Source organism: Streptomyces sp. NPDC102437 (genome assembly GCF_044765565.1).
Taxonomy (GTDB): Bacteria; Actinomycetota; Actinomycetes; order Streptomycetales; family Streptomycetaceae; genus Streptomyces.
Genome location: NZ_JBIWKI010000010.1, coordinates 113739 through 171409 on the forward strand (window position 1 = coordinate 113739; position 57671 = coordinate 171409).

Genomic DNA, 57671 nt, shown 5'->3' on the forward strand with positions numbered 1-57671 from the left:
AGGTCGTAGCGGGAGTTGAGGTTCTCGTACGAGCCGGCGGCGCGCGGCAGTATCGAGACGCCCGAACCGCCGGGGCCACCGAAGTTGAACAGCATCGAACCCAGACGCCGGTTGGTGTTCTGGGCCCTCTTGCGGATCAGCGCGATCCCGATCGTCTCGCCGTCGGGCTTCGCGTAGTCCAGCGGCACCCGGACCGTCGAGCAGCGCCAGTCGGATCCGGGGGTGCTCTCGCCCGCGCGGGCGTCGCAGCCCTTCCAGTCCAGCCGCTGGGAGGTGAGGGCGGCGGGCAGCCGGGGGGTGCCCTGCTGCCCGTCCGAAGCGGTGGACGGCCGGTCGGCCGAGGACGCGGGATCGCGGCCCGTCCGGTCGGCCGACTTGTCGTCCGTACCCCCGCCGCAGCCCGCGAGCAGACCCGTCAGCAGAAGCGCGGCGCCGGCCAGAGCCCCGGCGCGTGCGTGTGCGGCCACGTGTGCGTCCTCCCCGATGTTGCCTGTACTCAATACCTGTACTCACGACGTACAGAAAGTCCGCCCATGCTAAGGGCTGTCCCGTAATCCCTGGCGGGCGTGCGACGACAGCCACGGCACCTCGCCGCGTTGTCGGAACGCCCGAACACATCCAGTATTCGGGCGTCCCTCCGCCTTGCGGTGCACCGCGCCTGACGCCGCACGCTGATCCACCAGGGATCACGGGACAGCCCTCAGGGGGTGCCTGACCGGCGTGCCGCGCTACTTGCAGACGGTCCCGGCGGCGGGAACCTTTCCGTCCAGCAGGTAGCCGCCCACTTCCTTCTGCACGCAGGCGTTGCCGCTGTTGTACGCGCCGTGCCCCTGGCCCTTGTACGTCATCTCCACGCCGACGCCATCGCCCAGCGCGTCGGCCATCGCCCTCGCGCCCTCGTACGGTGTCGCCGGGTCGCCGGTGTTTCCGATGACGAGGATGGGGGCCGCGCCCGGGGCGCTGACGTCCGGGGTGTTCCAGACGCCCGGTACCGGCCATCCGGTGCAGGACATCAGGGACCAGCCCAGATAGTTGCCGAAGACCTTCGAGGCGGACCGGAACTCGGGGAGCTTGGCCTCGGTCTGGTCCGCGTTGAACCGCTGCTTGGAGTCGGCGCAGTTGATGGCGGTGTTGGCGGCCGTCGAGTTGTCGTACTGGCCGTTCTGGGAACGGCCGTTCAGCGAGTCGGCGAGGGCGAGCAGCAGCGCGCCGTTGCCGCCGTCGGCCTCGTCGATCCCCTGCTCCAGCAGCGGCCAGGTCTGCTTGGAGTAGAGGGCGGCCGCGATTCCGGTCGTCGCCAGGGTCTCCGTCAGCTGACGAGAGCCGAGCCCCGGGACCGGCTTCTTCTCCAGGCCCGTGAGAAGGCCGGAGATCCCCTGCTCGACCTCCTTCGAGGTGGCACCGGGAAGCTTGCACGCCTCGCCGCGGTCGACGCAGTCCTGGGTGAAGTTGTCCAGCGCGAGCTGGAAGCCCCGGGCCTGGCCGAGCGAGGACTGCTCGGAGTCCTGGGTCGGGTCGACCACCGCGTCCAGCACCGACCTGCCTACGTTCTTCGGGAACAAGTGGGCGTAGACGCCGCCCAGTTCGGTGCCGTACGAGATGCCGAAGTAGTACAGCTTCTTGTCGCCGAGCACCTTGCGCATCAGATCCATGTCGCGGGCGGCGTCGGTGGTGCCGACGTACGGGAGTTGCTTGCCGGAGTTCTTCTCGCAGGCCGTCGCGAAGGTCTTGGTGCTCTTGACGAGGGTGTTCACCTCCGCGGGGGTGTCCGGGGTGCCGTCGATCTCGAAACGGGCGTCGAGCTGTTTGTCGGTCTCGCACTCCACGCCGTCGCTGCGGCCAACGCCGCGCGGGTCGAAGCTGACCAGGTCGTAGCGGGCGCGGAGCTTGTCGTAATCGGTACCGAAGGCGGGCAGGGTGGCGACACCGGAGGCACCGGGGCCGCCGAAGTTGAAGATGAGGGAACCGATCCGCTTGTCCGGGTTCTTGGCCCTGGCCCGGATCAGGGCCAGCTCGATCGTCGAGCCCTCGGGCTTCGAGTGGTCGAGCGGGGCCCTCATGAACGAGCACTCCCAGGGGGTGCCACCGGGCAGCGGGGTCGGCGGCTGCCCGCCGCCCTGCGCGGCGGACGGGGCGGGGCAGGGCTTCCACGTCAGCTTCTGGGAGGCGAGGTCGCCGGAGCTGCTCGCGTCGGCGGCGTTCGCCGCGAGCGGCGAGCTCTGCGGCCCGTCCGGGCCTTCCTTGTCGCCGCTCTTCGAGCAGGCGGTGATGGGCAGGAGCACGGTCACGGCGGCGGCCAGTGCGGCGGCACGCAGGGCAGGGGAGGTCCTCATGGCCCCATGGTGCGGCGGGAACGGGGGCGCTGCACGGAGCACCGGTCCAAGCGGGTGGCGGGCGGCCCGGCCGTCCCCCGACCGGCCGTCCGGGTGGCTCGAGCCGTACACCGACCGGCCCCTTGCGGGCCGCCCCGGCCCGGTCCCCGACCGGTCGTGCGGCTCGTCCCGCACGGCGGCTGAGGGGGTGTCAGAGCTCGCCCTTGCGGGTCAGATGGTTGAAGCAGAGCCAGCCGGGAAGCACCGGCAGCCACAGCGTCAGCAGCCGGAACAGCAGCACGGCGGGTGCCGCGACCTCCTTCGGCAGGCCGACCGCGATCAGACCCAGCGTCAGCGCACCCTCGACCGCGCCCATGCCGCCCGGCGTGGGCGCCGCCGACCCCAGCGCGTTGCCCGCGAGGAAGACCACCGCGATGCTGGCGTAGCTGAGGTGCGGCACGTCGGGACCGCTGAACGCCCGGACCGAGGCGTCCAGGCACATCACGAACATGCCGGTCAGCAGCAGCATCCCGCCGATGCCGGTCAGCAGCTTCTGCGGCCGCTGCACCACGTCGAGCATGCGCGGCACGACCCCGGCGAACAGCGAGCGCACCCGCGTCACCACGAACTTCCGCAGGAACGGGACCGCCGTCACCACCAGCACCAGCACGGCGACGGTCAGCAGCCCTGCGATCACCGTCCTGGACGGAGTGAGCGAGGACGGCGTCCGCTCGGTGCCGGTCAGATAGCCGAACGCCGCCAGCAGCAGGATGTGGCAGCCGAGGCCGAACAGCTGCGAGGCGCCGACGCTCGCCACGGCGAGCCCGGGACGTACCCCGGCCCGCTGGAGGAAGCGGGTGTTCAGCGCCACACCGCCGACCGCGGCCGGGGCGACGATCTTCACGAAGGAGCCGGCGACCTGGGCCAGCACCGTCTTGCCGACCGGCACCCGCTCGGGCACGAAACCCAGCAGGCTCATTGCCGCAGCCACGTAACTGAGGGCCGAGAAGCCGACCGCGGCCGCCACCCAGCCCCACTCCGCCTGCTCGACGACCGCGCCGAAATCGGCCTGGGTGACCTGCGAGATGAGGAAGTACGCGGCGATCGCACCGGCGATGCAGCTGAGCAGGGTGCGGGCCTTGATGCGTTCCAGCCGCACCGGCTCGACCGGGGCCTGCGGCCGGATCAGCAGCACCTGCTGCCGCATCTGGGAGAGCAGGTCCTCCTCGCGGGCCTCGTCCAGGGCGTCGTCCAGGGCGCGCTTCTCGGCCTGCTTCTGGTTGCGCAGCGCCTTGCGGTCGGCCTTGCGGTCGGCGTCGTCGGCCGCCCCGTGTTCGTGCGCCCTGGCCCGCTTGGCCGCGTCCGACGCCTCCAGCACCGCCTCGCGCTCCCGCTGCGAGCGCTCCCGGGCGAGCCGGCGCAGCGCCGCCCGGGTGGAGCGGCTCAGCGCGATCGGCTGGAGCAGCGGCAGACAGTCGGCGACGGCGTCCGGACCGAGCACCTCCAGCGCCCCGGCGACGGCCCGCTCGGCACCCACCCGCAGACCCGTCGTGGTCAGCAGCTGGGCGACGTCCATCCGCAGCACCAGATCACCGGCCGCGATCTCGCCGCCGCGCAGGTCGGTGACGAACACCTTGCCGGAACGATCCACCAGGATGGCGTCACCGGTGAGCCTGCGGTGCGCGATCCGCCGCGACTGGAGCGCCTTCACCTGACGCCAGGATCCGTGCAGCAGCTCGTCGGTGATCTCCGAGTCCTCCAGCGCGTCCAGCGAACGGCCGCCGATGTGCTCGTACACCAGCATCACGGCGTCGGGTCCGAGCTCCGACGTGGCGATCAGCTTGGGCGCGTTGGCCCCGGCGGCGATCGCCGCGTAGGCGAGCAGCGCCTCCTGCTCCAGGGCCTGGCGCAGCGACTGGATGGAGCGGCGCTGGGTGATGCCGCGCAAGGTGAGCCGGCGCCACACCCGGTAGAAGAAGCCCTGGGCCTGCTGCTCGCGGTCGACGACCGTGACGTCGAGCGGTGGCCCGTCCTCCAGGGAGACCAGATAGCGGCGCCCTCGGTCGCTCTGGTCGCCCGAGTCCGGGGTGTCGTCGGCGCGCATCGCGCTGACCGGGCGGAAGCCGACATGGCGCAGACCGGCCATCAGGTGCTGACCGGTCGGCCGTACGTTCGGCGAGCCGACCGCGTACAGCGTGCCGTACGCGACGGTCCAGCCGATCAGTACGGTGAGGATGATCGAGAACGGGGTCGTGTAGCCGCCGACCAGCATCGCGAACGCGTCGAGCAGCAGCACCACCCACAGCACGACCCGCCAGCGCGGCCGTCTCGCCATGCCGACCGCCGTCATGTACGCGATCACCGGGGCGAGATAGCCGTGTACGGGATCGGTGAGTGCGTCACCTGGCTGTGGCTGGGTCAGCGCGTCCTGGATGGTGCCGGGGGCCGAGTTGGCGACCCAGAGGTCGGTGGCGAGCGTCACGCCGTGCGCCAGTACGGCGGCGAGCACCCCGTCGGCGATCCGGAGCCCGTCGCGTTTGATCAGCCGCTCGATGGCGAAGGCGACCGGGACGAGCAGCACGGCGATGCTGGAGACGAGACCGGCCGTCTTGATCAGGACGTCGGGCGCCTGACCGGTGCCCTTGTTGATGTCCTGTTCGAGACCTGTGGTCGTGCCGTGGGCGAACGCGGCGATCGAGAGCAGGACGACGATCGCCAGGACCCCGATGAGGAGCCGCATCAGATCGGAGGGGCGGTGCACACGGGCGGGGAGCAGCGGTTCGTCGCCGGAGACGCGTTCGGCCTGCTCCTCCGCGGCGGACGAGAGCGTCGAGCCGGTCAGAGGTCCGGGGAGCTCCGCCTGCTCCGCACCGGGCTTTGCGGGCGCGGAGACGGGCTTTGCGGGCCCGCTGCCGGGCTTCGCGGCGGGTGCGCGGGAAGCGTCCGGTCGCGGCTCGGCGTCAGGGGCGTCCGCCGCCTTCGGTGGCTGCACGCCCTGCTCCTTCGTCGCCTCTGATTGGTCTTCGTGTTCTCGTATCACCGGTCACCGCCCGCACGATGGTGGCACGGCCCGACGACGCAGGGGGGCATCAGGGGGCACTGCACGGACATGGGAAGGGACACGCGAGCGGACATGGGAAGCGCAAGATACGCCCCTTCGCTTCCGCCCGCAGGTCCTGTGACCGGACGCACACGGACCGGGCCGGGATGTCGGTGGCGTACGGCAGGATGGGTCGGATGAGCCAACACCGCACGAGCGGCGAGCGGGCGGGCGACGACCGCACGGGCCACGCACTGCCGGATTACGTGGAGCGCGTGCTCGACGTCGCCGAGCTGATCCCGCCCGGCCGCGTCATGACGTACGGCGATGTCGCCGAGTGGCTGGACGAGGGCGGGCCGCGCCAGGTCGGCCGGGCCATGTCGCTGTACGGGTCCGCGGTGCCCTGGTGGCGCGTGGTCCGCGCCGACGGGGCACTCCTCCCCGGCCACGAGCTGCGGGCCCTGGACCACTACCGCGCGGAGGGCACCCCACTGCGCGAGGCGTCGCGAGGCGCGGAGGGCCACCTGCCGCGCCTCGACATGAAGCGGGCGCGGTGGGACGGCGTCACCGCGGACGGGGGCGCGGACCGGGACAAGGGCGGAGGTGCTCACACCTGACAGCTTCCGCCATCCGGCGGCACAGCGGGCGGCGCCGGGGCCGTACGACGTACCCGACTTCCGGGAAGTGACCCAGGGTGCGCAGATGGTGATCGAGAGTGCGCGAAATGCGGCCGGCGGCAAGACCTGCGGCATGTGACGCGACGGGACCGTGGTCGCGCGGAGTGACGAGCGGAGTGCCAAGCGGAGTGACGTGTGGAGTGACGAAAAGCACGGCCGGACGCCGGACCGGGCACGTGACGACGCCCGCGCCCCGGCATGCGACGGCGTCCGCGCCCCGGAACGTGATGAGGCACGCAGCGCACTCGTCCCGCACAGAGCCCCCGCTGGCGTAGCTTCGTAAGTTCGCGGGGCGCACAGCACCCTAGGCACGCCCCGCACGCCCCGCACGCCCCGCACCCTCGGCATCAGCACACCCACCAGGACCGGCGAACCACGTGAGCTCCTCCTCCTTCACCCGGCACAGTCCGCACCGCCAGTCACGGCAGCGGGCCGGGGGCGCGTACCGGCTGGTCCGCACGCCGCCGGGCTCCGTGGACCCTCCTCTCCTGGACGCGGCACAGCGCGCGGTGGTTGATCACCCCGGCGGCCCGCTCCTGGTGCTCGCCGGACCCGGCACCGGCAAGACGACCACGCTCGTCGAGGCGGTCGCCGCACGCATCGCGCGGGGCGGCGACCCGGCCCGCGTCCTGGTGCTCACCTTCAGCCGCAAGGCCGCCATGGAGCTGCGCGACCGGATGGCCGCCCGGCTGGGCGCCGCGCGCGGCCCGCAGGCCACCACGTTCCACTCCTTCTGTTACGCACTGGTCCGCGCCCACCAGGACGCCGACCTCTTCGCCGAACCGATGCGGCTGCTCTCCGGGCCGGAGCAGGACGTCACCGTCCGCGACCTGCTCGCCGGGCAGCTCGAACTGGAGCGGGACGGCTTCGCGCACATCCGCTGGCCCGACGAGCTGCGGGCCTGCCTGACCACCCGTGGCTTCGCCGACGAGGTACGAGCGGTGCTGGCCCGCAGCCGCGAGCTGGGCCTGGGGCCGGACGCGCTGGCGGCCTTCGCCCGCCGCACCGGCCGCCCCGACTGGGGAGCCGCCGCCGAGTTCCTCGCCGAGTACCTGGACGTGCTGGACGCGCAGGGGGTGCTGGACTACGCGGAGCTGGTGCACCGGGCCGTGCTGCTCGCGGAGCGCCCCGAGGTGTCGGCGCTGCTCGCTGGGGAGTACGACGCGGTGTTCGTCGACGAGTACCAGGACACGGACCCGGCGCAGGTACGGCTGCTGCACGCGCTGGCCGGCAACCGGGGGAGCGCCCCGGGCGCGGGGGGCGGCCGGGACCTGATCGCCTTCGGTGACCCGGACCAGTCGATCTACGCGTTCAGGGGCGCCGATGTGAACGGCATCCTCGACTTCCCGGAGACGTTCCGGCGGGCGGACGGCGCCCCGGCCCTGGTCGGCGTGCTCACCACCTCGCGGCGCTCCGGCGGACAGCTGCTGGCCGCCACCCGGCTGCTCACCCGCCGGATGCCGCTGACCCGGCTGCCCGCGGCGAAGGTCCGCGCCCACCGCGAACTCACCGCGGTCCGCGAGGGCGGCAGCGTGGAGGCGTACACCTACCCGACCGCCTCCACCGAGCTGGAGAACATCGCCGATCTGCTGCGCCGGGCACATCTGGAGGACGGCGTCCCGTGGAAGGAGATGGCGGTGCTCGTACGGGCAGGCGGCCGCACCCTCCCCTCGCTGCGCCGGGCCCTCACGTCGGCGGGCGTGCCCCTGGAGGTCGACGGGGACGACCTTCCCCTGCGCCACGAACCGGCGGTGGCCCCGCTCCTGACAGCCCTGCGCGCGGTCGCCACGGCGGCGCTGAGCGGGAGTGCGCCGGGCACGGAGGAGGCTTCGCCTGCCGAGGGCGCGGAGGCGGAGGCTCCGGAGCCCGACGCTCCGGAACCCGACGCTCCGGAACCCGACTCTCCGGAGCCCGACGCTCCGGAACCCGACGCTCCGGAACCCGACGCTCCGGCGGCCGAGGGCGCGGCGGCGGAAGACCCAGCGGCGGAGACGTCCTCCTGGCTCGACACCGAGACCGCCCTGACCCTCCTCGCTTCCCCACTCGGCTCCATGGACGCGGCCGACCTGCGCCGACTCGGCCGGGCCCTGCGAGACGAGGAACGGGCCGCCGGGAACCGCGTACCGGCGCCCTCCGGCGACCTGCTGGCCCGAGCGCTCGCCGAGCCCGAGCGGCTCGTCGCGCACGATCCGGCGTACGCCCGCGGCGCCCAGCGCCTCGGCGCACTGCTGCGCAAGGCGCGCGAGCTCCTCGAAGGCGGCGGCACCGCCGAGGAGGCCCTGTGGACACTGTGGTCCGGCACCCCGTGGCCGGGCCGGCTGGAGCGCGCCGCGCTGCGCGGCGGCGCGGGCGGCCGCAACGCCGACCGCGACCTCGACGCCGTCTGCGCGCTCTTCGACACCGCGGCCCGCGCCGAAGAACGCACCGGCGGGCGCGGGGCGCTCAACTTCCTGGAGGAGGTCGACGCCCAGGACATCGCCGCCGACACCCTCTCCAGGCGCGCGGTGCGCCCCGACGCCGTACGGCTGATGACCGCGCACCGCTCCAAGGGCCTGGAGTGGCGCCTCGTCGTCGTCGCGGGCGTCCAGGAGGGGCTCTGGCCGGACCTGCGCCGCCGGGGTTCGCTGCTGGAGGCGGACCGGATCGGCCGCGACGGTCTGGCCGAACCGCTCACCCCCGGCGCCCTCCTCGCCGAGGAACGCCGGCTCTTCTACGTCGCGGCGACCCGCGCCCGCGAACGGCTCGTCGTCACCGCGGTGAAGGCACCCGCGGACGACGGCGACCAGCCGTCCCGCTTCCTCACCGAGCTCGGCGCCGAGCCGCGCGACGTCACCGGCCGCCCGCGCCGCCCGCTCGCCGTCGCCGCGCTGGTCGCCGAACTCCGCGCCACCACCGTCGATCCCGAAGCCTCCGACGCCCTGCGCGAGGAGGCCGCCCGCCGCCTCGCCCGCCTCGCCGCCCTCACCGACGACGAGGGACAGCCGCTCGTACCCGCCGCCCATCCCTACCGCTGGTGGGGGCTGCACGAACCGACCCGCTCCGCCGTCCCGCTCCGCGACCGGGACCAGCCGGTGGCCCTCTCCGGGAGCGCGCTCGACCAGCTCGCCAACACCTGCGCGCTCCAGTGGTTCCTCGGCCGCGAGGTGAAGGCGGACGCCCCGGCGACGGCCGCGCAGGGCTTCGGCAACGTGGTCCACGTACTCGCCGACGAGGTGGCCTCCGGACGTACCCCCGCCGATCTCGCCGTCCTCATGGAGCGGCTGGACTCGGTCTGGGACGGGCTCGTCTTCGACGCCCCCTGGAAGTCCGGGCAGGAGAAGGAACAGGCACGGGCCGCCCTCGAACGCTTCCTGCGCTGGCACGTCATGGACCGCACCGGCCGCACCTCCGCCGCGAGCGAGCGCGATTTCGACGTGACGCTGGGGGCGGGGGAGTACGAGGTGCGCATCCGGGGCTCCATGGACCGCGTCGAACAGGACGCCGAGGGCCGGGCCTACGTCGTCGACTTCAAGACCGGCAAGCAGTCCCCGACCAAGGACGAGGTGGCACGTCACCCCCAGCTCGCCGTGTACCAGCTGGCCGTCCGGGAAGGCGCGGTCGACGAGGTCTTCGACGGCAGACGCCCCGAGCCCGGCGGCGCCGAACTCGTACAGCTGCGCCAGCCCGCCCCCAAGAAGGAGGGTGGTGACGCGCTGCCCAAGGTGCAGGCGCAGGAACCGCTCGCCGGTGAATGGGTCTCCGACCTGCTGGCCACCGCAGCCGGCCGGGTGCTGGACGAACGCTTCACCCCCACAACCGGCCAGCACTGCACGCACTGCGCCTTCCGGGCCTCGTGCAGCGCCCAGCCGGAGGGCCGCCACATCCTGGAGTGAGCGGGTGAACGGGGGCTGAGTTTCTTCGGCGCCGCCGGTTGTCAGTGCGTCCGGTTAGCCTTTCTGGGGTGTCCCCACGTATCACCGATCCCGAGCAGCTCAAGGAGCTCCTCGGGATCCCGTTCACCCCGGAGCAGACGGCCTGCATCACCGCGCCGCCGGCCCCGCAGGTGATCGTGGCCGGAGCCGGGTCGGGGAAGACCACGGTGATGGCGGCCCGCGTGGTGTGGCTGGTGGGCACCGGCCAGGTAGCCCCCGAGCAGGTCCTCGGGCTCACGTTCACCAACAAGGCGGCCGGTGAGCTCGCCGAGCGCGTCCGCAAGGCCCTGATCGCGGCCGGGGTCACCGATCCCGACGCCATCGACCCGGACGACCTCCCGGGCGAGCCCAGCATCTCCACGTACCACGCGTTCGCCGGCCGGCTCCTCACCGAGCACGGGCTGCGCATCGGGCTCGAACCCACCACCCGCCTCCTCGCCGACGCCACCCGCTACCAGCTGGCCGCCCGCGTGCTGCGCGAGGCCCCTGGCCCCTACCCGGCCCTGACCAGGTCGTTCCCCACCCTCGTCAGCGACCTGCTGGCACTCGACGCCGAGCTCGCCGAACACCTCGTACGCCCCGAACAGCTCGCCGAGTACGACACCGGCCTCCTGCAGACGCTCGAATCGGCCCGGCTCAGCAACGCCGAGTTGCGCAAGATCCCCGAGACCGCCGAGGCCCGCCGCGAGCTGCTCCAGCTGACCCGGCGCTACCGCGAGGCCAAGAAGAGCCGAGACCTCCTCGACTTCGGCGACCAGATCGCGCTCTCCGCCGAGCTGGCCCTCACCCGCCCCGAGGTCGGCGCGATCCTGCGCGACGAGTTCCGCGTCGTGCTGCTCGACGAGTACCAGGACACCTCCGTCGCCCAGCGCCTGCTGCTCTCCGCCCTTTTCGGCAGCGGCCCCGAGGGGAGGACCGGACACGCCGTCACCGCCGTCGGCGACCCCTGCCAGGCGATCTACGGCTGGCGCGGCGCCTCCGTCGCCAACCTCGACGACTTCCCGCTCCACTTCCCGCACGCCGACGGCGCCCCCGCGACCCGCTACTCCCTCAGCGAGAACCGCCGCAGCGGCGGCCGGCTCCTGCATCTCGCCAACGGCCTCGCCGCACCCCTGCGCGCCATGCACGAGGGCGTCGAGGCGCTGCGCCCGGCCCCCGGCGCCGAGCGCGACGGCATCGTCCGCTGCGCGCTGCTGCGCACCCACGCCGAGGAGATCGACTGGCTCGCCGACTCGATCGCCCACCTGGTGCGGACCGGCAAGGCACCCGGCGAGATCGCCGTCCTGTGCCGCACCGCGGGTGACTTCCCGGAGATCCAGGCCGCGCTGGTTGCCCGCGACATCCCGGTCGAGGTCGTCGGCCTGTCCGGGCTGCTGCACCTGCCCGAGGTCGCCGACCTCGTCGCGGTCTGCGAGGTGCTCCAGGACCCCGGTGCCAACGCCTCCCTGGTCCGGCTGCTCACCGGCCCCCGCTGGCGGATCGGCCCCCGCGACCTGGCCCTGCTCGGCCGCCGGGCCCGGCTCCTGGTCCACCGCGCGGCCCACGGCGACGACGAGGACTTCGACCCCGACCGGCGGCTCGCCGAGGCCGTCGAGGGCATCGACCCGGCCGAGGTGATCTCGCTCGCCGACGCACTGGACACCTTCCTCGAATCGGGCGGCGAGGAGGACGACGGGCTCCCGTTCTCCACCGAGGCCCGCATCCGCTTCGCCCGCCTCGCCGCCGAACTGCGCGACCTGCGCCGCTCGCTGGCCGACCCCCTGATGGACGTGCTGCACCGGGTCCTCGCCACCACCGGCCTGGAGGTCGAGCTCTCCGCGTCGCCGCAGGCCCTGGCCGCCCGCCGCCGCGAGACCCTCGCCAATTTCCTCGACGTCGCGGCCCGCTTCGCAGCCGTCGACGGCGACGCCACCCTCCTCGCCTTCCTCGGCTTCCTGCGCACCGCCGTCCAGTACGAGAAGGGCCTGGACAACGCCCTGCCCGGCGGCGAGAACACCGTCAAGGTCCTCACCGCCCACAAGTCCAAGGGCCTGGAGTGGGACGTCGTCGCCGTGCCCGGCCTGGTCGCCGGCCAGTTCCCCAGCGGCCAGTCCCGCGACGCCTGGACCGCCCAGTCGAAGGTCCTCCCGCACGCCCTGCGCGGGGACCGGGCGACCCTCCCCGACGTCCCCTCCTGGGATGCCAAGGGGCTCAAGGCGTTCAAGGAGGAGATGAAGGAGCACCAGCACACCGAGGAGCTCCGCCTGGGATACGTCACCTTCACCAGACCCCGCACCCTGCTGCTCGGCTCCGGCCACTGGTGGGGCCCGTCCCAGAAGAAGCCGCGCGGCCCGTCCGGCTTCCTGCACGCGCTGTACGAGCACTGCGCGGCCGGACACGGCGAGATCGAGGCCTGGGCCGGCGAACCGGCCGAGGACGAGGAGAACCCGGCGCTCGACGGGCACTTTGCCGACCAGGCGTGGCCGCTCCCTCTCGACGACACCGCGCTGACCCGCCGCAGGGCCGCCGCGGACACGGTGATGGCGCACCTGGAGGCCCTGGCCACGGCAGGGGGCGTGCCGGACGCGTACGAGGCGCCGTCCGTTGCACCTGAGCCGTACGACGAGCCATTCGACGGCGGGTGCGACGACGGGTACGACGACGGGTACGACGACGAGGCGTTCCCCGACGAAGCCGGCGACTGGGACGCACTGTCCACGGAGCGCCCCCCGGCCCCGGTGCCGCCCACCCCCGCACCGCACATCCCCGCGGCCCGTGTCCCCGAGCCCGCCGGGGAGCACTCCCCCGGGGAGCATCACCCCGAGCCCCCCGGGGAGCACCACCCCGAGGAACACGACCCCGGGGCGTCCCGTCTCACCCCCGAGGAAGCCCGCACCCTCGCCTCCTGGGACCGCGACCTCGACGCCCTCGCCGGTGAGCTGCGCCGCGCCCGCGCCACCGTGCGCGACGTCCTCGTACCCGCGTCGCTCTCCGCCACCCAGCTGCTCCGGCTGGCCGACGACCCCGAAGGCTTCGCCCAGGAGCTGGCCCGCCCGATGCCGCGGCCACCGCAGCCGGCGGCCCGCCGGGGCACCCGTTTCCACGCCTGGGTGGAGTCCCGCTTCGAGGAGCTGCCGCTGCCCATGCTCGGCCCCGACGAGCTGCCCGGCGGCGACGAGAGCGACGCCGAGATCGCCGACGAGCGCGACCTCGCCGCACTCAAGGAGGCCTTCGAGCGCACTCCGTACGCCCGCCGCACCCCGTACCGCGTCGAGACGCCGTTCCAGATCACCCTGGCCGGCCGGATCGTCCGGGGCCGTATCGACGCGGTGTACCGCACAGGGGACACCTACGAGATCGTCGACTGGAAGACCACCCGAACCAACACCGCCGATCCCCTCCAGCTCGCGATCTACCGCCTGGCCTGGGCGGAACTGCACGACTTGCCGCTCACCGACGTCACCGCCACGTTCCTGTACGTGCGCAGCGGCGAGACCGTCCACCCCACCCGCCTCCCGGGACGGGCGGAGCTGGAACGGATCCTGCTGGACGAGAGCCCCTAGCCCCCGACCTCAGGGCCTCTCGTTTGGATCATGCCGGGCTCGCGTGCCCCGGTGCCGCGCCTCGCCGTGTTGTCGTCGGTCGCCGACCGCGTTCCCTCCCAGGCTCTCGGCCCCGCTCGAGCAGGGGAGACTCCATCCGGCTCCCTCCTCCGCCTTGCGATGCACGGCACCGGACCCCGCTCCCTGATCCGGCCTGCTCCAAACGGAAGACCCTAGCCCCGGTCGATCAGCAGCTGGGCGCGGGCGGTCGTGAGCAGCCGCTGCTGCGTGGCGAGCTTCTCGGGGCGGGCGTCGGGGTCGAGGAGCAGCTGGTAGACCTGGCCCGCCCAGTGGTAGTCGATCTCCAGCCAGAGGGCGTCGTGGCCGTTCTGCCGGATGGTGTGCGAGACGGCCTTGAGATCGGCCATCGACGACTTGGCTGTGTCCCGGTACCGGGCGAGCTGCCCAGTGGAGGCCGCTTGGGCGGTCGCTCCGTGCGACGTGTCCCGTTCGACGCTCATGTCATGGGCGCCGTCCGGGGAGAGGGTGCGACGGCACCGTGCAGCGCGGGGCGAGGCCGCCGTACCGCGGGCGGGAAGACGCCCCTGGGCGAGGCACTAGGCTCAAGGCCATGAGCGACACCCCGGACAGCGCCGTCCGTACGTACACCGAACAGCACCGCACAGCCTTCCTGGACGACCTCGCCGCCTGGCTGCGCATCCCGTCCGTATCCGCCCAGCCGGAGCACGACGGAGACGTACGGCGCAGCGCCGAGTGGCTGTCCGCCAAGCTCAAGGAGACCGGCTTCCCGGTCACCGAGATCTGGGAGACGCCCGGCGCCCCCGCGGTCTACGCCCACTGGCCGTCCGAGGACCCGGACGCCCCGACCGTCCTTGTCTACGGCCACCACGACGTGCAGCCCGCCGCCCGCGAGGACGGCTGGGACACCGACCCGTTCGAGCCGGTGATCCGCGACGGCCGCATGTACGGGCGGGGCGCCGCCGACGACAAGGGACAGGTGTTCTTCCACACCCTCGGCGTCCGGGCCCACCTCGCCGCCACCGGCCGCACCGCCCCCGCCGTCAACCTCAAGCTCCTGATCGAGGGGGAGGAGGAGTCCGGCTCGCCGAACTTCCGTGCCCTGGTCGAGGAGCGGGCCGAGCAGCTCGCCGCCGACGCGGTGATCGTCTCCGACACCGGCATGTGGGACGAGTCGACCCCCACGGTCTGCACCGGCATGCGCGGCCTCGCCGAGTGCGAGATCGAGCTGTACGGCCCCGAGCAGGACATCCACTCCGGTTCGTTCGGCGGCGCGGTCCCCAACCCGGCGACTGCCGTCGCCCGGCTCGTCGCAGCGCTGCACGACGCGGACGGCCGGGTCGCGATCCCCGGCTTCTACGACGGTGTGGCAGAACTCACCGAGACCGAGCGTGCGCTCTTCGCGGAGCTGCCCTTCGACGAGGCCACCTGGCTGCGCACCGCAAAATCCCGCGCGGCGTCCGGCGAGGCCGGCTACTCCACTCTCGAACGCATCTGGGCCCGTCCCACCGCCGAGGTCAACGGCATCGGCGGCGGCTACCAGGGCGCCGGAAGCAAGACCATCATCCCGTCCTCCGCCCTCGTGAAGATCAGCTTCCGGCTGGTCGCGGGCCAGGACCCCGACCGCATCCAGCAGGTGGTCCGGGCCTGGGCCGAAGCCCGGGTCCCGGCCGGTGTCCGGCACCGGATCACCTTCGCCCCGGCCACCCGCCCCTGCCTGACGCCGCTGGACCACCCCGCCCTGCAGGCCGTGGCCCGCGCCATGGGACGGGCCTTCGGCCAGAAGATCCTCTTCACCCGTGAAGGGGGCTCGGGACCCGCGGCCGACCTCCAGGACGTGCTCGGCGCGCCCGTCCTCTTCCTGGGCATCTCCGTACCGTCCGACGGCTGGCACGCCCCCAACGAGAAGGTCGAGCTCGGCCTTCTGTTCAAGGGCGTGGAGACGACCGCGCACCTCTGGGGCGAGCTGGCCGCCGCACTCCGCTGAATCCTCTGAACACCCGATCCATCCCGGGGGAGTAGGAAGCACCTGTGAGCACCTTCGACAACGCCACCGCAGACCGGCCCATCGGTCTCACCGCGCCCAGCGGCATCGACCGCGCCGCGCACCACCGCCTCGACGAGGCATGGCTGTCCGCCGCGTGGAGCCACCCGACCACCCGCGTGTTCGTCGTCTCCGGCGGCCAGGTGCTGATCGACGACACCGCCGACGGCGGTACGGAGATCGTCATGACCCCGGCTTTCGAGGCCCCGGTCACCGAGACCCACCGGTACTTCCTCGGCACCGACGAGGACGGCGTCAGCTACTTCGCGCTCCAGAAGGACTCCCTGCCCGGCCGCATGGACCAGCCGGCCCGCCCGGCCGGGCTGCGCGAGGCCGGTCTGCTGCTCGGCCCGCGCGACGCGGGCCTGATGGTGCACGCGGTGGCCCTGGAGAACTGGCAGCGCCTGCACCGCTTCTGCTCCCGCTGCGGCGAACGCACGGTCATCGCGGCGGCCGGCCACATCCGCCGCTGCCCGGCCTGCGGCGCCGAGCACTACCCGCGTACGGACCCCGCGGTGATCATGCTGGTGACCGACGACCAGGACCGCGCCCTGCTGGGCCGCCAGGTGCACTGGCCCGAGGGCCGCTTCTCGACGCTCGCGGGATTCGTCGAGCCGGGCGAGTCGATCGAGCAGTCGGTGGCGCGCGAGGTGTTCGAGGAAGCGGGGGTCACGGTCGGCGAGGTCGAGTACATCGCCAGCCAGCCCTGGCCGTTCCCGTCGAGCCTGATGCTCGGTTTCATGGCACGGGCCACCTCGTCCGAGATCAATGTGGACGGCGAGGAGATCGAGGAGGCCCGCTGGTTCTCCCGCGAGGACCTGAAGGCCGCCTTCGAATCGGGCGAGATCCTGCCCCCGTTCGGTATCTCGATCGCGGCGCGCCTGATCGAGCTCTGGTACGGCAAGCCGCTCCCGAAGCCGGGCAGCGTCGGCTGACCCCGGATCCGTACGAGAACGCCCCCTCCGGTGCCGGACCGGAGGGGCGTCCTCGCACGGCGGGAGAAGCAGGATCAGACGGCGAGCGCCTGCTTCACCTGAGCCAGGGACGGGTTCGTCATGACGGCCTCGGCACCCGTGGAACCGACCACGAGGACGGTGGGAACGGTCTGGTTGCCCCCGTTGGCCTTCTCGACAAAGGCCGCGGAATGCGGGTCCTGCTCGATGTTGATCTCGGTGTACGCGATGCCCTCACGGTCCATCTGACTCTTGAGCCGGCGGCAGTAGCCGCACCACGTAGTGCTGTACATCGTCACAGTGCCCGACATGTCTTGGCGCTCCTCTGTCTCGTCTGTCTCATCCGTCTCATCCGGCATGTCCCTCATGCGGAGAAGCTGGACCGTGCGTCACCGCACGGAAAGGGAACGTACGCGAGGCAACCACCATTCCCGCAGCCGGGCCGGGGCGGCCACGCGACCGGCCGGGCCGTATAGGCCAGGGCGCAATGGGCCGGTCCCCATCAGCAGGACCGCACCAGAGCAGCAGGACCGCACCGGACCAGCCAGGGCGCATTAGTACGACGGATGCAGCTCCCCTGTGGACAACCTCCGCGTCCGCCTCTCCCGACCTGGCAGCATGGCGGGGTGACATCAGTAACGCATTCCTCCCTCTTCCCACAGGTCCCCGAGTCGGCCGACGCCGTGCTCGACGGCCTGGACCCCGAGCAGCGCGAGGTCGCCACGGCCCTGCACGGCCCGGTGTGTGTGCTGGCCGGAGCCGGTACGGGCAAGACGCGTGCGATCACCCATCGCATCGCCTACGGGGTGCGCGCCGGGATACTTCAGCCGACGAGTGTGCTTGCCGTCACGTTCACCAACAGAGCCGCCGGCGAGATGCGCGGACGGCTTCGCCAGCTCGGCGCGGGAGGAGTCCAGGCCCGGACGTTCCACTCCGCCGCCCTGCGTCAGCTCCAGTACTTCTGGCCGAAAGCGGTCGGTGGCCACCTGCCCCGGCTGCTGGAGCGGAAGGTCCAGCTGGTCGCCGAGGCCGCGGCCCGCTGCCGCATCCGGCTCGACCGCAACGAACTGCGGGACGTCACCAGCGAGATCGAGTGGTCCAAGGTCACCCAGACCGTGCCGGGCGACTACCCGGCCGTGGTCGCGAAGACCCAGCGCGACGCCCCGCGCGATCCGGCCGAGATCTCCCAGATCTACGCGACGTACGAGGAGCTGAAGCGCGACCGCTCGGTGATCGACTTCGAGGACGTGCTGCTCCTCACCGTCGCCATCCTCCAGGACCGCCACGACATCGCCGACCACGTCCGCCGCCAGTACCAGCACTTCGTCGTCGACGAGTACCAGGACGTCAGCCCGCTGCAGCAGCGGCTGCTGGACCTCTGGCTCGGCGACCGGGACACCCTGTGCGTCGTCGGCGACGCCAGCCAGACGATCTACTCCTTCACCGGAGCCACCCCCGACCACCTGCTGAACTTCCGCACCCGCCACCCCAACGCGACGGTGGTCAAGCTGGTCCGGGACTACCGCTCCACCCCCCAGATCGTCCATCTGGCCAACGGACTGCTCAGCCAGGCCCGCGGCCGCGCCGCCGAGCACCGGCTCGAACTGGTCTCGCAGCGCGAGCCCGGCGCCGAGCCCGCCTACACGGAGTACGCGGACGAGCCCTCGGAGGCCGAGGGCACCGCCCGCCGGATCCGCGATCTGATCGCCGCGGGAGTCCCGGCCGGCGAGATCGCCGTGCTCTACCGGGTCAACTCCCAGTCCGAGGTCTACGAGCAGGCCCTGGCGGACGCGGGCGTGCCGTATCAGCTGCGCGGCGCGGAGCGGTTCTTCGAACGGGCGGAGGTGCGAGAGGCCGGAGTCGCCCTGCGCGGCGCCGCCCGCGCCGGGGGCAACGACTCCCTGCTGGACGATGCGGAGGGGCTGCCCGCCGAGGTGCGCGCGGTGCTCTCCACCAAGGGATGGACCCAGGAGCCCCCCGCGGGTTCGGGAGCGGTGCGCGACCGCTGGGAATCGCTGGCAGCCCTGGTCCGGCTCGCCGAGGACTTCGAACGGGCCAGTCCGGGCGCCACCCTCTCCGACCTGGTGGCGGAGCTTGACGAGCGGGCCGCCGCCCAGCACGCCCCCACGGTCCAGGGGGTCACCCTCGCCTCGCTCCACTCCGCGAAGGGCCTTGAGTGGGACGCCGTGTTCCTGGTCGGCCTGACCGAGGGGATGATGCCGATCACCTACGCCAGGACCGACGAGCAGATCGAGGAGGAGCGCAGGCTGCTGTACGTCGGCGCCACCCGGGCCCGCCTCCACCTCTCGCTGTCATGGTCGCTCTCCCGCTCGCCCGGCGGACGTGCCGGACGGCGCCCGAGCCGGTTCCTCAACGGCCTGCGTCCGGGCTCGGTGCCGCTCGGCACGCGCGGCACGGCCGGCGGCGGCGGGATCGAGCGGGGCCCGGCAGGGCCGGCCGCCAAGCGCCGCCGTCGCGGCCCTGCCCGCTGCCGGGTCTGCGGCAAGACCCTCACCGACGCCGGCGAGATGAAACTGATGCGCTGCGAGGACTGCCCCTCCGACATGGACGAGGCGCTGTACGAGCGGCTGCGCGACTGGCGGGCGGTCAGGGCGAAGGAGATCGGTCAGCCCGCGTTCTGCGTGTTCACGGACAAGACACTGATGGCGATCGCCGAGGCCGTACCGGGCAGCGAGGGCGAACTGGCCGTGATCTCCGGCGTCGGCGCGCGGAAGCTGGGCCGGTTCGGGACCGCCGTCCTGGCCATTTGTGCAGGTGAGACGGTAGAGGAAGTGCTCGCGGAGGTGGCTGACGACAGGTGAGAAAAACTCGTCGAAAAAATAGTTTGCGCCCGCCCCAGTCATCACCATAGGTTCTTAACCACGGGAACAGCGACTTCTCTGAAGCCCTGGCCCTGTGCTGTACTTATCCGAATACGTAGGACCGGCCCGCCGGTCCGCCCGAGACGCCGAGAGGAGGCGATTGAAGTGATCAGCATCATCGAGACCAACAAAATGACCGATCTTTCGGGCGTCTCCGCCTGCTCGCTCGGCCTCGCCTGCTCTTCCGAGTCCTCGCTCCGTGGCACCGGTCTGTCCGGCATTTCTGTCGCCCGTCCGCTGTCCCCTGCGAGCCTCCCCGTGCGGGAGCGCAATGAGCGACCGGCTCAGGCACCGGCAGCAGCAGTAGCGAAGGGACAGGCCCAGGCCTATGCCTTTGCGGCCGTCGGTGCGGGAGCGGAATCCGGCGCCAAGAAGCAGACGATGCACCACCACACGATGTGGGCCTTCCGTGGGCCTGAACCCTGGAGTGATCCAGCCTGATTCACCATCAGGCCGGCGCCTTCAGGGCCGCGGAACCCCACTCGGGATCCGCGGCCCTTTTGTTTTGTCCGAACGGACGAGACAGCGCGAAGGAGCCTCGGGACAAGCAGCACCCGGTACCAGCCGCCACCCGGCCAACCAGGCCGGAACGACCAGACGAGGACACCACCCACCGTGCAACTCGAAGCGCACGCCCCGTCCGTACCGCCTTCCGAAACGATCCCGCCGCCCGGCCTCACGGAGGACTCCACCTTGTTCCCCCTCACCACGCTCACCGCGCTCGACGACGCCATCGAGAACCTCGGCGTGCCCGTCCCGTGCCGCTCCTACGACCCGGAGGTCTTCTTCGCGGAGTCGCCCGCCGACGTCGAGTACGCCAAGTCCCTCTGCCGCACCTGCCCGCTCGTCGAGGCCTGCCTCGTCGGCGCCAAGGAGCGTCGCGAGCCGTGGGGCGTCTGGGGCGGTGAGCTCTTCATCCAGGGCGTCGTCGTCGCTCGCAAGCGGCCGCGTGGCCGTCCGCGCAAGAACCCGGTCGCGGCGTGATCGCCGGACTGGGGGTCACGGCCCCCAAGCCCATGAAGCGCATCGGAACCATCGACCGTCCCCACACCCACGATCCCCGAAATCAGGCAGCAATGTCCGTCCCCACCAACGAGCCCGTCGGCTCCGCAACACCGAACGTCACGATCATCGGCGCGAACGACTCGCGTCAGAACAGGACCCGCGAAATGCAACTCATCCCAGAAGCCCTGGCTCGTGCTCATATGCACGACCGCATGAGGGAGGCCGATACGGAGCGCCAGGCGGTACGCCTGGTCAACGCGCGCCGTATGCAGCGCCGGGCCGAGCGCGCTTCGATGCGCGCCCGCCGCGCGCTGGCCATGGCCGTCATGCACTAGTCGGGCCGCACACCAGCAACACCCGCTGGCGGGCAGCCGCTCTGCCCGCCAGCGACCAGACCCACAGTCAGTACCCCTTCCGCGGGGCCGGTCCACAACGGACCGGCCCCGCGGTCGTGCTGCGATGGCCGCGCCGTGCGGTGGTGCTGCGCAGCAGTGCTGTGTGGTGCCGCGCGACACGGCGTCGACGGAGTTATCGTCACGAGGTGGACGAGGAGACCCATCACCGGATTCAGCGACCCGCGCAGAACGAGAGCGACGCCGCGGTCGTCACCTGCGCCCTGTGCGGTACCTCCGCCGACGGTGACACCGCACCGCCGACCTGGATCTGCTCCGTGGAGAACGGCAGGCGCCAGCACTTCTGCGAAGAGTGCGCCCGCACCAACATCAGGGCGATCGAGAGCCGGCTGGACTCGGCCTGGTGGTGACCCGCCCGGCGGCCACGCATTCACCAGCGACAAGGCCTCCCACCAGCGGCAACGCATCCGGCCGCGACGCCCCGGCCTACGGCCCCAAGGGCGCGTCGCCCGCCAGCTCCCGGACCTCGGTCTCCTGCACCGTGGTCCCCTGTGCCTCGGTATCCTGTGCCTCGGTCTTCTGCGCCTCGGTTTCTTGCAATACGGTCTCCTCCTCGTACTCCGCGACGAAACCTGGCAGCCAGGATTCGAGCTCGTCGCGCAGCCGCACCGTCGCACCCAGCTGGCACAGCACCCCGATCGTGCTCAACGTCACCCGGTGTATCAGCAGATAGGCGGGCGGCAGATTCAGCTGCTTGCCGAGCTGATGAGCGGGGGAGCGGGGATCCGCGATCCGCGCCGCCTGATTGCGCATCCAGCTCCGGGTGAACGTGAACTCCTCCACCTGAGCCGGCTCGATGATCGGGAGTAGATAGTCGAGCACCGCGTCAGGGTCGAGGTCGATCGTGTCCTTGACGAACCCCTCCTCGCGCAACAGCTCGTACACCGCCTCCGCCTCGCCCGCCAGCGTCAGCCGCAGGGAGTCCCCGATGGTCTGCGGTAGACCGCCCGGCAGCCGGTCCACCGTCCCGAAGTCCAGCACTCCGAGCCGCCACTGCCCGTCCTCGCCGGTCCCCTCGTGCGGGGGCAGCAGCCGGAAGTTTCCTGGATGCGGGTCCGCGTGCAGCAGACCGGTGCGCGCGGGCCCCGAGAAGAGGAAGCGGGCCAGCAACTGGCCCGCCCGGTCCCGCTGCTCCGGAGTACCCTCAGAGATCACGTCGGCCAGCGGAACACCGTCCATCCACTCCGTCACCAGAACCTGGTCAGACTGGTGCACCACGCCGGGGATCACGACATCCGGGTCGTCCGCGAACTCCTCGGCGTGGTCCTGCTGCGACCGCGCCTCCTGCTCGTAGTCCAGCTCCTCCGAGACCCGGTCACGCAGCTCCGTGATGAGCGGTTTGATGTCCATCCCGGGAACCAACGGGCCGAGCAGGCGGGCGAATCGGGTGAGCTGGGTCAGATCCGAGAGCAGTGCTTGACCGGCGCCCGGATACTGCACCTTCACCGCGACGTTCCGTCCGTCGTGCCACACCGCCCGGTGCACCTGGCCGATCGAGGCGGCGGCCGACGGCTTGTCCTCGAATTCGAGGAACAACGCCCGCCAGTCCTCTCCGAGCCGCTCCTCCAGCACCGCGTGGACGGTATCGCTGGGCATGGGTGGCGCGGCTTCCTGCAGCTTGGTGAGCGCCGCCCGGTACGGTCCGGCGACCTCCTCGGGCAGCGCCGACTCGAAGACGGACAGGGCCTGGCCGAGTTTCATCGCCCCGCCCTTCAACTCGCCCAGAACTTTGAACAACTGGTCCGCGGTGCGTTGCTGTACCTCCCGGGCGACCAGCTCCGCCGATCTCCCGCCGATCCGCTTGCCCAGACCCCATGTCGCACGGCCGGCGAAGCCCAGAGGCAGGGCGGCCAACTTGGCGGTACGGGTGACCGCTTTCCGGGGTAGATCAGACATGAGCCCCTCCAAATCCCAGACTGCCGTACCGCGTGCGGCGGTTACCCGGCCATTGTGTCCTGCATCGCCTCGGTCCCGGAGGAGCCCTCCCGGTCAGTGTGCCCAGCCGCTCCACAGGAACAGCCGAGGTGCGCGCCCAACCGCTCGGCCCGCCAGTCCAACAGCGGCAGCGCGGCCTCCCAGCGGGTCCCCGTGCTCGCGGGCAGTTCCCCGTCCAGGAAGGACAGCGCGTGGGCGGCAGCGAGCCCCGCGACCGCCGTCGCCAGCCCCAGGTCACAGGCCTGAACGGCGGTGCGCCGCCCGGACTGCCACTGCGACAGCATCCTGGTCCAGTCCGCATCCCGGTCCGCGCGGTCCAGCGCCAGGCACCCGGCGCAGGCCGTACCCCCGGGCAGGACCAGGGGCCCGACGACCCCCGTCGCCTCCAGCACTCCGGCGTAGAGATGAGGAGTGCCCGAAGCGATCCACGGCTCGGCCGTACGGGGGTCGGGGACGTATGCCGAGAAGCCGTCGCGAGGGGCCACCACGATCAGCGACAGTCCCGGCTCGCCACCGGCCGGGGATCCCGCCGTCTCCGCCGTGCGAGGAGCCGGACCCGCGGCGGATCTGCGCACCAACTGCCGGGCTGCGGTGTCCCTGCGCTCCCCGACGGACGTCGGCGGAAGCCCGCCGGGCGACACGTCGCACGGCTCGGTGTGCCCGCCGTCCAGGACCTCCACCCGGCCGACCCCCGACCCGGACAGCACCGCGGCGATCGCGGCGCCGACCCGCCCGGCGCCCCGCACCTGGACCCGCATCGCCCGACGGGCCGCCAGCCGCCGCATCCCACCGCCCGGTTCGGGATGGACGACGGAGAGCGACGCCAGATCGGGGCGGTGCCGGTCCAGGGCGCCGGGCCGGTTCCGTAACGCATCGGCCTCCGGGCCGGCGGCGCGCACATCGTCGATCAGACCCGCGTTCGCCAGTCGATGCACCAAGGTGTCGACTTGATGGTCCGACAGATCCAGCGTGCGGGCCTCCTCGCGCAGCAGCGGCAGGCCACGTGTTCCGTCGAGCAGTTCCAGAAAACTGCCCGTGGCGATATCCAGCGGGCCGAACTTCACGGCATGGGCGTGAGTCACGCCGAATTGCACGGTGCCCCGGCCGCGCCATGCGCGGCGCAGTGCGGGCTTCAACATCGGATGCACGGCTACCCCCGGTCTGTGTTCCTTGATCCCTGTGCGCGGACCGCTGCACGGGATCTCCGCGAGATCCGTTCACAGAATGCAGGCAGGCGTCGAAGCGTGCGGAAAGTTATCCACAGGCATGGGGTATTAGTCGTTCAAATGGTGCATGCCGTGGAGTGGATCAAGTGTGAGTGGAGTGGATCAAGTGTGAACCGTCCCGGAGGCGGGACTTCCCGCACCGTCACCGGGTAACGTCGTGGCGTGCCCGTCGACCCGTCACCCGGAATCGCCGGGGAGACCCCCACGCGCAGCGCCGGAACCCAGCAGCGCAGCGCGGCGGACCGTCCGCCCCGCGCCTCGGCAACGAGCGCGGTCGAGGTCCGCAGGAGCAATCGCCGCAGCCGAACGGTTTCCGCCTACCGGGAGGGCGACCGCACGATCGTGCTCATCCCGGCCCGGATGTCGGAGGCCGAGGAGCGGCGCTGGGTGGGCGTGATGCTCGACAAGCTCGCGGCGCAGGAGAGCAGACGCGTCTTCGGTGACAGCGAACTCGCCGAGCGGGCCGAGCGGTTGTCCGCCCAGTACTTCGAGGGCCGGGCCAGGCCCGTTTCGGTGCGGTGGGTGACCAATCAGAACACCCGCTGGGGGTCCTGCACCCCGGCGGAGGGCAGCATCCGACTGTCGCACCGCTTGCAGGGCATGCCCGAGTACGTCGTCGACTACGTACTGGCCCACGAGCTGGCCCATCTGCTGGTGCCCGGTCACGGTCCGCGCTTCTGGCGGCTGCTGGAGGCGTATCCCCGTACCGAGCGGGCACGCGGTTACCTGGAGGGCGTGGTGGCGGCCGACCGGCTGCCCCATCTGCCCGCCGCGCGTGGTGAGTGACGTCCGCTGATTCTGTACCGGGTGTGTACCGACTTAGCCCGATGCCGGACTTTGCGGCTAGCCTGGCGCGACGCATTCACATTCGGGATGGGGGACGGTCGTTACGCATGGCCAGGGAATTCCAACGCGGCCACAAGGCCAAGATCAGCGATCTCACGCCGGGGACGGATCTGTACGTAGGTGTGCAGATCGGCGGTCAGGGACTGACCTTTGACATCAGCTGTTTCGGCCTCGATGCCAATGAGCAGCTCTCCGACGACCGGTATTTCATCTTCTTCAATCAGCCTAAATCACCCGAGGAGTCCATTCAGCTCCTCGGTGCCCAGGCCGGCGACACCGAGTCGTTCCGCGTCACCCTGGACCGCATTCCGGCGAACATCCACAAGTTGTCGTTCACCGCGACGGTCGACGGGGCCGGACAGATGTCCCAGATCGGCCCCGGATACATCCGGATCGTCGCGGGTGGCGAGGAAGTCGTCAGGTACGCCTTCAACGGTTCGGAGTTCACCACCGAGCGTGCGGTGATGCTGGGCGACTTCTATCTGAAGGACGTCTGGCGGTTCGCCGCGGTCGGCCAGGGCTTCGACGGCGGCCTCGAAGCGCTGCTGAAGAACTTCGGCGGCGAGGTCGCCGAGGAGGAGCCCGCCGCGCCTCAGCCGCAGGCGGCGGCACCGTCGTTCGCCCCGCCCGCCGCACCGGCCCCCGCCCCGTCCTTCGGAGCCCCGTCCGCGCCCCAGGCAGCGCAGCCGGCCTCGTCCTTCGGAGCCCCGCCGGCCCCGGCCCCGGCTCCGGCCCCCACGCCGCAGCAGCAGATGCACGCCGCGCCGACCATGGCGGCGCCGCTGGCACCGCAGGGCGGCACGGTGCCGCCGCCCGCCCCCGCCCCCGCTCCGTACGGGCAGCAGCCGCAGCAGCAGTTCGGGCAGATCCCCGGCCAGGTGCCCCCCGCCGCCCCGTACGGCCAGCAGCCCGCCGCCCCCTACGGCCAGCAGGCCCCGGCCCCGTACGGGCAGCAGCCGCCCGGAATGCAGCCGCCAGGTATGCCCCAGGGCGTGCCGCAAGGCGTTCCGCAGGCCGGTGCCGGTCTCCAGGCGGCGCTCCAGCCGTACAAGGAGGCGCCCACCGGTCAGCGCTGGACCCCACAGAACCAGCAGCTCATGCGGGTCGACCTCACCATGGGCGGCACGCCCGTGCTCGCCCGGCAGGGCAGCATGGTGATGTACCAGGGCAAGGTCGACTTCAGCTACAAGGGCGCCGGTTTCGCCGGCCGCATGGTGGGCAACGCCACCGGCCAGGAAATGCAGCTGATGCGCTGTACCGGCCGCGGCCAGGTCTTCCTCGCCGAGGACGGCTCCCATCTGCACGCCATCGAGCTCCAGGGCGACGGCATCTGCGTCTCGGCGGAGAACGTCCTCGCCTTCGACGAGTCGCTGCAGCACGAGGTCCGCAGGATCGAGGGCCACGGCATCCCCGGCGGCGCCCTGTTCACCATGCAGTTCCAGGGCACGGGCACGGTCATCGTCAAGACCCACGGCGTCCCCGTCGTCCTGCCCGTGACACCGACCACCTTCGCCGACTGCAACGCCGTCGTGGCCTGGTCGGCAGCGTCCCAGGTGATCATCTCCAGCCAGGTCCGGCTGCGCCGCAACGCGTACCCGGGACACAGCGGGGAGACCGTGAACCTCCAGTTCCGGGGCGCTCCCGGCAACTTCATCGTCGTCCAGCCCTACGAGGTCTGAGGGAGCCCGTCATGAACCAGCAGCTCGCGGGCTTCGCCCCGACCCCCGTCACGGCCCGTATGGAGAACCACGGCCGCACGATGCTCAAGGTCGCCATGGCCACCGGCCAGGACCTCTACGCACGTACCGGCTCGATGGTCGCGTACGAGGGCTTCATCCAGTACGAGCCCAACCCGCCCGCCGTCCGCCAGATCGCCTCCCAGTGGATCACCGGCGAGGACGCGCCGATCATGAAGTGCTCCGGCGACGGGCTGCTCTACCTCGCCGACTACGGCGCCGACGTGGTCGTCATCAACCTCAACAACGACTCCCTCTCGGTCAACGGCACCAATGTCCTCGCGTTCGACGGTCATCTGACCTGGGGGGTGGAGCGGGTCAAGGGCCTCGCCAAGTTCGCCGGCCAGGGCCTGTGGAACGTCTGCATCTCAGGCACCGGCTGGGTCGCCATCACCTCGCGCGGCACACCGATCGTCGTCGACTGCGGACGTGGCGAGGACGAGACCTACGTCGACCCGGACGCCCTTGTGGCGTGGTCCCCGAACCTCAAGGTGAAGGGCAAGCGCAGCTTCAAGGCCTCCTCGCTCATCGGGCGGGGCAGCGGCGAGGCATATCAGATGGCGTTCTCCGGCCAGGGCATCGTCGTCGTGCAGCCGAGCGAGGACAGTACCGACCGCCTGCGGGTCCGGAACTGACGGGGGAGGAGAACACACCATGCAGAGTCCGCTTTTCAGCTACACGGAACAGCAGTCCCAGGACCGGTACACCATCCAGAACCCGCAGCTCCTGCGGGTCTCGCTGACCGGCCACGACGACGTCCTCGCCCGCAAGGGCGCCATGGTCGCGTACCAGGGTCTGATGGAGTTCGACGGCGAGTACCAGTCGCACGGACAGCGCCGCGCCCGCGCGAACACCGGTGAGGGCCTCGACCTGATGCGCTGCACGGGGCAGGGCACCGTCTACCTCGCCAACCTCGCGCAGTACATCCACGTCGTGGACGTCGACCACGACGGCATCACGGTGGACAGCGCCTATGTCCTGGCACTGGACTCCTCGCTGCACACCGAGGTCATCGCGGTGGACAGCCAGTACGGCATCTCGGGGACCGGGAAGTACCAGCTCAACATCTCCGGTACCGGCAAGGTCGCGCTGATGACCTCGGGCCAGCCGCTGATGATGCAGGTCACGCCGGACAAGTACGTGAACGCCGACGCCGACGCGATCGTCGCCTGGTCCAGCTCGCTGCGGGTGCAGATGCAGGCCCAGACGCACTCCTCGGGCGTCTGGCGGCGGCGCGGCAACACCGGCGAGGGCTGGGAGCTCAGCTTCCTCGGCCAGGGCTTCGCCCTGGTGCAGCCGAGCGAGGTGCTGCCCCCGCAGAACCACGAGATCGGCCAGGGCATCCGGGCCCAGTACGGCATGGGCCAGCAGGGCGCCCACGGTCAGAACCAGAACAACTCCTGGAACTGAGCCACCGCGCACCGGCACGCACGGCACGGGTGAGGGGCGGTCTCCGCGGAGACCGCCCCTCACCCGTGCCTCAGGCGGTGGCTACCGGCGCCGCTCCAGCTCGGCGCGGGTCCGCCCCACCAGCCTTACGACCGATGCGTCAGCCACCGACGCGACCTCGTCGTAGGGGAACCAGCGCAGGTCCAGCGACTCCTCGCTGATCTGCTCCATCGCGCCCGAGGGCGCCAGCGCCGCGTACTGCACGTCCAGGTGCCAGTGGCAGGGCGCGGGGATCGGGTGGCGGTCCAGCGTCACCGGGCCGCCGGCGAGCAGGGTCAGGCCGGTGATGCCGGACTCCTCGGTCGCCTCCCGCAGCGCCGCCGCGGCGAGCGACACATCCTGCGGCTCGCAGTGACCGCCCATCTGGAGCCACATCCGCAGCTTGCGGTGGAGGGTGAGCAGCACCCGGCCGCGCTCCGGGTCGACGACCAGCGCGCTGGCCGTCAGATGGCCCGCCTCGCAGGCCTTCCACATGCCGTCGGGATGCTGTGCCAGATGGTCGAGATAGCCCTGGCGCAGCTCACACTGGAGCGGGTCCGGGTTCTCGTACCCCTTCAGTACGACAACGGCGTCTTCGTGCAGGCTCACCGGTCGGTTTCGCCCTTGTCATCGCCCTTGCCGTCGTTCTCACGGCTCTCGGTCCCATCGGTGCCGGGCGCGTCCTTGCCGTCCGCGGTGGGGCTCTGCGGGCCCTTCGCGGCCTCGCCGAGCATCTTGTCCAGCTCGGAGAAGTCCAGCTGCTCGTGGTGCACGAAGCCGTCCGGATCGTCCAGGTCCTGGGCCGTGGGCAGCATGTCGGGGTGCGCCCACAGGGCGTCGCGCCCGTCCAGACCGCGTGCGTCGGTGAGCGAGGCCCACAGTCGCGAGGCGTCACGCAGCCGCCGCGGGCGCAGCTGCAGACCGATGAGCGTGGCGAACGTCTGCTCGGCGGGGCCGCCGGAGGCGCGGCGCCTGCGCATCGTCTCGCGCAGTGCGTCCGCCGAGGTCAGGCGGGATTTCGCGGCCTCGTGGACCACCGCGTCCACCCAGCCCTCCACCAGCGCGAGAGCTGTCTCCAGCCGGGCCAGGGCGGCCTTCTGCTCCGGAGTGTCCTCCGGCTGGAACATGCCCTGCTGAAGGGCGTCCTGCAGCTGCTCGGGCTGCGACGGGTCGAACTGGCCGACCACGTCCTCCAGCTTGCTGGTGTCGACCTTGATGCCGCGCGCGTACCCCTCGACGGCGCCGAACAGATGCGAGCGCAGCCACGGGACGTGCGCGAAGAGGCGCTGGTGCGCGGCCTCGCGCAAGGCGAGATAAAGCCGCACCTCGTCCTGCGGCACGCTGAGGTCCTTGCCGAACCGCTCCACGTTCAGGGGCAGCAGGGCGGCCTTGCCCGCCGGGCCCAGCGGCAGGCCGATGTCGGTCGAACCGACCACCTCACCCGCCAGCACGCCCACGGCCTGCCCGATCTGCTGGCCGAACATGGCGCCGCCCATCGACCGCATCATGCCGATCAGCGGGCCGGCCATCGCCTGCATCTCCTCGGGCAGCACGTCGCCCATCGCGAGACCGACGCGCTCCGCCACCGGGTCGACCAGCTTCTGCCAGGCCGGAAGGGATGCCTCCACCCATTCCGCACGGCTCCAGGCCACAGTCGAGACCGAACCGGAGGGCAGCGACGTCACACCGTCCAGCCAGAGGTCGGCCAGGCGCAGCGCCTCGTCGACCGCGGACCGCTCGGTCGGGCCGACGCTGGCGTCCTTCGTGCCGTCCGGAGTGCCCTGCGAGACCGTCTGGCGGGCGATCTGCTTGGCCATGTCCCAGTTCACGGGACCGCCCTCGTAGCTCAGCATCTGGCCGAGCTGCTGGAAGGCGGCGCCCAGGTCATTGGGGTTCATCGAGCCGAACATCGCCGCGAACGGGTTGTCCCCGCCCGCGCCGGGGCCGAAGCCGAACGGGTTCGCCGGCCCGCCCGAGCCCTGCCCACCTCCGGTGGGGTCCTTCTTCTTGCCCTCGTCGCCGTTCTCCGGCTCCTCCGGCGGAAGGCCGAATCCGAATGGGGTGTCACTCACGGGTTTCCTCGGCTCGTAGGGCCGCCGGCTCGAACCGACGGCGACTGCCCGACATCACCATCCAGCGTAGACACCAAAACCCCGCGCAGGGCCTCAGTGCTCCGCCGGCTCCCGGCCTGCGGCAGGATGGACGCCACCTGGTACGCACGCGTCATTCGGGTACGTACTGAAGACAACCGCTGGAGACGCCCGGTGAGTTCCCCAGATCCTCAGGTTCGCGCAGCGCGAAACCTGCCCGCCCCCTCGACCGAGAACAAACCAGAAATGAGCCGCTCAAGGAACCGTGGCCCCGTTGTCGCGGTGACCGGAGCGGCGAGCGGCGTGGGCGAGCTGCTCACCGCACGCCTCGCGGCCTCCGAGGAGATCAAGCAGGTCATCGCCATCGATGAACGCCGCGGAGAGGTCTCCGAGGCGACCTGGCACATCCTCGATGTACGCGACCCCGCCATCGCGGAGAAGCTGCGTGGCGCAGATGTCGTGGTGCATCTCGCACTCGATCTCGACCTGGAGACCGACCCCGCCGCCCGCACCGCCTACAACGTGCGCGGCACCCAGACCGTGCTGACGGCCGCCGCCGCTGTCGGCGTGCACCGGGTTGTGCTGTGCACGTCGGCCATGGTCTACGGGGCGCTGCCCGACAACGACGTCCCGCTCGCCGAGGACGCCGAGCTGCGCGCCACGGCCGAGGCCACCGGCGTCGGCGACCTCTTGGAGATCGAACGGCTCGGCCGCCGCGCGCCGCGTGCCCACCCCGGACTCAACGTGACCGTGGTCCGGCCCACCGTCCTGGTCGGCGGTACGGACACCGCGCTGACCCGCTACTTCGAGTCGCCGCGCCTCCTGGTCGTCGCGGGATCGCGTCCGACCTGGCAGTTCTGCCATGTCGACGACCTGGTCACAGCCCTGGAATACGCCGCGCTGGAGAAGATCGACGGCGAGTTCGCGGTCGGCTGCGACGGCTGGCTGGAGCAGGAGGAGGTCGAGGAGCTCAGCGGCGTCCGCCGGATGGAGCTGCCCTCCGCCGTGGCCCTGGGTGCCGCCGCCCGGCTGCACCGGATCGGCCTCACCCCGTCGCCGGCGGGCGATCTGGCGTACACGATGCACCCCTGGGTGGTCAGCGTGAGCCGGCTGCACGACGTGGGATGGCGCCCCGGCTGGACCAACGAGGAGGTGCTCGCCGCCCTTCTCGAAGAGGTCGAGGGCAGGCACACCGTCGCCGGACGCCGGCTCGGCCGCAAGGACGCCACCGCAGCGGGTGCCGCCGGTGCGACCGTGGCACTGCTCGGCACCGCCGCCCTGGTGCGCCGCGCCCGCAAGGCCCGCCGCCGCATCTGAGGGCCGCCCGGCGGGAGCCCGTCCGAGCAGTGCCTTCTGTAGAAGGCTCCAAGGCCGGGGGCGGCCCGCCGGTGGAAAGCGCTATTCCGGCTTGTCGGCGCGGTACGGCACCATGGGCCCCATGGCTCCCACCTACGACCACCCCGGCGAGCGGACGGCGGACGACCCCGTCCGGCTGCTGGAGATCCGCGACACCCCGCTCTCGGTCGACGAGGTCTTCCGGGCCGTCGGGGACGACGCCGCGGGCGGCACGGCGCTCTTCGTCGGCACGGTGCGCAACCATGACGCCGGTCAGGACGTCGGCGCGCTCGGGTACTCCTGCCACCCCTCGGCGCAGGACGAGATGCGCCGGGTGGCCGAGAAGGTCGTCGCGAACTTCCCGGTCCGGGCGCTGGCCGCGGTCCACCGGGTGGGTGACCTCCAAGTGGGGGACCTCGCGGTGGTCGTCGCCGTCTCCTGCCCGCATCGCGCCGAGGCGTTCGCGGCCTGCCGACAGCTCATCGACGACCTCAAGCACGAGGTCCCGATCTGGAAGCACCAGCGCTTCTCGGACGGCACCGAGGAATGGGTCGGAGCCTGCTGAGCGCAAGTCGGCCAGGAGGCCGTCCGGACCGATTTGCGTAACCCCACCCCTGCCGTGAGCGTGGATTGTCCAGACGGTTAATCTGCTGATCGGTCAGTTGCGGTCGCTCATGGGGTAGGGAGGTCGTAATGGCAGCACTTGCCTGGTTGCTGATTCCGCTTTTCGCTGCGCTCGGCGCTGCGATATGGGGAAGCTGGGCCACCCGTAATCGAACGACCGGCGATGTCTCCGAACTCGCCGGCTATGCCAGGTTCCGTGAGGCGATGGAAAAGCCGCACTCCGGTTCCGATGTCGCCTGACATCTTCTCGCGCGTACGCAGTTGCCAATCCGTATCGCGGCTCCGACTGCCGACGCCCTCCGGCGCAGCCCGCGCCCGGCTCTCCGCCCCGTACGGACCGGCCCCGACGGTGCACTGACAGACCCTTCCCGTACTGTCGTTCCATGCCACGCCGCACCGCGACGATGCTCGCCTCCACCCTGATCCTCATCGCGCTGCTCTGCGCAGGCGTGCTGATCAAAGTGCCGTATTCGGAGATGTCTCCCGGGCCGACGGTGAACACGCTCGGCGAGGTCGGCGGCGAACCCGTCCTGCAGATTTCCGGGCACAAGACGTACCCGACGTCCGGCAACCTCAATATGACGACGGTCAGAGTCACCGGTGCCGACTACAACATGAATCTCGTCGAGTCCGTCTACGGCTGGCTGGCCCACGACAGCGTGGTCGTACCGCACGACACGCTCTACCCCGACGGCAAGACCGAGCAGGAGTCGACGCAGGAGAACGCCGAGGAGTTCAGCCAGTCCCAGGAGAGCGCCAAGGTCGCCGCGCTGAAGGAGCTGAAGATCCCGGTGGCATCGCGCGTCGTGGTCTCCACGGTCGTCAAGGGCAGCCCCGCCCAGGGCAAGCTGCACGCGGGCGACGTGATCAAGCAGGTCGACGGCGCGCCCGTCGAGCAACCCGAGGACGTCGCGAAGCTCGTCACCCGCCACGACCCCGGCGAGAAGGTCACCTTCACGATCATCCCGGCCCGGACGGCCCAGGCGGCCGAGAAGGCGGGCAAGGAGCCCGAGGGCAGCCGGAAGATCGTCATCACCACCGCGAAGGCGCCCAAGGAGGACCGCGCGATCGTCGGCATCCAGGCCGGGACGGACCACACGTTCCCGTTCCGGATCGACATCAAGCTCGCCGATGTCGGCGGTCCGAGCGCCGGTCTGATGTTCTCGCTGGGCATCATCGACAAGCTGACGCCCGGCAAGCTCACGGGCGGCAACTTCATCGCGGGTACCGGCACGATCGACGACAAGGGCAAGGTCGGCCCGATCGGCGGCATCAACATGAAGCTGGTCGGCGCGCGCAACGCCGGCGCCAGGTACTTCCTGACGCCGGACGAGAACTGCAAGGCCGCCGCCTCCGACACCCCGAGCGGACTCACGCTGGTGAGGGTGAAGACGATCGACGACGCGAAGAAGTCGCTGGAGAAGATCAAGGCGGGGGACACGGCCGGGCTGCCGAGCTGCTCGGCAGGCTGACCGCGCCCCCCGGCGGGGGAGACGCGATCAGGGCCGCTCGGTCAGGCCTCGAAGGTCGCGGCCAGTGCGTCGGCCAGGCCGGGCACCAGACCGGCGCCGGTCCGCACCTCGCTCGGGGTGTCCTTCGCACGCAGCCGTACGGCCGACTCACGCGTGCCGTCCCGCAGGACCGCCACGGTCATCCGGACCTCCTGGCGCTCCGGATGCTTGGCGACCCACTTGGTCAGCTGCGCGTCGCTCAGCCCCTCGGGCACGGAGGACTCGGCGGACGGTGGGAGCATCAGCCGCTCCACCGTCATCGCGCATCCGATCACCGCGTCGGGCCATGCGATCGTGGCGAGGAACTCGTCCAGGGCGGTGCCCGGCGGCAGCTCGTCCTGCTCGATGGGGGTCAGGGAGGAAGTCGGGGATTCGGAGCTGTCCAGCCCGAGCTGGGCGGCGAGACCAGGCTCCTGGACCCGCAGCTTGGCGGTGTCGACCAGGGCGAAGAGCCGGGCCGGCTGGTCCCAGCCGAGGCCGGAGATGTACTCGTCGATTTCGAGCACGGCGACGGTGAGCGGGCTGGCGGCCATCGGAGGGCCTGAGGGGGAAACGTTGGGCATGGTCAATATCCTGCCTCCTTCCGCCCCGGGAACGGGAACTAGGTAAAGCCTCAGTAAGTTGCATAGGTGGGCTCTACGATCGCTGGGCCCGCTTCACACGACCCGCGAACTTCGAGGTGCGCACGTTGGCTTTCCAGATGCCGGACCGCGGCGGAGGCCCGACCGGGCCACGGATCAGAGTCGGCCGCCCGTCCCGGCGTGCCCGTACCCTGCTCATGACATTGGGCGTCCTGGCGGTTCTCGCCATGGCGTTCGTCATGTTCGCCGGGTTCTGGACTGACTGGCTGTGGTATCGGTCGGTCGATTATTCGTCCGTCTTCACCACCACGCTGTGGACCAAGATCGGGCTGTTCCTCGTCTTCGGACTGCTGATGGCTGTCGCCGTCGGCCTGAATATCTGGCTCGCGCACCGGCTCCGGCCGCCGCTGAGCGCGATGTCCCTGGAACAGCAGAGCCTGGACCGCTACCGGATGAGCCTCGCCCCGCACAAGAAGTGGGTGCTGCTCGCGATCACCGCGCTCGTCGGTCTGATCGCCGGAGCATCCGCCTCCGGCCAGTGGCGTACCTGGCTGATGTATGTGAACGGCGTGGCGTTCGGACAGAAGGACCCCCAGTTCCATCTGGACGTGTCCTTCTACGCCTTCGATCTGCCCTGGTACCGCTTCCTGCTGGGCTTCGGCTTCGCGGCCACGGTGCTCTCGCTGATCGCCGCCGCGATGACCCACTACCTGTACGGCGGGCTGCGCATCACCAGCCCCGGAGCGCGGGCGACCGGTGCGGCCACAGGCCATCTGTCGGTGCTGCTCGGCGTCTTCGTCTCGCTGAAAGCAGTGGCGTACTGGCTCGATCGGTACGGCCTGGCCGTGAAGTCCAGCGACTTCAAGGCCACGGACAACTGGACGGGGCTGCGGTACGTCGACGCCAACGCCTATCTGCCGGCGAAGACCATCCTGTTCTGCATCGCCGCGATCTGCGCCGTGCTGTTCTTCGCGACGCTCTGGCGCCGCACCTGGCAGCTCCCGGTGATCGGCTTCGGCCTGATGGTGCTCTCGGCGATCCTGATCGGCGGGCTGTACCCGGCGATCGTGCAGAAGTTCCAGGTCCAGCCGAACGAGCAGGCCAAGGAAGCCCCGTTCATCCGGAAGAACATCGAAGCGACGCGTGACGCCTACGACATCGACGACGCGCAGGTCGACGACTACTCCGGCAAGAGCACGACGGACGACGACGCCAAGCTGCGCGCCAGCGCGAACGAGGCGGCCAGCTACCGGGTGATGGACCCCAACGTCGTCTCTCCGGCCTTCCAGCAGCTCCAGCAGAAGAGGAACTACTACCAGTTCCCCAAGACGCTGGACGTCGACCGCTACAAGGACGCCGCCGGCAAGGACCAGGACACGGTCATCGGTCTGCGCGAGCTCAACCTCGACGGCATCCCCAAGCGCAACTGGATCAACGACCACTTCACCTACACCCACGGCTACGGCGCCATCGCGGCCCGGGGTACGACGACGGGCAAGAACCCGAAGGGTTCCCCGGACTTCACCGAGTCCGGCCTGCCGACGTCGGGTGATCTCGGCAAGTACGAGCAGCAGATCTACTACGGCGAGAAGACCGAGCAGTACTCCATCGTCGGCGGGCCCCAGAAGGAGCTCGACTACGAGGAGGACGGCGAGAAGACCACCAGTTACAAGGGCGACAGCGGGGTCAGTCTCTCCAACGCGTTCAACCGCGCCGCGTACGCCGTCTCGTTCAGTGAGCCGCAGATCCTCTACTCGGGGGCCATCGGCGAGGGCTCGCGGATTCTCTACAACCGCACGCCCAAGGAGCGCGTCGAGGCGGTCGCCCCGTGGCTGACCATCGACGGCGACGCCTACCCGGCCGTGGTGAACGGCCGCATCCAGTGGGTCGTCGACGCGTACACCACCACCAACGGCTACCCGTACGCCTCCCGTACGACGCTCGGTGACACCACGGCCGACTCGCTGACCACCAACCAGCGTGCGGTCGTGGCCCAGCAGAACCAGGTCAACTACATCCGCAACTCGGTGAAGGCCACCGTCGACGCCTACGACGGCAAGGTCAAGCTCTACGAGTGGGACACCGAGGACCCGGTCCTCAAGACCTGGCGCAAGGCGTTCCCCGGGACGGTGGAGCCCAGGGCGGACATCCCGCAGGAGCTCATGGCCCACCTGCGCTACCCGCAGGACCTGTTCAAGGTGCAGCGCGAACTGCTCACCCGCTACCACGTCACGAACCCCGCGCAGTTCTACAGCGGCAGTGACGCGTGGCAGGTCCCGGACGACCCGACCAACAAGGAGTCCGGTGCCGTCCCGCCGTACTACCTGAGCATAAAGATGCCGGACCAGACGGCTCAGAAGTTCTCGCTGACGACGACCTTCACGCCGAAGGGGCGGCCCGACCTCGGGGCGTTCATGGCGGTGGACGCCGATGCGGCCAGCAAGGACTACGGCACGATACGTCTGCTGAGAGTCACTACCACGGTGAAGGGCCCAGGCCAGGTACAGAGCGAGCTCAACGGCAACGACGACGTCGCCGAGTTCGTGAGGAACCTGAAGGGAACCGACTCCGACATCGAGTACGGCAACCTGCTGACCGTGCCGTTGGAGGGGGGCTTCCTCTACATCGAGCCGGTGTACACGCGCGGTGGCACGCAGAACTATCCGCTGCTGCGCAAGGTCGCCGCCTCGTACGGGTCGAAGACCGTCTTCGAGAACAGTCTCGGGGAGGCGCTCAACGCGGTCTTCGGGGTGACGGACTCCGGCACCACCCCGCCGGACACCACCAGGCCCCCGGGCACCACGGAGCCGCCGGCCACCGGAGACGCGGCGCTGAAGAAGGCGATCGCGGATGCGCAGAAGGCCTACTCGGAGGGCGAGGCGGCCCTCAAGGAGCAGGACTGGGCCGCCTACGGCAAGGCCCAGGCGGATCTGCAGGACGCGCTCCAGCGTGCGGCGGCCGCCCAGCCCAAGTCGGGCAGTGCGAACAACGCGAGCGGCGGGAACGGCGCGAGCAGTTCGGACAAGACGAATAAACCAGACAAGGCGGATAGCACTGACAAGGGCGACAAACCATCCGGTGCTGACAGTGGTGGCTGAGTAACCCGGTAAAGGCTCACCCCCGCGTCGTGGTACGGTTTCACCACAACGACGCGGGGTGGAGCAGCTCGGTAGCTCGCTGGGCTCATAACCCAGAGGTCGCAGGTTCAAATCCTGTCCCCGCTACTGAAAGACGAAGGCCCGGATCCTTTCGAGGATCCGGGCCTTCGTCGTGTCACGGCGACTTTCTTGTTCAAGGTGCGTGAAGTGCGGTTCGCGGGGCACGAGTTGGCTCCGGACGTGTTTGACTTATCTCTCTGTGGGCATGTCGACAAAACGCTGAAGTGACCTAACTGGCCGCGCTATACCAGGTGTACGCGGGTGGCAGGCGGTGCGACGATGGTATTTATGGGGGACAGGGCAACTCTGTTGGAGACAGGGCGGTTTGTGCAACGTCGCGTTCATCGGCCAGAGAATGCGACGAATGCGGCTTTTGGTGTTTCCGTCACGGAGAACAACGAGACCACTGACACACCGGAGACACCCGAGACACCTGAGATCATCAAGGCGACCGAAACTGCCGAGACTGCGGGGTGTGCCGCGACCGTCGAGAGCACGGAGTTCACAGAGAACACGGGAAGCGCCGGGGCCGAAAGGAACACCGGGGCCACGGAGGCCCCCGGGAGCGCCGAGAGCCCGGAGAGCGCCGAGAGTGAGGCACGTCACCGTCGCGCCGCCGATGCCGGGGACACCGCGTCGATGAGCGTCCTCGGCGCCCTGCTGCTGCGCCGCGGCGACCTGGACGGAGCGGAGCCCTATCTGCGCGGGGCCACCGCGGACGGCGACCGGGCCGCGGCCAACAACCTGGGCGTCCTGCTTCACCAGCGCGGATACATCGACGACGCGGCCGGCTGGTGGCGCATCGCCGCCGTCGCGGGGTCCGCCGCCGCCGCGCACGCGCTGGGCCGCCACTACCGCGAGCGCGGCGACGAGCCCGGCGCCGAGTACTGGCTGAGGCAGTCCGCCGAGCAGGGCCACGCGCTGGGCGCGTACGCCTTGGCCGACCTGCTGGAACACCGCAGCGATGTCGGCGCGGAGCGCTGGCTGCGCGCCGCCGCCGAGCAGGGGCACCGGGAGGCCGCGTACCGCCTCGCACGCATGCTGTACCGCAACGCCGCCGACGACCCGCACGACGCCTTCGGCCGCCCCGGTCTCGGCCCCGGCGCCGGTGAGCGCCCCGGCGCCACCGGCCGGCCCGTGGCACGCAGGGACGACGGCCCGGTTGCGGGTCCGGCGACCGGGCGGGTGGGCGAGGCAGAGCAGTGGTACCGGCAGGCCGCCGCGCGCGGCCACCGGCGTGCCGCTCTGCACCTCGGCGCCATCCTCGAACAGCGCGGCGAGCCCAAGGAGGCCGGCCGCTGGTACCTCATCTCCGCGAAGGCGGGCGAGGCGCGCGCCGCCTGTGCGCTCGGCTTCCTGCTGCGTGACGCGGGCGACGAGGAGAGCGCCGCCGTGTGGTGGCTTCGCGCGGCCCAGGACGGCGACGGAAACGCCGCCAACGCCCTGGGCGCCCTGCACGCGGCCCGTGGCGAACAGCAGACCGCCGAGCGCTGGTACCGCGCCGCGATGGACGCGGGCGACGTCAACGGTGCCTACAACCTCGGCCTGCTCTGCGCGGCCCAGGACCGTACGCCGCAGGCCGAGCAGTGGTACCGCCGCGCCGCGTACGCGGGCCACCGCGAGGCCGCCAACGCACTGGCCGTGCTCCTGCTCCAGGCGGGCGACGCGACCGGCGCCGAGCCGTGGTTCTCCAAGGCGGCCGAGGCGGGCAGCGTCGACGCGGCGTTCAACCTCGGCATCCTGTACGCCGGGCGCGACGAGGACCGTGCGGCACTGGTCTGGTACGAGCGTGCCGCGGCGGCCGGCCACACCGAGGCCGCCCTCCAGGTCGGCATGGCCCTGCTGCACCAGGGCGAGGAGCAGGAGGCGGAGCGCCATCTGCGCTGTGCGGCGGGCGGTGGCAGCGCGGAGGCCGCCTTCCGGCTGGCCGGGGTGCTGGACTCGCGGCAGCCGCCACCCGGCCCCCCCGCGCTCGGGGAGCCGATGCCGGAGAAGACCGAGTGCGAGGAGTGGTACGAGCGGGCCGCCGAGCAGGGGCACCGCCGCGCCCAGGTACGGGTCGGAATGCTCGCGGCGGCCCGGGGCGACGTGGACAGCGCCGCCCGCTGGTACCGCGAGGCCGCCGAGTCGGGCAGCCGTAACGGCGCCTTCAACCTCGGGCTGCTGCTCGCCCGCGAGGGCAGTGAGCGCGAGGCCGCGCTGTGGTGGAGCCGGGCCGCGAACGACGGACACGGGCGGGCGGCCCTGCGCCTCGCCCTGCTGGCCGCCCGCCGGGGTGAGCTCGCCGAGGGGCAGCGCTGGTGTGCGCGGGCGGTCGAGCTGGGCCCGGCGGAAGTCGCCGAGCGGGCGGCCCGGCTGCGGGAGGCGCTGCACCAGGAGCTGACCGCTTAGGGCAGAAGCCGGCCGGGGCACCGGGGGGAGCGGCGCCCCTTCCTCTCGCGCCCCGGAATCGATTTGCGCTGGTCGGCAGCGGTGACGTACAGTTCTAAACACAACGACGCGGGGTGGAGCAGCTCGGTAGCTCGCTGGGCTCATAACCCAGAGGTCGCAGGTTCAAATCCTGTCCCCGCTACTGAAGACAGAAGGCCGGATCCTTTCAGAGGATCCGGCCTTCTGTGCATTGCGTCAGAGCTTGTGGCCCACCGCCTCCGAGTACATCGCCCGGTCGACGGCCTTCGACTCCGGCACCGGGGCGCCCTTCGAGACGCCCGAATCGGCGTATGCCTCCTGCAGCCGGTCCGTCGTGCCCTTCCGTATCTCCCAGTCCATCCGCATCGACGGGGTCGACCGCAGCGTGGCCTCGTCGGTCTTCATCAGCTTCGCCAGCTCGGCGACGAACGCGGGATCGGACTTGTAGTCCCCGGCGAAATAGGTGTTCACCGTCCGGATGTAGGCGCGGAGAAAGGCGACACCCGCGTCCGGGTCCTTGTTCAGCAGTGTCGGGCCGAAGAGCAGGCCGCCGAGCGGTTCACCGACGGGCTGGCCGCCCAGGAACGCGTACTTCGTGTCGCCGTCCACCTTGCGCCAGATCGGGTCGAGCAGCCAGGCGGAGTCCACGCCGCCGTTCTGCAGTGCGGTCAGCACATCCGCGGAACCGAGCTGCTGGAAGCTGATCTTGTCGAGGCCGCCGCCGTGCTTCTTCAGGGAGGTGTCCATCGGGTACGCGATGACGGAGCCCTTGCCGATCATGGTGCCGAGCTTCCGGCCTGCCATCTCGACGTGATCTGCGCTCTCGCCGTCCTTGAGACGCACCCACAGGCCGCTCTTGGAGGTGGGGTCGGGGGAGAAGTTCCCCGCGACCCACTTGATGTCGAAGCCGCCGTTGATGCCGTTCATCACGGCTGCCTCGGGAGCCGCCCACTGGGCGTCCACGTCGCCCTTGGCGAGCAGCGGCAGGGCGTCCGGGGTGGGCAGTACCTTCAGCTCGACGTCCAGCCCCTCCTTCGCGAACTCGCCCTTCGCCACCGCGACCTGGAGCGGAGCGACGTACTCCGCGCTCAGGGTGCCGGTGGCCACAGTGACCTTCCGCCGCTTCGCCAGGTGCTGGGCCGCCGGGGCGCCCTTGTCGCAGCGGGCCGCCTTCCGGTCGGGGGCGAGTTCGGCCGGGTCGGTCCAGCTGTCGGCGCCGCAGCCCGCGACGGGCCGGACGGTGCGCGGTGCGGCGGCGCCGTCGCCGCCGGACTCCGGCCCGGCGCAGCCTGCCGCGCCGAGCAGGGATGCCGTGACGAGCACGGCGGTGCGGATGAAAAGGGTGTGGGTACGCACAGTGCCTCCGTACGAGGAGCGTGGAGAGAGCCGTTCGGGACCGGCCGTCGAGGAGTGTGGGGAGCCCTTCAGGACCGACCGCGGCCACGGTCGCGCGGGGCCCATGGCGTGAGCAGCCGTCCCGCGATCCGCACCACTTCGGAGAAGACGACACCGAGGACCGCCACACACGCGATGCCGACGAACATCACGTCGTTCTGGAACAGCGCCCGGGAGTCGAAGATCAGATGGCCCAGACCGTCGGCCGCGGCGATCTGTTCGGAGGCGACGATGACGAGCACCGCCACTCCCGCCGCGATCCGTGCCCCGACCAGGACCGCGGGCAGCGAGGCGGGAAGCAGCACATGGCGGAACATCTGCCAGGGCGAGGCGCCGAAGACCTGACCGGCGTCACGGTGGCCGACCGGGACGGCGAGCACGGCCGCCATGGTGGAGATCCAGACGAAGAAGAAGACGGTCGCGGCCACCAGGGCGATCTGCGGTCCCTCACCGAGGCCGAACATATTGAGGAAGACCGGCAGCAGGGCCAGTTTCGGCACGACGTACAGGGCGTCGAGCAACGGCTCCAGTGCCGCCCGTACGAGGGAGAGCGAGCCCATCAGCAGGCCGAGGGCGTACCCCGCGACGGTGCCGATCGCATAGCCGCCCAGGACCCGCTTGAGCGTGGCCCACACGTCCGGCCACAGTTCACCGGCGCCCGCCCGGTCCAGGCCGTCCGCCAGGATGGTGGAGGGGGCGGGGTAGACCCGGGCGTCGATCCAGGACTGTGCGGCGGCCAGTTGCCAGAGCAGCACGAGGAGTAGCGGTACGGCGACGGCGAGCGCGATCTCCAGGGTGCGGCGCCTGCGGTGGGTGCGTACCGGGTGCAGTTCCTGCAGGCCCGGTCTGCGGATCAGGACGCCGTCGTCGGACTTCGTGGCGTTCACGGTGACGCTCATGCCAGGACCGCCTCCCTGCGTACCTCGCCGCGCAGGAGCTCCCACAACTCGCTCTTGAGCGCGGTGAACTCGGGTGCCGACCGGACCTCGCCGGTGCGCGGCCGGCCGAACGGCGGGCGGCGCTCGGCGATGATCCGCCCCGGTCTGGCGGACATCACCAGCACCCTGTCCCCGAGCACGATCGCCTCTTCGAGGCTGTGGGTGATGAAGAGGGTGGTGGTGCGGGTGGTCTGGGTGAGGTCGAGCAGCTCGTCCTGGAGGATGGTGCGCAGCTGGGCGTCGAGCGCCGCGAACGGCTCGTCCATCAGCAGGATCTCGGGTTCCACGGCCAGGGCGCGGGCGATCGCGACCCGTTGCCGCATCCCACCGGAAAGGGTGGCCGGATAAGCCCCGGCGAAGTCGGAGAGACCCATCCGGGCCAGCCAGTCGCGCGCCCTGGCATCAGCCTCCTTGCGCGGTACGCGTTGGATGTCGAGGCCGAACCGGACATTGGCGAGCACGGTCTTCCAGTCGTAGATGCCGTAGTCCTGGAAGATCATCGCCGCCGGGCGGGGCGAGGCCGTACGGATGGCCAGCTCGCCGGAGCTGGGGCGGAGCAGTCCGGCGGCGATCCTGAGCAGCGTGGACTTGCCGCAGCCGGACGGGCCGACGATGCAGGTGAACTCGCCCGGTGCGACGGAGAGACCGAGCGGGCCGAGAGCGGGCAGGGCCTTGGCGCCGCGCCCGAACGAGCGGGTGAGCGCGTCGGCGCGGAGTTTGGGACTGGCGGTTGCGGTTGCGGGTGGGGTCGGGTGCGGAACTCCCACGGGTCTCTCCTCGCGCGTATCGAGGTGCGGATCCGCCGCGGGGCGGAGGTGATCGCCGCAGACGATATGACTACCCGTCAGATTCGGGAAGGGGGTGCGCACGTGCCGGTGGCGGGGGGCGTCGTTCCCGAGGGGATTTACGCGGAAGGCCCCGGTGCGAATGACGCTCCTTGGGTTCTAGGGATCCTCGCAACCCCCACAGATCGCGGGTGTTGCGAGGACCGTTAGAACCCAAGCTCGCACCGGGGCCTTCTGTCGCTCGTCCGGCTCAGCCGGTCGCCGCGCAGTTGGGGCAGACGCCTCGGTAGGTGACCTCGACGCCGGATACCGTGAAACCGAAGCGCTCGTCGCTCGGCAGGTCCGCCATCGGGTCGCCGGCCGGGTGTACGTCGCGGATCGTGCCGCAGCTCGCGCAGACGAGGTGGTGATGGGGGCGGTGGGCGTTCGGGTCGTACCGCTTGGCGCGGCGGTCCGTGGAGACCTCGATGACCTCGCCGAGCGACACCATTTCGCCCAGCGTGTTGTACACGGTGGCGCGGGAGATCTCGGGCAGCTTGGCCACGGCCCGCGCGTGGACCTCGTCGGCCGTCAGGTGCACATGGTCCCCGTCGAGGACCTCGGCCACGACGCGCCGCTGCGCGGTCATGCGCCAGCCGCGTCCGCGGAGTCGTTCCAACAGGTCACTCATAGAAACAAGCCTAACAGTGAAGGGACCAGGTCCCGAACGAGTGTGACTTTGGATGTTCACTTGACTTGGACTAAGTCCATTGTAGGATCGGCAATGGCATACGCCAAGGGACAGGCTGTGCAGTTCGAGACGAATGTGCAGGAATGACGCAGGAGGCGCACGTGACGCAGGGACCGCTCACCACGGAGGCCGGCGCGCCGGTCGCCGACAACCAGAACAGCCAGACCGCGGGCGTCGGCGGTCCCGTCCTGGTGCAGGACCAGTCGTTGCTGGAGAAACTGGCTCACTTCAACCGTGAGCGCATTCCGGAGCGCATCGTGCACGCCCGCGGCGCCGGCGCGTACGGCACGTTCACGCTGACCCGCGACGTCTCGCAGTGGACGCGCGCCAAGTTCCTCTCCGAAGTCGGCAAGCAGACCGAGACCTTCCTGCGCTTCTCGACCGTCGCGGGCAACCTCGGCTCGGCCGACGCGGTGCGCGACCCCCGCGGTTTCGCGCTGAAGTTCTACACCGAAGAGGGCAACTACGACCTCGTCGGCAACAACACCCCGGTGTTCTTCATCAAGGACGCCATCAAGTTCCCGGACTTCATCCACACCCAGAAGCGCGACCCGTACACCGGCTCGCAGGAGGCGGACAACGTCTGGGACTTCTGGGGTCTGTCGCCCGAGTCCACCCACCAGGTGACCTGGCTCTTCGGCGACCGTGGCATCCCGGCCACGCTGCGCCACATGAACGGGTACGGCTCGCACACGTTCCAGTGGAACAACGAGGCCGGCGAGGTCTTCTGGGTCAAGTACCACTTCAAGACCGACCAGGGCATCAAGAACCTCACCCAGGCCGAGGCCAACAAGCTCGCCGGTGAGGACCCGGACAGCCACCAGCGCGACCTGCGCGAGGCGATCGAGCGCGGCGACTTCCCGTCCTGGACGGTGCAGGTCCAGATCATGCCGGCGGCCGAGGCGGCCACGTACCGCTTCAACCCGTTCGACCTCACCAAGGTGTGGCCGCACGCGGACTACCCGCCGATCGAGATCGGGAAGCTGGAGCTCAACCGGAACCCGGAGAACATCTTCGCGGAGACCGAGCAGTCGATCTTCAGCCCCGCGCACTTCGTGCCGGGCATCGGTCCGTCCCCCGACAAGATGCTCCAGGGCCGTCTCTTCGCGTACGGCGACGCCCACCGCTACCGCGTCGGCATCAACGCCGACCACCTGCCGGTGAACCGTCCGCACGCCACGGAGGCGCGTACCAACAGCCGGGACGGCTACCTGTACGACGGCCGCCACAAGGGCGCGAAGAACTACGAGCCGAACAGCTTCGGCGGTCCGGCCCAGACCGACCGTCCGCTGTGGGAGCCCACCACGGTCACCGGTGAGGTCGCCACGCACGCGGCCCCGACCCACGCCGAGGACAACGACTTCGTGCAGGCCGGAAACCTCTACCGGCTCTACTCCGAGGACGAGAAGGCCCGGCTGATCGAGAACCTCGCCGGGTTCATCGCCAAGGTCTCGCGCGACGACATCGCCGAGCGCGCGATCAACAACTTCCGCCAGGCGGACGGCGACTTCGGCAAGCGTCTGGAGGCCGCGGTCCAGGCCCTTCGCGGCTGATCCGGGCGGTTGCCGTCGACGGTGGGCCGGTCTCCTCTTCGGGGGAGACCGGCCCACCGGTCGTTCACGCCGGGGTCAGCCGATGAGTTCCGCGTGGTGGTGGCGCCTGATGGGCGCCCAGCAGCGCAGGATGTCGCGGACGGAGACGATGCCCACGGGCCCGTGGCCGTCCAGCACGATCAGGTGGCGGAACCCTCCGTGTGTCATGGCCTCCGCGGCCTCTTCCAGGGTCCAGGTGGGCGAGGCGAAGACCACATCGGTGGTGGTGTGGGTGGCGGCGGTCTCGACGTCCGGATCCTGTCCGGAGCCGACCGCGTTGAGGATGTCGCGTTCGGTGAGGATGCCGAGCCCGCTGTTGTCCTGGTCGAGGACGACCGCGGCCCCGACACGGCGGACCGACATCAGCCGGGCGGCCTGGCGGAGCGTATGGGCGGGCCCGATGGTGAGGACCAGTGTGCTCATGGCGTCACGGACGAGCATGAAGGGAGCCACCTCCTTGGTGAACGGCCACGTGAGCCGATTCACAAATTCACAAGCGGGGGGACTCTCAGAGTTGCACCGATGTGCGGGCGGAACAAGAGGCGTGAAGCGCACCGAGGGGCGTGCGACAGCGCGCGACGCCCCTCGGGAACACGGTCCGGTGATGCGATCCGGTGCGATCCGGGCCGGTGGTGTCGGTTCGGAAGCGCCGGCTCAGTAGCGCTGGTTCAGATAGCCGAGCAGCTCGTGGTGGAGCAGTCCGTTCGATGCCGCCGCGTTGCCGCCGCCCGGACCGGAGACCCCGTCCAGACTGGTGAACCTCCCGCCCGCCTCCTGGACGATGATCGCGTTGGCGGCCATGTCCCAGAGCGAGAGCTCGGGCTCCGCGCAGATGTCCACCGAACCCTCGGCGACCATCATGTACGGCCAGAAGTCCCCGTACCCGCGCGTGCGCCAGCAGGCCCGGGTCAGGTCCAGGAATCCGTCGAGGCGGCCCTGCTCCTCCCAGCCGCTCAGCGAGGCGTATGCGAACGAGGAGTCCGCGATCCGCTCCACCTTCGACACCTGGATCCGGGTCGCGGAGGTCAGGCTGCGGCCGGTGTAAGCCCCGGCGCCCTTGGCCGCCCACCAGCGCCGGTTCAGCGCGGGGGCCGACACCACGCCGACCACCGGCTGGAAGCCGTCCTCGCCCGCCTCCATCAGTGAGATCAGCGTCGCCCAGACGGGCACGCCGCGCACGTAGTTCTTGGTGCCGTCGATCGGGTCGACGACCCAGCGCCGCGGGCCGGTGCCCTCGATCCCGAATTCCTCGCCCAGGATCGCGTCGCGCGGGCGGGCCCGATGCAGGTGGCCGCGGATCAGTTCCTCGGCGGCCTTGTCGGCCTCGCTCACCGGCGTCATGTCCGGCTTGGTCTCGACCTTGAGGTCGAGGGCCTTGAACCGGTCCATCGTCGCCGCGTCGGCGGCGTCCGCCAGTACATGGGCAAGGCGCAGATCATCGTGGTAATCGGGCATGCGGTCACAGTATCGACCGAAGGTGAACGGGGCCATACGTCGCCGGAGCCGCGCCGACCGTCGACAGCCACGCGGACCATTGACAGTCCCGGGGAGCGAGCCGACGCTGGTCGCGGAGCCCTCGGCGCGGGAGGCGACGATGCCCACAGCGCGGGAAGTACTGCTGGACGCCGCCCTCTCGGCGCTGGCGACCCTGCCCTGGACGTCGGTGCGCATGGTCGACGTGGCAGCCGCCGCGGGCGTCTCCCGGCAGACCCTCCACAACGAGTTCGGCGGCAAGGACGGCCTGGCCCGCGCCCTGGTGCGGGACGCCGCCGACGGCTATCTGGCCGGGGTCGAGCAGGCGCTGCGATCGGCCGGCGGCACGGCGGACGGACTGGCCGCCACCGCTGCCTGGACCGTCCGGGCCGTACGCGCGAACGTGCTGGTCAAGGCCATGCTCACCGGCTGCTGGAGCGAGCGGTTACCCCGCCCCGGACCCCCGCCGGCCGGGTACGCGTCCCCGCTGGCCGGCCCGCGCGGTACCGATCCCGGACCACCGGCCCCCGCCGAACTGCTCCGCCGGGCCGGTGAACGCGCGGTAGCCGCCCTCGAGCGGGAACGGCCACCGCGAGACCGGGAAGAACTGGCCGCGACCTGCGAGATCGTGCTGCGGCTCGCCCTGAGCTACGCACTGGTGCCCGCCCCGCCAGGGGCCGGGGGAGAACCGGCACCGCTGGTGCGCCACGTGGTGGCGCGGGCGCCGGACGCGGTCAGTGGGACGAGCCCGAGAGCTGGAGACCGATCACCCCGATGATCACCAGGGAGATCGAGACCAGCTTGAGCGTGGAGACCACGTCGTCGAGGAAGACCATGCCGTAGATCGCGGTCCCCGCCGCGCCGATGCCGGTCCACACCGCGTAGGCGGGGCCCACGTCGAGCTTCTTCAGCGACATCGTCAGCAGACCGAAGCTGCCGAGGGCGAAGACACAGAACGCGATGGTCGGCCAGAGCCGGGTGAAGCCGTGCGAGAGTTTCAGACAGACGGCGAAGCCGGTCTCCAGAAGTCCTGCGACCACGACCAGCAGCCACGCCATCGTCAGTGCCCTCCCGCGTCGGTGACCGCCTTGCCACACTGAATGTGATTATGCACTTACCGGTGACGGCCGATCGCAAACGTGACCCGGTCAGTCGCCCTCGCGCCGTTCCCGGGTGGACAGCAGCCGGTGCAGCGAGTCCAGCCGGGCCGGATCGGCATGGCCGTCCGCGACCCAAGCGGCCAGCGCGCATTCCGGTTCACGGCTGTCGTGGGTGCAGCCGCGCGGGCACTCCTCGGTGCCGGGCTCCAGGTCCGGGAACGCGTGGATCACCCGGGACGGGTCGATGTGGTTGAGCCCGAAGGAGCGCACGCCGGGGGTGTCGATCACCCACCCCCGGTAGTCGGGCAGCGGCAGCGCCAGCGCCGAGGTGGTGGTGTGCCGGCCGCGCCCGGTGACCGCGTTGACCACACCCGTCGTACGCCGCCGGTCCTTCGGCACCAGCGCGTTGACCAGTGTGGTCTTGCCGACGCCGGAGTGCCCGACGAAGGCGGTGACCCGGTCGTTCAGCTGCTCACGGACCCGGTCGGCCGCGTCGCCGTTCTCCAGCTCCTCGCGGCTGGTCACGATGAACGGGACGCCCAGCGGCGTGTACGCCTCCAGCAGCTTGTCCGGGGAGGCCAGATCGGACTTGGTGAGGACCAGCAGCGGCGAGAGTCCGCCGTCGTACGCGGCGACCAGGCAGCGGTCGATCATCCGCGGCCGGGGTTCCGGATCGGCCAGGGCGGTGACGATCGCCAGCTGGTCGGCGTTGGCGACGACCACCCGCTCGTACGGATCGTCGTCGTCCGCGGTCCGGCGCAGCACCGAGCGGCGCTCACCGATGCGGACGATGCGGGCGAGGGTGTCCTTGTCGCCGGAGAGATCGCCGACGATGGAGACGGTGTCGCCCACCACGGCGGCCTTCCGGCCCAGCTCACGGGCCTTCATCGCCATGACCGTACGGCCGTCGACGAGACAGGTGAGGCGGCCCCGGTCGACGGTGAGGACCATGCCCTCCTCGGCGTCCTCGTGCTTCGGGCGGATGTGAGTACGGGGCCGGTTGCCCTTGCGGTTGGGGCGGACCCGGATGTCGTCCTCGTCGGGGTTCTTGCCGTAGCGGCGCATGTCTCAGGCCCCGAGCATTCCGGTCCACATCTGCGGGAAGTCCGGCAGGGTCTTGGCGGTCGTCGCCACGTTCTCGATCTCCATTCCGGGGACGGCAAGGCCGATGATCGACCCCGCGGTCGCCATCCGGTGGTCGTCGTAGGTATGGAAAGTACCTCCGCGCAGCGGGCGGGGCCGGATGTGGAGGCCGTCGGCGGTCTCGGTGACATCGCCGCCCAGCTCGTTGATCTCCTTGGTGAGCGCGGCCAGCCGGTCCGTCTCGTGCAGCCGCAGATGGGCGACGCCGCTCAGGGTGGAGGGCGAGTCGGCCAGGGCCGCGACCGCCGCGATGCCCGGGGTGAGCTCGCCGACCTCGCCGAGGTCGACGTCGATGCCGTGGATCCGGCCCGAACCGGTGAAGGTGAGACCGTGCTCGGTCAGCTCGCAGCTGCCGCCCATCGTGGTGAAGATCTCCCGCAGCGCGTCGCCCGGCTGGGTGGTGTGCTCGGGCCAGTCGGGGATCGTGACCCGGCCGCCGGTGACCAGCGCGGCCGCGAGGAACGGCTGGGCGTTGGAGAGGTCGGGCTCGATGGTCAGATCACGGCCGAGCAGGGCGGAGGGGGAGACCCGCCAGACGTTCGGCTCGCCGCCCGTCTCCGGCTCGTCGACCTGCGCGCCGACCGCCCGCAGCATGTCGACGGTCATCCGGATGTGCGGCATGGAGGGGAGCCGGGCGCCGGTGTGACGAACCTCCACCCCCTGGTTGAAGCGCGGCGCGGACAGCAGCAGCGCCGAGACGAACTGGGAGGACGAGGAGGCGTCGATCGCCACCGGACCGCCGTCCAGCGCACCGCTGCCGTGCACGGTCATCGGGAGCGAGCCGCGCCCCTCGTCGTCGATCCGGGCGCCGAGCACCCGCAGCGCGTCGATCACGCCGGTCAGCGGGCGCTCGTACGAACGCGGGTCCCCGTCGAAGCGGACCGGGCCGTCGGCGAGAGTGGCGACCGGAGGCAGGAAGCGCATGACCGTACCGGCGTTGCCGACGTCGACCGTGGTCGGGCCGTGCAGCCGGGCCGGGATGACCCGCCAGGCCTCGCCCGAGCCCTCCGGGCCCACGCCCTCCTCGATGCCCACGCCCATCGACCGCAGCGCCTCGGCCATCAGCAGGGTGTCGCGGGAACGCAGCGGACGGCGCAGCCAGCCGGGCTCGGCGGCGAGGGCGGCGAGGACCAGCGCGCGGTTGGTGACCGACTTCGATCCGGGCACGGTGACGGTCGCGTCGACCGCCCCGGTCGCATGCGGGGCGGGCCAGAGAGCGGGGTGCACGGAGCTTTCGGTCATGGATCTCACTTTAGACCGACCGGCAATCGGGGGGTGGCGCCGCGGGGCTGGGCACACGCATCTGCGGCGTTGTCGTCAATCGACAACGCTCCTTCCCCAAGCTCTCAGCTGCGTTCGAGCAGGGGAGGCCCCATCTGCCTCAGTCCTCCGCCCTGCAGCTGCACGCACCCAGCCCCGCTCCTTCTCCCACAGCCCGATTGCCGGTCTCAACGGCCTCCGACCCCGACAGCCTCCGCCGAGGCCCTCTCATGCCCCGCATGCCTCACATGCCGAGCAGCCAGCGCCCGCCGCCGATCAGTGAGCAGAGCGACACCGCGTGGAAGAGGAAGAGCCAGAGCGCGGCCGGCACGTCCGTCAGCCGTGACAGCTGGTCCGCGTCCGAGTCCGGCGCACCGCCATGACGCCGCTTGGACTGGAGCTCGAATGCGGGGCGCACGCCGCCGAGCAGCAGGAACCAGACCACGGTGTACGCGAACAGCGACTGCCAGGTGGGTGAGGCCAGCCAGGACACCAGCAGGAAGGCCGAGCCGGTGAGGATCACCGTCAGCGCCCCGTACACATTGCGGATCATCACCAGCATCACCGCGAGCAGCGCGGTGGCCACCCACAGCAGCAGGGTGATCCTGCCGTCGACCAGCAGCCACGCGCCGCCCAGGCCCAGCAGCGGCGCGGCGGTGTAGCCGGCGGCCGCGGTGAGGATCATGCCGATCCCGGTCGGCTTGCCGCGGCTGACGGTCAGGCCGCTGGTGTCCGAGTGCAGCCGGATGCCGGACAGCTGCCGGCCGGTGAGCAGCGCGATCAGCCCGTGGCCGCCCTCGTGCGCGATCGTGATCGCGTTGCGGGTCAGCCGCCATATCGGGTTCGGTACGACGGCGATCAGTGCGAGCGTGCCGGTGACCACCACCAGCCACTGCTCGGGGGCGGGCTGGGTGCCGAACACGCGGTCCCACAGATTGCCCAGTTCGGTGCTGTCCATGGTGCGGGCGGCTCCTTGCGGTATCGGCTTGCGGTATCGGCGTCCTGCCGGTGTGACGGTCGTGGCAGTCTGGCACTCATGTGCGGACGGTATTCAGCGAGTCGGCGGCCCGAGGACCTGACCGGACTCTTCCAGGTCGAGAAGTGGGAGCCGGCCGAGGCCCTGGCGCCCGATTGGAACGTGGCGCCCACCAAGGAGGTCTACGCCGTACTGGAGCGTCCTCTCAAAGACGCAGACGACCAGCGTCCGGTTCGCCAGATGCGCGCGCTGAAATGGGGGCTCGTGCCCTCCTGGGCGAAGTCCCCGGAGGGCGCCGCGCGGATGATCAACGCCCGTGCGGAGACCGTCCACGAGAAGCCGTCCTTCCGCCGCCCCTTCGTCTCCCGGCGCTGCATCCTGCCCGCCGACGGCTACTACGAGTGGGTCACCGGCGCGGACGAACGGCAGCTGGAGGAGAAGGGGAAGAAGAAGCGCCCGCGCAAGCAGCCGTACTTCGTGACCCCCGCCGACGGATCCGTCTTCGCGATGGCCGGGCTGTACGAGTTCTGGCGAGACCGGACGCTGCCCGACGACCACCCGACGGCCTGGTGGGTGACGTGCACGGTGATCACGACCGAGGCGGAGACCACCCCGCTCGCCGTCGCCCCCGCGGACGGCCCGGCCACGCTCGCCGACATCCACCCCCGGATGCCGCTGATGCTGACCCCGGACCGCTGGGACGACTGGCTCGACCCCTCGCGCACCGACGTCGAGGAGCTGAAGGCGCTGCTCGCACCGCCGCCGGGCGGGCTGATGCGGGCCTATCCGGTGGCCACGGCCGTCAGCAACGTCCGCAACAACGGGCCCGAACTGCTGGAAGAACTGGCCGCGCCGGAAGTGGGCACCCTCTTCTGAGCTCCCGGCGGGGAGGATGGGGCACGTGAGCACTGCAGACACCGGCCACCGGGCCGAAACGGTCGACACCGATGCCGGACCGGCCAGGATCACCTGGTTCCCCGCGACGGGCACCACGAAGACGGGGAGTGCCCGCCCGGTGCTGGCCCTCGGCCATGGCGCGGGCGGCGGCATCGAGGCCCGCGACCTCCAGGCCCTGGCCGCCGCGCTGCCCGCCCACGGGGTGACCGTGGCCCTGGTGGAGCAGCCGTGGCGGGTCGCCGGGAAGCGGCTGGCGCCCGCCCCGAAGACCCTGGACTCCGGGTGGCGGGGGCTGTGGCCCGCGCTGGCCGCGCCCGGACTGCCCGTCGTCGCGGGCGGGCGGAGCGCCGGGGCCCGGGTGGCCTGCCGGACCGCCGCGGAGCTCGGCGCCCACGCCGTCCTCGCGCTCAGCTTCCCGCTGCACCCCCCGGGCAAGCCGGAGAAGTCCCGCGCGGACGAGCTGCTCGGCTCCGGCGTGCCCACGCTCGTCGTGCAGGGCGGCCACGACCCGTTCGGGCGGCCCGCCGAATTCCCTCCGGGGGAGTACGGGCTCGCCGAAGTGCCGTACGCCGACCACGGGTTCTCCGTACCGAAGAAGGCCGGCCTCGGCCAGGACGAGGCGATGGGGATCCTGACCGCCGCCGTGACCGACTGGCTGTCGGCCCCCGTGTGACGTACGCCCCGGGAATGTTGGAGGAGGGGCCACTGTTGTCGGTGACATCGGTACATCAACGTCGTACGTGGAGAGGGAGTCCGTCGCATGGGTTCGACCATCTGCCCGCGCCGCTCGAACGCCGCTGACCTGGAGTGGACGGTGCTGCACGCGGCCAGGACCACTCCCGAGCGGGCACCGGGCGGATCGGAACGTCAGCCCGTATCGAAGCAAGGTCGACTATTCTCCGATTCGAGCGGGTCCGGTTTCGGCTCCGCCACAGCGTTGGAGGAGGTGGGTCCGGTCACTGGGACCGACACAGGGACCGACGACGGCCGTGCACAGGAGACGTCCGCCGAGCGCAACGCGCGCTTCGAGCGGGACGCGCTCGGTTTCCTCGACCAGATGTACTCGGCCGCGCTGCGCATGACGCGCAATCCCGCGGACGCCGAGGACCTGGTCCAGGAGACGTATGCCAAGGCGTACGGCTCCTTCCACCAGTTCCGTGAGGGCACCAACCTCAAGGCGTGGATGTACCGCATTCTCACCAATACGTTCATCAACTCGTACCGCAAGAAGCAGCGCGAACCCCAGCGCAGCGCAGCCGAGGAGATCGAGGACTGGCAGCTGGCGCGCGCCGAGTCGCACATGTCGACCGGGCTGCGGTCCGCCGAGTCGCAGGCGCTCGACCACCTGCCCGACTCCGACGTGAAGTCCGCTCTGCAGGCGATCCCCGAAGAGTTCCGCATCGCCGTGTATCTCGCCGATGTCGAGGGCTTTGCCTACAAGGAGATCGCGGACATCATGGGGACTCCCATCGGTACGGTGATGTCCCGACTGCACCGGGGCCGCCGCCAGCTGCGCGGCATGCTGGAGGACTACGCCCGGGAGCGCGGGCTCGTCCCGGCCGGCGCCGGAGAGTCGGACGATCGGAAAGGCTCGGGCTCATGAGCTGCGGAGAGCCGCACGAGACGGACTGCTCGGAAGTCCTCGATCATCTCTACGAGTTCCTCGACCACGAGATGCCCGACAGCGACTGCACCAAGTTCGAGGTGCACTTCGAGGAGTGCTCCCCGTGCCTGGAGAAGTACGGCCTGGAACAGGCCGTCAAGAAGCTGGTGAAGCGTTGCTGCGGCCAGGACGACGTGCCCAGTGATCTGCGGTCCAAGGTGATGGGCCGGATCGATCTGATCCGCTCGGGGCAGGCCGTGCCCGAGCAGGACGTGACGGCGGCCGAGAGCGGACAGCCGACAGCCGCCAAGGAGTGACACCCGGCGGCTGGTGCGTACCGGCCGCCGCCACCGAATCACCCGAATGTGCTAATCGGGCTCATTGACGCTCGACCGGTTCCACAACTCGCTAGCCTGGCGCCTCCATTGACCATGTTGGGGGGCGGGCCGAGCGGGTGAGAGCCACACGCGGGGCGGCGCGCGCGCACATCGCGGCGGTCGTGCTGGGGGCCCTGTGCTGTGTGCTTCCCGCGCTGCGGAGCGGCGCCGGGACCCCGTGGGTCACCGTCACACTGCTCACCGGCCTCTATCTGGCCTGTGAACTCCCCGGGCGCTGCCCCTTCTTCGGCAGCTCCGTGCCGATCCGCGCCGGATCGTTCTTTCCGCTGCTGCTGGCCGCCGCCTTCCTGCTGCCGCCCGCTGCCGCCGCCCTCGTCGCCGTGCCCGGATCGCTCGTCGGCCGGGTCGAGCAGCCGCCGTTCACCGCACGGCGCGTCTGGCGGGCCGCGCAGCTCGCCGTCACGGTCTGGGCGGCCTCGTCCGTCCACGGACTCTTCGGCGGCACCGCCACGCTCGGCGGCACCGGTACCGGACCCGGCCGGCTCCCCGACCTGCCCTACGCGATCCTGCCCGCCTGCGCCGCCGCCCTGGCCTTCAGCCTCGTACTGACGTCACTGGAAGGCTCCATCCTGGCCGTGGCCGAGCGGCTGCCCCTGCGGCGGGCCTGGAGCGGGCTGCTGCCGCGCTCGCTGGGACCGCATCTGGTGCACGGACTCGCCGGGCTGATGATGGCGGTCCTGTGGCGCGGTCCGTACGGTCCGCTGTCCGCGCTGATCGTCCTGCTGCCGATGTACATCTCCTGCTGGGTCTTCGCGCAGTATCACCGCGAGCACGCCGCCCACCGCGCCACCATCAGGGCGCTGGTGCAGGCCGTCGACATCAAGGACACCTACACCCGGGGCCACAGCGAACGGGTCGGGCGGGCCTCCGTCCTCATCGCCCGCGAACTGGGCATGGACCCCGGCCGTCTGGAGGTCGTCCGGTTCGCCGGCATCCTGCACGACGTCGGCAAGCTCGGCGTTCCCACCCGGGTGCTCCGCAAGGACGGTCCGCTCACGCCGGAGGAACGACAGGTGATCGAACTGCACCCGGAGTACGGGCACGAGATCGTCCGCGGCATCGGCTTCCTCGGCGAGGCGCGGGCCGCGATCCTGCACCACCACGAACGGCTCGACGGCAGCGGCTACCCGTACGGGCTCAGCGGGCGCGAGATCCCGGAGTTCGCCCGGGTCGTCGCGGTGGCGGACGCCTTCGACGCGATGACCTCGACGCGGTCCTACCGGCGGGGCAGGCCCGTGCCGGCCGCCCTGGAGGAGCTGAAGCGGTGTGCGGGCACCCAGTTCGACCCGCGGATGGTCAGGGCGCTGGCGCGCGGGCTCGAACGGGAAGGCTGGTCGGCGGTGACGATGGCGGGGACGGCAAACGGGCCCGGGGTCCCCGGGCCGCGGGCCGAGAGCGCGGAGGCCGTCCCGGGCCACCGCGGGTCGTCCGGCGGGCTCGATCGCGTACCGCCGCCGCAGCCCCCGGCGGACGGGCTCGGTGCGGTGCCCGGACCGCAGTCGCCAGCGGACCGCCGCCGGTGACCTGGGACAGGGCCGGGACCCGGCTGCCCGCCGTTGTCCTCACCGTCCGCACCGCCGCGGCCCTGCTCGCTGTCGCCGGGCTCGGCCACACCCTCTGGAACCGCGTCCACGAGCCCGGCCACGCCCTCGCCTTCGGGGTGCTCATCGCCGTCGGCGAACTGGCCCGCTGGGGCGCGCTGCCCGGCGAGCGCGAGCCCGCGCCGCTCGGCGCCGCCGGAGCCCTCGCGTACGCCCTGCTGGGCCGCAGCGGCGGCGGACCGACCGAGCACGGCGTCCTCCAGGTGGTCGCCGTGCTCGTCGCGGCGCACCTCGTGGCCTGTGTGCCCCATGTGGCCCGGGGCACCGGCCCCGCACCCGACCGGGTGGCCCGCCGCGTCCTGACCGTCACGTTCGCCGCCGTGTGCTTCCAGCCGCTGTACAACACCGGGCGCACCGAGGGCTGGTCCGGCGAGGGCCCGTACTACGTGCTCGTCCTGCTCCTGATCCTCGTCCTGACCGCCCTGTGCGACGCCGTGCTCGCGGCCCTGCTGCTGCGCGCGCGCACCCGCCACCCCTACCCGCCGCTGCTCCGGGACGAGCTGCGCGGCCTTCTCGGCATCGGCTCGGCGGTCTGCGCGACCGGGGTCGTGATGGCGCTCGGGGTGGCCGTCGCCGGGCTGTGGGCGCTGCCCGTCCTGTGCGTACCGCTGCTGCTGACCCATGTCTCGTTCCGGCGGTTCGTCGCCGTGCGCATCACCTACCGGCAGACCATCGCCTCGCTCGCCAGGTCCACCGAGATCGCCGGGTACACCCCGCACGGGCATGCCCGCCGGGTCGCCGTGCTCTGCCGGGCCGTCGGCCGGGAGCTGGGGCTCTCCGGGAGCCGGCTGACCGTGCTGGAGCACGCCGCCCTGATGCACGACATCGGCCAGCTCTCGCTGGTCGACCCGGTCCCGGACGGGGCGACGGCCGCCCTGCCCGCCGCCGATCAGCGCCGTATCGCGCTGCTCGGCGGGGCCGTGGTCCGCCAGACCGGGGTGGACCCCGAGGTCGCCGTCGTCGTGGAACGGCAGGCCGACCCCTACCGCGAGCAGCCGTTGTCCGCCAGGATCGTCAGGGCCGTCAACGCATACGACGACCTGTGCGGGGAAAGTCTCATCGGGCCGCTGGGCGCGCTGGAACAACTCAGGCTCGGGACCGCCCACGACTATCAGCCCGAAGTCGTGGAATCACTGGCCAGGGTCCTGGCCCGGGGCGTTCCGGCCCCGGTCCTGCCCGGGTAACCCATGGGTAATGAGCGGGCGTCCTGCCCGGCATGGTTGGATGCGAAGAAGAGCGGAAAACGAGGGTGTCCAGTCGGGACAGGCGGGAATCGTGAGGATCTTCGGGAAGGTACGGCATCGGCCCTCCGCCTCTTGGCGGCAGGCCACGGACCGCGCGTTCACGCTGATCGGCGACGGCCGGTACGAGGACGCGGGCGCGCTGCTGACACGTGCGGCGGACCTGGAACCCTGGCTCTCGGAGTCGTGGTTCAACCTGGCGCTGCTGCACAAGTTCCGGCATGACTGGGAACAGGCGAGAGCCGCCGGCCTGCGGGCCGTCGCGCTGCTCGACAAGGAATCCGGCGCTCCCGACTGGTGGAACGTCGGGATCGCCGCCACCGCGCTGCAGGACTGGCCGCTGGCCCGCCGGGCCTGGCAGGCGTACGGCCTGAAGGTGCCGGGCGCCGGCCAGCACACTTCGGCGGCCAACAGCGAGCCGGTCGGCATGGAGCTGGGCAGCGCGGCGGTACGGCTGTCGCCGGAGGGCGAGGCCGAGGTCGTCTGGGGCCGCAGGCTCGATCCGGCCCGGATGGAGGTGCTCTCCATTCCGCTGCCGTCGTCCGGCCGCCGCTGGGGCGAGGTCGTCCTGCACGACGGGGTGCCGCACGGCGAGCGGGTCACCGCGGCCGGGCCCTCCTACCCGGTCTTCGACGAGATCGAGCTGTGGGCGCCGTCCCCCGTACCGACCTGGGTGGTGCTGCTCGAAGCGGCCACCGAGGCGGACCGGGACGCGCTGGAGCAGCTGGCGTCCGACGCCGGGTTCGCCGCCGAGGACTGGTCGTCCTCCGTACGGCTGCTCTGCCGGGCCTGCTCGGAGAGCCGGATGGAGAGCGACGAGGGCGACGGCGAGCACCTCGACCCGCACGACCACAGCGAGCCGG

The 57671-nt window shown here is 71.1% G+C and carries 49 protein-coding genes and 2 tRNA genes (2 of these 51 cut by a window edge); 31 read left to right on the plus strand and 20 right to left on the minus strand.

Annotated elements, in window-relative coordinates; all coding sequences use genetic code 11:
* From ACIRJP_RS15190 to ACIRJP_RS15200, 3 genes are all read right to left on the minus strand, one after another.
* Positions 1-467, minus strand: the beginning of a protein-coding gene (locus ACIRJP_RS15190) for an alpha/beta hydrolase (protein WP_404173112.1). The gene continues 1114 nt to the left of window position 1, outside the view; 467 of the gene's 1581 nt are visible here — the first part of the coding sequence; it begins with the start codon at positions 465-467; its stop codon lies beyond the left edge, outside the window.
* A 261-nt stretch (positions 468-728) separates the two neighbouring features.
* Positions 729-2333, minus strand: a complete 1605-nt coding sequence (locus ACIRJP_RS15195) for an alpha/beta hydrolase (RefSeq protein WP_404173115.1) — start codon at positions 2331-2333, stop codon at positions 729-731.
* 190 nt (positions 2334-2523) lie between these two features.
* The gene (locus ACIRJP_RS15200) at positions 2524-5304 is read right to left on the minus strand and encodes a lysylphosphatidylglycerol synthase domain-containing protein (protein WP_404173118.1); all 2781 of its coding nucleotides are present in this window, start codon (positions 5302-5304) and stop codon (positions 2524-2526) included.
* Positions 5305-5549: 245 nt separating this feature from the next.
* On the opposite strand from ACIRJP_RS15200, the gene ACIRJP_RS15205 reads away from it, so the two are divergent.
* The 3 genes from ACIRJP_RS15205 to ACIRJP_RS15215 all read left to right on the plus strand — a co-directional run bounded on the left by ACIRJP_RS15205 (position 5550) and on the right by ACIRJP_RS15215 (position 13482).
* A complete protein-coding gene (locus tag ACIRJP_RS15205) occupies positions 5550-5969 on the plus strand; it encodes an MGMT family protein (protein WP_404173121.1) in 420 nt (139 codons plus the stop codon).
* A 437-nt stretch (positions 5970-6406) separates the two neighbouring features.
* Positions 6407-9901 (plus strand): ATP-dependent helicase, encoded by a 3495-nt coding sequence (locus ACIRJP_RS15210; protein ID WP_404173124.1) that lies wholly within the window; start codon positions 6407-6409, stop codon positions 9899-9901.
* A gap of 68 nt (positions 9902-9969) precedes the next feature.
* On the plus strand, positions 9970-13482 hold the full coding sequence (locus ACIRJP_RS15215; protein WP_404173127.1) for a UvrD-helicase domain-containing protein: 3513 nt from the start codon (positions 9970-9972) through the stop codon (positions 13480-13482).
* Between the two features lie 212 nt (positions 13483-13694).
* Here ACIRJP_RS15215 and ACIRJP_RS15220 read toward each other — a convergent pair whose 3' ends face one another.
* A complete protein-coding gene (locus ACIRJP_RS15220; protein WP_404173130.1) occupies positions 13695-13982 on the minus strand; it encodes a hypothetical protein in 288 nt (95 codons plus the stop codon).
* Between the two features lie 110 nt (positions 13983-14092).
* On the opposite strand from ACIRJP_RS15220, the gene ACIRJP_RS15225 reads away from it, so the two are divergent.
* A complete protein-coding gene (locus tag ACIRJP_RS15225; RefSeq protein ID WP_404173133.1) occupies positions 14093-15487 on the plus strand; it encodes a dipeptidase in 1395 nt (464 codons plus the stop codon).
* Positions 15488-15531: 44 nt separating this feature from the next.
* Positions 15532-16479 carry an NAD(+) diphosphatase gene (gene nudC, locus ACIRJP_RS15230; RefSeq protein ID WP_266729841.1) on the plus strand — a complete coding sequence of 316 codons (948 nt, stop codon included), beginning with the start codon at positions 15532-15534 and terminating at the stop codon, positions 16477-16479.
* 74 nt (positions 16480-16553) lie between these two features.
* On the opposite strand, the gene ACIRJP_RS15235 is transcribed toward nudC, so the two are convergent.
* Positions 16554-16808 carry a mycoredoxin gene (locus ACIRJP_RS15235; protein WP_404173136.1) on the minus strand — a complete coding sequence of 85 codons (255 nt, stop codon included), beginning with the start codon at positions 16806-16808 and terminating at the stop codon, positions 16554-16556.
* Positions 16809-17123: 315 nt separating this feature from the next.
* Here ACIRJP_RS15235 and ACIRJP_RS15240 point away from each other — a divergent pair, with 315 nt between their 5' ends.
* The 5 genes from ACIRJP_RS15240 to ACIRJP_RS15260 all read left to right on the plus strand — a co-directional run bounded on the left by ACIRJP_RS15240 (position 17124) and on the right by ACIRJP_RS15260 (position 21147).
* Entirely contained in the window at positions 17124-19319 is a 2196-nt protein-coding gene (locus ACIRJP_RS15240; protein ID WP_404173139.1) for an ATP-dependent DNA helicase UvrD2, read from the plus strand.
* 165 nt (positions 19320-19484) lie between these two features.
* The gene (locus tag ACIRJP_RS15245) at positions 19485-19820 is read left to right on the plus strand and encodes a hypothetical protein (protein WP_404173142.1); all 336 of its coding nucleotides are present in this window, start codon (positions 19485-19487) and stop codon (positions 19818-19820) included.
* A gap of 174 nt (positions 19821-19994) precedes the next feature.
* Positions 19995-20363 (plus strand): WhiB family transcriptional regulator, encoded by a 369-nt coding sequence (locus ACIRJP_RS15250; protein WP_404173145.1) that lies wholly within the window; start codon positions 19995-19997, stop codon positions 20361-20363.
* A 32-nt stretch (positions 20364-20395) separates the two neighbouring features.
* Positions 20396-20719 (plus strand): hypothetical protein, encoded by a 324-nt coding sequence (locus ACIRJP_RS15255; RefSeq protein WP_124717384.1) that lies wholly within the window; start codon positions 20396-20398, stop codon positions 20717-20719.
* A gap of 206 nt (positions 20720-20925) precedes the next feature.
* On the plus strand, positions 20926-21147 hold the full coding sequence (locus tag ACIRJP_RS15260; RefSeq protein WP_404173148.1) for a hypothetical protein: 222 nt from the start codon (positions 20926-20928) through the stop codon (positions 21145-21147).
* 76 nt (positions 21148-21223) lie between these two features.
* On the opposite strand, the gene ACIRJP_RS15265 is transcribed toward ACIRJP_RS15260, so the two are convergent.
* Together ACIRJP_RS15265 and ACIRJP_RS15270 are read right to left on the minus strand one after the other, a co-directional pair.
* Positions 21224-22693 (minus strand): ABC1 kinase family protein, encoded by a 1470-nt coding sequence (locus tag ACIRJP_RS15265; protein ID WP_404173151.1) that lies wholly within the window; start codon positions 22691-22693, stop codon positions 21224-21226.
* Positions 22694-22734: 41 nt separating this feature from the next.
* Positions 22735-23880: a ThiF family adenylyltransferase gene (locus tag ACIRJP_RS15270; RefSeq protein ID WP_404173154.1), complete on the minus strand. Its 1146-nt coding sequence runs from the start codon at positions 23878-23880 to the stop codon at positions 22735-22737.
* Between the two features lie 240 nt (positions 23881-24120).
* On the opposite strand from ACIRJP_RS15270, the gene ACIRJP_RS15275 reads away from it, so the two are divergent.
* The 4 genes from ACIRJP_RS15275 to ACIRJP_RS15290 all read left to right on the plus strand — a co-directional run bounded on the left by ACIRJP_RS15275 (position 24121) and on the right by ACIRJP_RS15290 (position 27950).
* Complete coding sequence (locus ACIRJP_RS15275; RefSeq protein WP_404173157.1) at positions 24121-24744, plus strand: M48 family metallopeptidase; 624 nt, start codon at positions 24121-24123, stop codon at positions 24742-24744.
* A gap of 107 nt (positions 24745-24851) precedes the next feature.
* Positions 24852-26483 carry a TerD family protein gene (locus ACIRJP_RS15280; RefSeq protein ID WP_404173160.1) on the plus strand — a complete coding sequence of 544 codons (1632 nt, stop codon included), beginning with the start codon at positions 24852-24854 and terminating at the stop codon, positions 26481-26483.
* 11 nt (positions 26484-26494) lie between these two features.
* Complete coding sequence (locus tag ACIRJP_RS15285) at positions 26495-27175, plus strand: AIM24 family protein (RefSeq protein WP_404173163.1); 681 nt, start codon at positions 26495-26497, stop codon at positions 27173-27175.
* Positions 27176-27194: 19 nt separating this feature from the next.
* Complete coding sequence (locus tag ACIRJP_RS15290; RefSeq protein ID WP_404173166.1) at positions 27195-27950, plus strand: AIM24 family protein; 756 nt, start codon at positions 27195-27197, stop codon at positions 27948-27950.
* An 81-nt stretch (positions 27951-28031) separates the two neighbouring features.
* Here the strand turns inward: ACIRJP_RS15290 and ACIRJP_RS15295 are convergent, their stop codons facing one another.
* Together ACIRJP_RS15295 and ACIRJP_RS15300 are read right to left on the minus strand one after the other, a co-directional pair.
* A complete protein-coding gene (locus ACIRJP_RS15295; protein ID WP_404173169.1) occupies positions 28032-28577 on the minus strand; it encodes an NUDIX hydrolase in 546 nt (181 codons plus the stop codon).
* On the minus strand, positions 28574-30040 hold the full coding sequence (locus tag ACIRJP_RS15300; protein ID WP_404173172.1) for a zinc-dependent metalloprotease: 1467 nt from the start codon (positions 30038-30040) through the stop codon (positions 28574-28576). The genes ACIRJP_RS15295 and ACIRJP_RS15300 overlap by 4 nt, the downstream gene beginning before the upstream one ends.
* Positions 30041-30232: 192 nt before the next feature.
* Between ACIRJP_RS15300 and ACIRJP_RS15305 the strand changes: the two genes are divergently transcribed.
* From ACIRJP_RS15305 to ACIRJP_RS15320, 4 genes are all read left to right on the plus strand, one after another.
* Positions 30233-31375 (plus strand): SDR family oxidoreductase, encoded by a 1143-nt coding sequence (locus ACIRJP_RS15305; RefSeq protein WP_404173175.1) that lies wholly within the window; start codon positions 30233-30235, stop codon positions 31373-31375.
* A gap of 121 nt (positions 31376-31496) precedes the next feature.
* Positions 31497-31958, plus strand: coding sequence for a molybdenum cofactor biosynthesis protein MoaE (locus ACIRJP_RS15310; protein ID WP_404173178.1), 462 nt, complete (start codon positions 31497-31499; stop codon positions 31956-31958).
* A 128-nt stretch (positions 31959-32086) separates the two neighbouring features.
* Positions 32087-32257, plus strand: coding sequence for a hypothetical protein (locus ACIRJP_RS15315; protein ID WP_385824533.1), 171 nt, complete (start codon positions 32087-32089; stop codon positions 32255-32257).
* Positions 32258-32400: 143 nt separating this feature from the next.
* Positions 32401-33489 (plus strand): PDZ domain-containing protein, encoded by a 1089-nt coding sequence (locus ACIRJP_RS15320; protein WP_404173183.1) that lies wholly within the window; start codon positions 32401-32403, stop codon positions 33487-33489.
* A 41-nt stretch (positions 33490-33530) separates the two neighbouring features.
* Here the strand turns inward: ACIRJP_RS15320 and ACIRJP_RS15325 are convergent, their stop codons facing one another.
* Positions 33531-34091: a PPA1309 family protein gene (locus ACIRJP_RS15325; protein WP_404173187.1), complete on the minus strand. Its 561-nt coding sequence runs from the start codon at positions 34089-34091 to the stop codon at positions 33531-33533.
* Between the two features lie 137 nt (positions 34092-34228).
* Between ACIRJP_RS15325 and ACIRJP_RS15330 the strand changes: the two genes are divergently transcribed.
* From ACIRJP_RS15330 to ACIRJP_RS15345, 4 genes are all read left to right on the plus strand, one after another.
* On the plus strand, positions 34229-37207 hold the full coding sequence (locus tag ACIRJP_RS15330) for a UPF0182 family protein (protein ID WP_404173435.1): 2979 nt from the start codon (positions 34229-34231) through the stop codon (positions 37205-37207).
* Positions 37208-37259: 52 nt separating this feature from the next.
* Positions 37260-37333 (plus strand) — tRNA-Met (locus ACIRJP_RS15335).
* Positions 37334-37546: 213 nt separating this feature from the next.
* Positions 37547-39658 (plus strand): tetratricopeptide repeat protein, encoded by a 2112-nt coding sequence (locus ACIRJP_RS15340; RefSeq protein ID WP_404173190.1) that lies wholly within the window; start codon positions 37547-37549, stop codon positions 39656-39658.
* 107 nt (positions 39659-39765) lie between these two features.
* Positions 39766-39839, plus strand: a tRNA-Met gene (locus ACIRJP_RS15345).
* 53 nt (positions 39840-39892) lie between these two features.
* On the opposite strand, the gene ACIRJP_RS15350 is transcribed toward ACIRJP_RS15345, so the two are convergent.
* From ACIRJP_RS15350 to ACIRJP_RS15365, 4 genes are all read right to left on the minus strand, one after another.
* The gene (locus ACIRJP_RS15350) at positions 39893-41032 is read right to left on the minus strand and encodes an ABC transporter substrate-binding protein (protein ID WP_404173193.1); all 1140 of its coding nucleotides are present in this window, start codon (positions 41030-41032) and stop codon (positions 39893-39895) included.
* 68 nt (positions 41033-41100) lie between these two features.
* On the minus strand, positions 41101-41970 hold the full coding sequence (locus ACIRJP_RS15355) for an ABC transporter permease (RefSeq protein WP_404173196.1): 870 nt from the start codon (positions 41968-41970) through the stop codon (positions 41101-41103).
* Entirely contained in the window at positions 41967-42776 is an 810-nt protein-coding gene (locus ACIRJP_RS15360; RefSeq protein ID WP_404173199.1) for an ABC transporter ATP-binding protein, read from the minus strand. The genes ACIRJP_RS15355 and ACIRJP_RS15360 overlap by 4 nt, the downstream gene beginning before the upstream one ends.
* 268 nt (positions 42777-43044) lie before the next feature.
* Positions 43045-43464 (minus strand): Fur family transcriptional regulator, encoded by a 420-nt coding sequence (locus ACIRJP_RS15365; protein WP_383714894.1) that lies wholly within the window; start codon positions 43462-43464, stop codon positions 43045-43047.
* A 143-nt stretch (positions 43465-43607) separates the two neighbouring features.
* On the opposite strand from ACIRJP_RS15365, the gene ACIRJP_RS15370 reads away from it, so the two are divergent.
* Positions 43608-45077 carry a catalase gene (locus tag ACIRJP_RS15370; protein ID WP_404173202.1) on the plus strand — a complete coding sequence of 490 codons (1470 nt, stop codon included), beginning with the start codon at positions 43608-43610 and terminating at the stop codon, positions 45075-45077.
* Between the two features lie 75 nt (positions 45078-45152).
* Here ACIRJP_RS15370 and ACIRJP_RS15375 read toward each other — a convergent pair whose 3' ends face one another.
* Both ACIRJP_RS15375 and hisN read right to left on the minus strand, forming a co-directional pair.
* Positions 45153-45557, minus strand: a complete 405-nt coding sequence (locus ACIRJP_RS15375; RefSeq protein ID WP_404173205.1) for a cyclic nucleotide-binding/CBS domain-containing protein — start codon at positions 45555-45557, stop codon at positions 45153-45155.
* 213 nt (positions 45558-45770) lie between these two features.
* On the minus strand, positions 45771-46571 hold the full coding sequence (gene hisN / locus ACIRJP_RS15380) for a histidinol-phosphatase (RefSeq protein WP_376311987.1): 801 nt from the start codon (positions 46569-46571) through the stop codon (positions 45771-45773).
* A 139-nt stretch (positions 46572-46710) separates the two neighbouring features.
* Here hisN and ACIRJP_RS15385 point away from each other — a divergent pair, with 139 nt between their 5' ends.
* Positions 46711-47367 (plus strand): TetR/AcrR family transcriptional regulator, encoded by a 657-nt coding sequence (locus ACIRJP_RS15385; RefSeq protein WP_404173209.1) that lies wholly within the window; start codon positions 46711-46713, stop codon positions 47365-47367.
* Here ACIRJP_RS15385 and ACIRJP_RS15390 read toward each other — a convergent pair.
* The 4 genes from ACIRJP_RS15390 to ACIRJP_RS15405 all read right to left on the minus strand — a co-directional run bounded on the left by ACIRJP_RS15390 (position 47324) and on the right by ACIRJP_RS15405 (position 51050).
* Positions 47324-47647: a multidrug efflux SMR transporter gene (locus ACIRJP_RS15390; RefSeq protein WP_351261935.1), complete on the minus strand. Its 324-nt coding sequence runs from the start codon at positions 47645-47647 to the stop codon at positions 47324-47326. The two genes, ACIRJP_RS15385 and ACIRJP_RS15390, sit on opposite strands and share 44 nt — an antisense overlap.
* Before the next feature lie 90 nt (positions 47648-47737).
* Complete coding sequence (gene rsgA / locus ACIRJP_RS15395; protein ID WP_351261937.1) at positions 47738-48754, minus strand: ribosome small subunit-dependent GTPase A; 1017 nt, start codon at positions 48752-48754, stop codon at positions 47738-47740.
* A gap of 3 nt (positions 48755-48757) precedes the next feature.
* A complete protein-coding gene (aroA, locus tag ACIRJP_RS15400) occupies positions 48758-50074 on the minus strand; it encodes a 3-phosphoshikimate 1-carboxyvinyltransferase (protein ID WP_404173213.1) in 1317 nt (438 codons plus the stop codon).
* Between the two features lie 262 nt (positions 50075-50336).
* On the minus strand, positions 50337-51050 hold the full coding sequence (locus tag ACIRJP_RS15405; protein ID WP_404173216.1) for a M50 family metallopeptidase: 714 nt from the start codon (positions 51048-51050) through the stop codon (positions 50337-50339).
* A 78-nt stretch (positions 51051-51128) separates the two neighbouring features.
* Between ACIRJP_RS15405 and ACIRJP_RS15410 the strand changes: the two genes are divergently transcribed.
* From ACIRJP_RS15410 to ACIRJP_RS15440, 7 genes are all read left to right on the plus strand, one after another.
* Positions 51129-51944, plus strand: a complete 816-nt coding sequence (locus ACIRJP_RS15410) for an SOS response-associated peptidase (protein WP_404173218.1) — start codon at positions 51129-51131, stop codon at positions 51942-51944.
* A gap of 16 nt (positions 51945-51960) precedes the next feature.
* Entirely contained in the window at positions 51961-52638 is a 678-nt protein-coding gene (locus tag ACIRJP_RS15415) for an alpha/beta family hydrolase (protein WP_404173221.1), read from the plus strand.
* Between the two features lie 273 nt (positions 52639-52911).
* Complete coding sequence (locus ACIRJP_RS15420; protein WP_266729806.1) at positions 52912-53568, plus strand: sigma-70 family RNA polymerase sigma factor; 657 nt, start codon at positions 52912-52914, stop codon at positions 53566-53568.
* A complete protein-coding gene (gene rsrA / locus ACIRJP_RS15425; RefSeq protein WP_124716484.1) occupies positions 53565-53885 on the plus strand; it encodes a mycothiol system anti-sigma-R factor in 321 nt (106 codons plus the stop codon). The genes ACIRJP_RS15420 and rsrA overlap by 4 nt, the downstream gene beginning before the upstream one ends.
* Positions 53886-54022: 137 nt before the next feature.
* Positions 54023-55489, plus strand: a complete 1467-nt coding sequence (locus tag ACIRJP_RS15430; RefSeq protein WP_404173225.1) for an HD-GYP domain-containing protein — start codon at positions 54023-54025, stop codon at positions 55487-55489.
* Positions 55486-56751 (plus strand): HD-GYP domain-containing protein, encoded by a 1266-nt coding sequence (locus ACIRJP_RS15435; protein WP_404173228.1) that lies wholly within the window; start codon positions 55486-55488, stop codon positions 56749-56751. Before ACIRJP_RS15430 ends, ACIRJP_RS15435 begins: the two co-directional genes overlap by 4 nt.
* A 91-nt stretch (positions 56752-56842) precedes the next feature.
* On the plus strand, positions 56843-57671 hold the 5' portion of the coding sequence (locus ACIRJP_RS15440) for a hypothetical protein (RefSeq protein ID WP_072483827.1). It continues 164 nt past the right edge of the window; 829 of the gene's 993 nt are visible here — the first part of the coding sequence; the start codon lies at positions 56843-56845; its stop codon lies beyond the right edge, outside the window.

Excerpts from the sequence above, each read along its gene's own strand:
- ACIRJP_RS15330 (WP_404173435.1), top strand. The coding sequence starts at position 34,229 with ATGCCGGACCGCGGCGGAGGCCCGACCGGGCCACGGATCAGAGTCGGC.
- ACIRJP_RS15225 (WP_404173133.1), top strand. The coding sequence starts at position 14,093 with ATGAGCGACACCCCGGACAGCGCCGTCCGTACGTACACCGAACAGCAC.
- ACIRJP_RS15310 (WP_404173178.1), top strand. The coding sequence starts at position 31,497 with ATGGCTCCCACCTACGACCACCCCGGCGAGCGGACGGCGGACGACCCC.
- aroA (WP_404173213.1), bottom strand. The coding sequence starts at position 50,074 with ATGACCGAAAGCTCCGTGCACCCCGCTCTCTGGCCCGCCCCGCATGCG.
- ACIRJP_RS15265 (WP_404173151.1), bottom strand. The coding sequence starts at position 22,693 with ATGTCTGATCTACCCCGGAAAGCGGTCACCCGTACCGCCAAGTTGGCC.
- ACIRJP_RS15205 (WP_404173121.1), top strand. The coding sequence starts at position 5,550 with ATGAGCCAACACCGCACGAGCGGCGAGCGGGCGGGCGACGACCGCACG.
- ACIRJP_RS15285 (WP_404173163.1), top strand. The coding sequence starts at position 26,495 with ATGAACCAGCAGCTCGCGGGCTTCGCCCCGACCCCCGTCACGGCCCGT.
- ACIRJP_RS15325 (WP_404173187.1), bottom strand. The coding sequence starts at position 34,091 with ATGCCCAACGTTTCCCCCTCAGGCCCTCCGATGGCCGCCAGCCCGCTC.
- ACIRJP_RS15355 (WP_404173196.1), bottom strand. The coding sequence starts at position 41,970 with ATGAGCGTCACCGTGAACGCCACGAAGTCCGACGACGGCGTCCTGATC.
- rsgA (WP_351261937.1), bottom strand. The coding sequence starts at position 48,754 with ATGCGCCGCTACGGCAAGAACCCCGACGAGGACGACATCCGGGTCCGC.
- ACIRJP_RS15370 (WP_404173202.1), top strand. The coding sequence starts at position 43,608 with ATGACGCAGGAGGCGCACGTGACGCAGGGACCGCTCACCACGGAGGCC.
- ACIRJP_RS15315 (WP_385824533.1), top strand. The coding sequence starts at position 32,087 with ATGGCAGCACTTGCCTGGTTGCTGATTCCGCTTTTCGCTGCGCTCGGC.
- ACIRJP_RS15195 (WP_404173115.1), bottom strand. The coding sequence starts at position 2,333 with ATGAGGACCTCCCCTGCCCTGCGTGCCGCCGCACTGGCCGCCGCCGTG.
- ACIRJP_RS15390 (WP_351261935.1), bottom strand. The coding sequence starts at position 47,647 with ATGGCGTGGCTGCTGGTCGTGGTCGCAGGACTTCTGGAGACCGGCTTC.
- hisN (WP_376311987.1), bottom strand. The coding sequence starts at position 46,571 with ATGCCCGATTACCACGATGATCTGCGCCTTGCCCATGTACTGGCGGAC.
- ACIRJP_RS15255 (WP_124717384.1), top strand. The coding sequence starts at position 20,396 with ATGAAGCGCATCGGAACCATCGACCGTCCCCACACCCACGATCCCCGA.
- rsrA (WP_124716484.1), top strand. The coding sequence starts at position 53,565 with ATGAGCTGCGGAGAGCCGCACGAGACGGACTGCTCGGAAGTCCTCGAT.
- ACIRJP_RS15280 (WP_404173160.1), top strand. The coding sequence starts at position 24,852 with ATGGCCAGGGAATTCCAACGCGGCCACAAGGCCAAGATCAGCGATCTC.
- ACIRJP_RS15220 (WP_404173130.1), bottom strand. The coding sequence starts at position 13,982 with ATGAGCGTCGAACGGGACACGTCGCACGGAGCGACCGCCCAAGCGGCC.
- ACIRJP_RS15340 (WP_404173190.1), top strand. The coding sequence starts at position 37,547 with ATGGTATTTATGGGGGACAGGGCAACTCTGTTGGAGACAGGGCGGTTT.
- ACIRJP_RS15365 (WP_383714894.1), bottom strand. The coding sequence starts at position 43,464 with ATGAGTGACCTGTTGGAACGACTCCGCGGACGCGGCTGGCGCATGACC.
- ACIRJP_RS15290 (WP_404173166.1), top strand. The coding sequence starts at position 27,195 with ATGCAGAGTCCGCTTTTCAGCTACACGGAACAGCAGTCCCAGGACCGG.
- ACIRJP_RS15415 (WP_404173221.1), top strand. The coding sequence starts at position 51,961 with ATGGGGCACGTGAGCACTGCAGACACCGGCCACCGGGCCGAAACGGTC.
- ACIRJP_RS15385 (WP_404173209.1), top strand. The coding sequence starts at position 46,711 with ATGCCCACAGCGCGGGAAGTACTGCTGGACGCCGCCCTCTCGGCGCTG.
- ACIRJP_RS15405 (WP_404173216.1), bottom strand. The coding sequence starts at position 51,050 with ATGGACAGCACCGAACTGGGCAATCTGTGGGACCGCGTGTTCGGCACC.
- ACIRJP_RS15375 (WP_404173205.1), bottom strand. The coding sequence starts at position 45,557 with ATGCTCGTCCGTGACGCCATGAGCACACTGGTCCTCACCATCGGGCCC.
- ACIRJP_RS15235 (WP_404173136.1), bottom strand. The coding sequence starts at position 16,808 with ATGTCGGGCACTGTGACGATGTACAGCACTACGTGGTGCGGCTACTGC.
- ACIRJP_RS15320 (WP_404173183.1), top strand. The coding sequence starts at position 32,401 with ATGCCACGCCGCACCGCGACGATGCTCGCCTCCACCCTGATCCTCATC.
- ACIRJP_RS15410 (WP_404173218.1), top strand. The coding sequence starts at position 51,129 with ATGTGCGGACGGTATTCAGCGAGTCGGCGGCCCGAGGACCTGACCGGA.